Origin of the sequence: Embleya hyalina, assembly GCF_003967355.1 — a bacterium.
Taxonomy (GTDB): Bacteria; Actinomycetota; Actinomycetes; order Streptomycetales; family Streptomycetaceae; genus Embleya; species Embleya hyalina.
On the sequence record NZ_BIFH01000039.1, the window covers coordinates 114042 to 160786 of the forward strand.

General features: G+C 73.3%; 31 protein-coding genes (1 of these 31 only partly in view). 6 read left to right on the forward strand and 25 right to left on the reverse strand.

The window, feature by feature from the left end:
- The 17 genes from EMA17_RS40090 to pyrG all read right to left on the reverse strand — a co-directional run.
- Window positions 1–1872, reverse strand: the 5' portion of a protein-coding gene (locus EMA17_RS40090; RefSeq protein ID WP_126642160.1) for a hypothetical protein. 264 nt of this gene lie to the left of the window's left edge; only the first 1872 of its 2136 coding nucleotides appear in the window; it begins with the start codon at window positions 1870–1872; its stop codon lies off the left edge, out of view.
- Window positions 1873–1874: 2 nt separating this feature from the next.
- On the reverse strand, window positions 1875–3986 hold the full coding sequence (locus tag EMA17_RS40095; RefSeq protein WP_126642161.1) for a hypothetical protein: 2112 nt from the start codon (window positions 3984–3986) through the stop codon (window positions 1875–1877).
- A gap of 1 nt (window position 3987) precedes the next feature.
- On the reverse strand, window positions 3988–6168 hold the full coding sequence (locus EMA17_RS40100; RefSeq protein ID WP_126642162.1) for a TRAFAC clade GTPase domain-containing protein: 2181 nt from the start codon (window positions 6166–6168) through the stop codon (window positions 3988–3990).
- A gap of 67 nt (window positions 6169–6235) precedes the next feature.
- Window positions 6236–7315, reverse strand: a complete 1080-nt coding sequence (locus EMA17_RS40105) for a protein kinase domain-containing protein (RefSeq protein ID WP_160161732.1) — start codon at window positions 7313–7315, stop codon at window positions 6236–6238.
- A complete protein-coding gene (locus tag EMA17_RS40110) occupies window positions 7312–9891 on the reverse strand; it encodes a hypothetical protein (RefSeq protein WP_126642164.1) in 2580 nt (859 codons plus the stop codon). The genes EMA17_RS40105 and EMA17_RS40110 overlap by 4 nt, the downstream gene beginning before the upstream one ends.
- Complete coding sequence (locus EMA17_RS40115) at window positions 9888–14012, reverse strand: tubulin-like doman-containing protein (protein WP_218043226.1); 4125 nt, start codon at window positions 14010–14012, stop codon at window positions 9888–9890. Before EMA17_RS40115 ends, EMA17_RS40110 begins: the two co-directional genes overlap by 4 nt.
- A 59-nt stretch (window positions 14013–14071) precedes the next feature.
- Window positions 14072–16411: a VWA domain-containing protein gene (locus tag EMA17_RS40120; protein ID WP_160161733.1), complete on the reverse strand. Its 2340-nt coding sequence runs from the start codon at window positions 16409–16411 to the stop codon at window positions 14072–14074.
- A 375-nt stretch (window positions 16412–16786) separates the two neighbouring features.
- Window positions 16787–17773 (reverse strand): pseudouridine synthase, encoded by a 987-nt coding sequence (locus EMA17_RS40125; RefSeq protein ID WP_126642166.1) that lies wholly within the window; start codon window positions 17771–17773, stop codon window positions 16787–16789.
- Window positions 17773–18396, reverse strand: a complete 624-nt coding sequence (gene scpB, locus EMA17_RS40130; protein WP_246127207.1) for an SMC-Scp complex subunit ScpB — start codon at window positions 18394–18396, stop codon at window positions 17773–17775. Before scpB ends, EMA17_RS40125 begins: the two co-directional genes overlap by 1 nt.
- A gap of 179 nt (window positions 18397–18575) precedes the next feature.
- Complete coding sequence (locus EMA17_RS40135) at window positions 18576–19616, reverse strand: segregation and condensation protein A (protein ID WP_126642168.1); 1041 nt, start codon at window positions 19614–19616, stop codon at window positions 18576–18578.
- Window positions 19617–19756: 140 nt separating this feature from the next.
- Entirely contained in the window at window positions 19757–20314 is a 558-nt protein-coding gene (locus tag EMA17_RS40140; protein ID WP_126642169.1) for a hypothetical protein, read from the reverse strand.
- Window positions 20299–21273, reverse strand: a complete 975-nt coding sequence (locus EMA17_RS40145) for a ParA family protein (protein ID WP_020555592.1) — start codon at window positions 21271–21273, stop codon at window positions 20299–20301. The genes EMA17_RS40140 and EMA17_RS40145 overlap by 16 nt, the downstream gene beginning before the upstream one ends.
- Before the next feature lie 381 nt (window positions 21274–21654).
- Window positions 21655–22533 (reverse strand): tyrosine-type recombinase/integrase, encoded by an 879-nt coding sequence (locus tag EMA17_RS40150; protein WP_307721589.1) that lies wholly within the window; start codon window positions 22531–22533, stop codon window positions 21655–21657.
- Between the two features lie 158 nt (window positions 22534–22691).
- On the reverse strand, window positions 22692–23810 hold the full coding sequence (ald, locus tag EMA17_RS40155; protein WP_078977799.1) for an alanine dehydrogenase: 1119 nt from the start codon (window positions 23808–23810) through the stop codon (window positions 22692–22694).
- A 201-nt stretch (window positions 23811–24011) separates the two neighbouring features.
- On the reverse strand, window positions 24012–26132 hold the full coding sequence (locus tag EMA17_RS40160; protein WP_126642171.1) for a tetratricopeptide repeat protein: 2121 nt from the start codon (window positions 26130–26132) through the stop codon (window positions 24012–24014).
- A gap of 174 nt (window positions 26133–26306) precedes the next feature.
- Window positions 26307–26948, reverse strand: coding sequence for an NUDIX domain-containing protein (locus EMA17_RS40165; protein WP_126642172.1), 642 nt, complete (start codon window positions 26946–26948; stop codon window positions 26307–26309).
- 324 nt (window positions 26949–27272) lie between these two features.
- Entirely contained in the window at window positions 27273–28949 is a 1677-nt protein-coding gene (gene pyrG / locus EMA17_RS40170; protein WP_126642193.1) for a CTP synthase, read from the reverse strand.
- A gap of 754 nt (window positions 28950–29703) precedes the next feature.
- Between pyrG and EMA17_RS40175 the strand changes: the two genes are divergently transcribed.
- Window positions 29704–31527 (forward strand): glycoside hydrolase family 15 protein, encoded by a 1824-nt coding sequence (locus EMA17_RS40175; protein WP_126642173.1) that lies wholly within the window; start codon window positions 29704–29706, stop codon window positions 31525–31527.
- Window positions 31528–31634: 107 nt separating this feature from the next.
- A complete protein-coding gene (locus tag EMA17_RS40180; RefSeq protein ID WP_126642174.1) occupies window positions 31635–33017 on the forward strand; it encodes a DUF2254 domain-containing protein in 1383 nt (460 codons plus the stop codon).
- 20 nt (window positions 33018–33037) lie between these two features.
- Here the strand turns inward: EMA17_RS40180 and EMA17_RS40185 are convergent, their stop codons facing one another.
- Genes EMA17_RS40185 through steA form a run of 5 tightly spaced genes read right to left on the reverse strand, consistent with a single transcriptional unit; the run spans window position 33038 to window position 39940 of the window.
- Window positions 33038–34171 carry a glycosyltransferase family 4 protein gene (locus EMA17_RS40185; RefSeq protein ID WP_126642175.1) on the reverse strand — a complete coding sequence of 378 codons (1134 nt, stop codon included), beginning with the start codon at window positions 34169–34171 and terminating at the stop codon, window positions 33038–33040.
- Window positions 34155–35840: a murein biosynthesis integral membrane protein MurJ gene (gene murJ, locus EMA17_RS40190; protein ID WP_160161734.1), complete on the reverse strand. Its 1686-nt coding sequence runs from the start codon at window positions 35838–35840 to the stop codon at window positions 34155–34157. The genes EMA17_RS40185 and murJ overlap by 17 nt, the downstream gene beginning before the upstream one ends.
- Before the next feature lie 49 nt (window positions 35841–35889).
- Window positions 35890–37620: a hypothetical protein gene (locus EMA17_RS54715; protein ID WP_160161735.1), complete on the reverse strand. Its 1731-nt coding sequence runs from the start codon at window positions 37618–37620 to the stop codon at window positions 35890–35892.
- Complete coding sequence (locus EMA17_RS40200; protein WP_160161736.1) at window positions 37617–38768, reverse strand: copper transporter; 1152 nt, start codon at window positions 38766–38768, stop codon at window positions 37617–37619. The genes EMA17_RS54715 and EMA17_RS40200 overlap by 4 nt, the downstream gene beginning before the upstream one ends.
- Window positions 38765–39940, reverse strand: a complete 1176-nt coding sequence (gene steA, locus EMA17_RS40205; RefSeq protein WP_218043227.1) for a putative cytokinetic ring protein SteA — start codon at window positions 39938–39940, stop codon at window positions 38765–38767. Before steA ends, EMA17_RS40200 begins: the two co-directional genes overlap by 4 nt.
- Before the next feature lie 859 nt (window positions 39941–40799).
- Here steA and EMA17_RS40215 point away from each other — a divergent pair.
- Genes EMA17_RS40215 through EMA17_RS40225 form a run of 3 tightly spaced genes read left to right on the forward strand, consistent with a single transcriptional unit; the run spans window position 40800 to window position 43797 of the window.
- On the forward strand, window positions 40800–41870 hold the full coding sequence (locus EMA17_RS40215; RefSeq protein WP_126642179.1) for a hypothetical protein: 1071 nt from the start codon (window positions 40800–40802) through the stop codon (window positions 41868–41870).
- Complete coding sequence (locus tag EMA17_RS40220) at window positions 41870–43114, forward strand: sensor histidine kinase (RefSeq protein WP_126642180.1); 1245 nt, start codon at window positions 41870–41872, stop codon at window positions 43112–43114. The genes EMA17_RS40215 and EMA17_RS40220 overlap by 1 nt, the downstream gene beginning before the upstream one ends.
- Entirely contained in the window at window positions 43111–43797 is a 687-nt protein-coding gene (locus EMA17_RS40225) for a response regulator transcription factor (RefSeq protein WP_126642181.1), read from the forward strand. Before EMA17_RS40220 ends, EMA17_RS40225 begins: the two co-directional genes overlap by 4 nt.
- 22 nt (window positions 43798–43819) lie before the next feature.
- Here EMA17_RS40225 and EMA17_RS52210 read toward each other — a convergent pair whose 3' ends face one another.
- Window positions 43820–44482, reverse strand: a complete 663-nt coding sequence (locus EMA17_RS52210) for an antibiotic biosynthesis monooxygenase (protein ID WP_160161737.1) — start codon at window positions 44480–44482, stop codon at window positions 43820–43822.
- Window positions 44483–44721: 239 nt separating this feature from the next.
- On the opposite strand from EMA17_RS52210, the gene EMA17_RS40235 reads away from it, so the two are divergent.
- The gene (locus EMA17_RS40235; RefSeq protein ID WP_126642182.1) at window positions 44722–44970 is read left to right on the forward strand and encodes a hypothetical protein; all 249 of its coding nucleotides are present in this window, start codon (window positions 44722–44724) and stop codon (window positions 44968–44970) included.
- 115 nt (window positions 44971–45085) lie between these two features.
- On the opposite strand, the gene EMA17_RS40240 is transcribed toward EMA17_RS40235, so the two are convergent.
- Window positions 45086–45838, reverse strand: a complete 753-nt coding sequence (locus EMA17_RS40240) for a hypothetical protein (RefSeq protein WP_126642183.1) — start codon at window positions 45836–45838, stop codon at window positions 45086–45088.
- Entirely contained in the window at window positions 45835–46425 is a 591-nt protein-coding gene (locus EMA17_RS40245; protein WP_246127205.1) for an RNA polymerase sigma factor, read from the reverse strand. Before EMA17_RS40245 ends, EMA17_RS40240 begins: the two co-directional genes overlap by 4 nt.
- Window positions 46426–46745 lie beyond the last annotated feature (320 nt).

Genomic DNA, 46745 nt, shown 5'->3' on the forward strand with positions numbered 1-46745 from the left:
GGCGTCCAGCACCGTTTCGCGCATCGCCCGCATGTCGTCCGGGTTCCACGCCTCGGGGGCGAGCTGGCGGCGGCGCTGTTCCAGGCGCGTGGTCAACCGGTCCGCGATCACCGGCAACACCCGCAGGTCGGCCAACCGCAGCGCGACCGCGAGGGTGACGATGTTGTCGATCGCGGCGACCTCGGTCTTGGCCGCGCCGCCGCCGAGCGCCCGTTCGCGCAGCGTCGGTTTGTCCGGAAGGCGCTTGACCGCGCGCCGTATCTTGTTCACCTCGGTGTCCGGGATGCCGTATTCGGCCCACACGCTCCACGGCGCGTTCCCGGCGCTGGTCGGCGGCGCGCCCGGGGTCGGCGGGTTCTCGGGTCCGCCGACCGCGCCCGGCTCGGCGTCCGGGTCCGCGTCGAGGTCGTCGTCGGTGTGCGGCAGCGCGGGTATCGGCAGTTCGCCGCGCTCCTCCTCGAAGCCCGGCCACGGCCCGGTGAAGGCGTCCTCGATCTCCTCGAACACCGCGCCGTCGTCCGCGTACCAGGTCACATCCGCGGGCTCCGCGCTCGCGGCGGCCGGAGCCGAGTACGGAAGCGACGGCCGGGGCGGCGACACGGTCGACACGGCCCGGGGGGCCGAGGACCCCGCCGGGTAGGGGAACGCCGGTTCCTCCTCGGCCGTGGACACCGTCACCACCCGGGGCTCCCGCTCGACCCGTGCCGCCGCACCACCCCGCCGGACCCGCTCCGCCGCGGCCACCAGCGCCTTCTCGGTCGCCAGTCCCCGATCCCGAACCGGCGCGGGCGCGGCCGTGGGCGCGGCGGCGACGGCGCGCGACGGCGCGGGCACCGACACCGGCGCGGGCTCGAACAGGGGCGCACGCGCGGGCGCGGGCGGCATCGGCGCGACCGCCGGCGCACCCGACCCGGCCCCCGAGCCCCGCCGACCCAACCGGGCGCAGATCTCCCGCGACCGCTCCTCCGCCCGCTCGTGCGGCAGCGGCCGCAGGTCGCGCATGCCCTCCAGGAGGCGGTGGATCCCCGGCCAGTCGGTGTCGGTGTAGCGGCTCACCAGCAGCGCCGCCGCGTGCGCGTGCACGTCCGAGCCGGCCTTGGGCTCCTCCCCCACGACCAACCGGTAGCGGCCGGCCCACGGCTGCGCGTCGCGCGGCCGGCGCGGCAGCACCACGAACCTCGGCTTGCCCGAGTGGTCCAGCGTCTCGAAGGTGGAGAACGTGAAGGACACCGGGACCAGCCACAGGAGCAGGTCGGACAACCCCCACAACATCGGCACCGGATCGATCCCCACGTCCGCCTGCCGGAACGAGAAGAACCGGCCCGGATGCCGCAGCACGGCGGCGACCGCGACCTCGAGCAGATACGCCTGCTCGCGCGCGCGGCCGCGCAGCCGCTCGGCGTGCCCGTCCAGCGCGGCGGCCACGAAGTCCGGGGCCAGCGGCGCGAGTCCGTAGCCGCGCGGGATGTCCTCCAGGGCGGACTCCGCCGCCCACACGGCCTCCTGGGTGAGTACGAGCGCGGCATGCGGGCCCAGGTCGCGGCCGGGGTCGAGCAACACGCGCGCGTTGTTCCCGTCGACCACGTACTCGCGCCGGACCACCGCCGCGCCACGACCGGTGTGCACCAGCGCGACGCTGGTCACCGGCGCCCCGCGGTCCTCCGCGTCGACCGCCACATGCTCGCGCAACTCGTCGTGCCAGCCAAGCAGTTCGTCCCGGGATACGGAGGAGGCGATGGGCCCCAGGCCGCGCCCGCCGAGCAGGCTGTCGTCCTGGCGCCGGTAGACGATCTGGCGGTACCCGCCCGCCTCGGCCGCGGTCGGCGGCTGGTTCCCTCCCGGCTGCGCCGTGCGTGCCGTGCGTGCCGTCATGGCTACGGTCCCGTCCTGTGCGGCATGGTCTGGAAGCTCTCCACGGTCAGTCGCCCCATCTCGAGCAGAAACGGCTCGCGATAGCGGGAGGAACACAGCACGTCGACGAGCACGTTCTGATAATCCGCCCACACCCGCAAGGACGTCCGAAGGGCCCAGACCGTGCCCGCGACGTCGACGGCCAGCGTGGACAGCACGTCGGCGCCGAATCTGGGCCGCTTGACGTCGGTCACGGTGAGCCGGGCCAGCGTCTCCACCAGCCGACACAGCGTCTCCCTCGGGGCGCCGCAGCTGTCGAAGGTGTTGATGTCCTCGTGCAGCCGGCCGAGCACCGTCGCGTAGGTCTGCCTGGTGTGCCGTTCCGGCCGGCCGCCGTCGCCGTAGGCCGGATGCAGGAGCCGATCCAGCCGGTACACCACGGGGACCAGCAGCGGCGGCCGGGCGAGCAGCAGCGCGACCGCGAGCGAGGCGGGGTCGACCTGGATGAGGACGTCGCGGAACTCGTTCGTCTCGTGCCCGTTGCTCCGGGTCAGCAGCCCGTCGGCCACCTCCAGCGCGGTGTAGCCGTTGCGGGACGCGCCCAGGCGCTCCCACTCCCCCCGGTCCCACGTGCCGCGCGCGAGTCGGCCCGTCGGGCCGTTCGGGGGCAACACCGGACGGCTGCCCGAGCCGGACTCGGGACGGGGGGCCGTGCCCGGCGGCGGGACGAGCCGATCCGGGCGGGGCGGGACCGGCGCGTCGCCGCCCACCGTCGGGCGATACGCCGGCATCGGTCCGGCCCGGTTCGCCTCGCCGCCCGCCCGCCACGCGTCGGCCGGCCCGGACCGCCCGAACTCCGGCGGCGCGGAACCCGACTGTCCGGGCCCGGGCGACGACGGGCCCGGTCGCGCGTACCCCGGCGCGGCGCCCCGGCCGTACCGATCCCGCTCGGTATACCCACCGGGCTCGTCCGCGGCGTCCTGGTCGTCGTCCTCACTCCCGTTGATCCAGGTCTCCGTGTAGCCGTTCTCCCAACGCTCGGCGTCGGCCTGCGGCTCGCGCGCGCCGCTGCCCGCCGCCGGGCCGGGCGACGCCCCGGGCGGTACGGGCGGCGCCGGCGACGTCTGCGGGGCCCGCGGCGGCTCCGGCGTCCGGGGCTCCCGCGGCGCGACGGCGACCGCCGGTGTCAGCCGGGTCGCGTCCGATTCGAGCGCCAGCACCAGGTCGGCGACCTCCCGATACGACGCCCCGTCGGTGCCGATCGCCGTCTCGATCCGGGCCAGCAGCGCGTCCACCTCGGCCCACGGGCGCGTGCAGTACAGCTGTACCAGCAGCCCGGCGGCGTCGCGGAACACGTCCTGCCCCGGCTGCGGTTCGGCGCGCGGGTCGATCCGCAGCCGGTTGGCCGGCTCCGGTGTGTTCGGCCAGCGCGGGACCAGGACGAAGCGCGGCTTCAGCGGCGCGTCGCTGGTCTCGTAGGTGGAGAAGGTCCACATCCCGGGCGCGATCGGCTGCGCCAGGTCGAACACGCCCCACAGCAGCGGCACCATGTCCGCGCCGACGTCGCTCTGATGCAGGGTGAAGGTGCGGTGATGGTCGCGCAGCACGGCCGCGAGCACCACCTCTAGGAGTTCCGGCCGGGCCCGGGCCCGCTCGCGCAGTTGCCCGCGGATGGCCGGGTCGAACGCCTCCGGGCGGATCGTGGTGCCGCGCAGCGGTACGTTCTCGGGCACCTCCGCGAGCGGGGTCCTGGACCCCGTGAGCCCGCCGCCGCGCTCCTCGTGCAGCCACGCGGTGGCCAGCATCGTGTGGGCCCCGACGCTGAGTTCGGGGTCCACCAGGACGTGCGCGTCGGTTCCCGGTCGATTGCCGGCGTGGACCGCGGCCTCGCGCAGCACCAGCGCGTGCCGGTTCTCCAGACGTACCCGGCAAAAGCTCCAGGCGGGGGTCTCCGGCAGCGAGCGGTCCATCGAGACGTGCTGCTCCAAGCCGCCGTGCCAGTCCCGGAGTTCGTTCAGACCCAGCGACGTGGCGATCGGGCCCATCCCGCGACCGCCCAGGAGGTGGTCGTAGCTCCAGCGATAGACGATCTCGTCCAGTCGATCCTCTGTGCCGCCCACCCCGTCCGATGCCATCTCACACCCCCACCCGCTCGATGTCGGCCTGATCGAGCATGCCGCACATCGCGAGGATGGACACCACCGGTTCGAGAACCCGGCGCGGCCGGATGCCGCCGGGGAAGTGCCCGTCCCGCTCGCGCGCGCCGGTCGCCGAGACGAAGTGCATGGTGCAGCGCCGGAATTCCTCGAACGGGCTGAGCCACGCGCCGGCGTCGTGCGCGTACAGGAACGAGTACACGTCGCGGCTCTCCGCGTCCGTGCGGGCCGGGTCGACCACCCCGGGTCGGGGCGGCTGCGAGCCCAACCAGGCGTCCACGGGCGGCTCGAAGCGGATCAGGTCGGACTTGGTGACCGCGACGGCGACCGGTTGGTCGAGCAGGGCGGCCGTACGCGGCAACCGGTCCATCACCGCGGCGAAGGTGCGGTCGCCCCGGCGCAGGCCCGCGGTGTCCTCGCCGTCCCGGGTCAGCCGGCGCAACTCCGGCAGGTCGACCGCGACCACCGGGTCCACCACGAACACGAACGCGTCCGCGGCGGCCAGGAATTGCATCTCCCGGCCACCCCGGGCCAGGTCCTCGCCGCTGACGTCGAAGAAGGCGATCGGCCGGGTCCGCCCGCCCGTGCGCAGCAGCAGCGCGTCGGCGAACTGTACGAGGTTGCCCTGGTGGTTGACCGTGGTCCCGAGCATCTGTCCGCGCTGCAACAGGTCGACCCGGTCCCGCAGGTATTCCTGGTGGTGGCCGGCGTCCACCGGCACGTGCGTCACCCCGTACCGGCGCAGCCCGCCGGCGTCGATCTCGGCGATCATCGCGGCCAGCAGGTGGGTCTTGCCGGAGAGGCCGTCGCCGATCAGCCCGACCACCAGCGGCGGTTCGTGGATCATGTAGTTGGTCGGCAGGAAGTGCTCGCGCTCCTCGTCCCCCGTGGGGTTGGGGCAGCGCATGAAGGTGGTGATCATGCGGTCGTGCCGCTTGACCGGGTCGGTGACCGTGCTCAGGTCGACCCGCTCGTAGCGCAGCCGCGCGTCGCGCTCGTAGAGGTCGTTCTCGTTCCAGCGGACCAGGTCCAGGCAGAAGGGGCAGCGCACCACGGGTCGATTCGCGTCGATGGGATCGCCCGTCGGGGCGCCGGCGGACGGGGTGACGACGGTGATCGTCTCGCTCGCCCCGCGCGTGGGCTCGCGGGTGTCGCGCGTTTCGGTCCGGCCGGCGGTCCCGGGCGGTGCGCCGACCGGCCCGGGTGCCTGGCCCACCGGCGGTTCCTCGCGCGGTCGGGTGGTCCGGGCCTCCTGACGGGTGCCGAGCGCGTCCAGCCGCTGCCGGATCGCGTTCACCCGGTCCGCCTCGGGCAGCGTGTGCACCTCGGTGGGTACGTTGAGCAGCCGGTGGAAGCCCGACCAGCCGGAGCCCACGTAGTGCCGGACGATCCGCCGGGCCAGTTCGCGGTGCGGGTCGAACGGCTCGCCGCGGCCGGTCAGATCGACCCGGACGCGCGGCCCGGGCGGACCGGACGGCGCCCGGGGCAGCGCGATGAAGCGCGGCGCCCCGTTGGGGTCGTCGACCGCGTCGTCGACCTCGAAGGTGGAGAACGTCCACGGTCCCGGAAGCAGCGCGGTGAGCAGGTGTTGCAGGCCCCACAGCAGCACGGTGGCGTCCTCGGCGCCGGCCGGCAGCAGGGCCAGCCGGGCCCGGGGGCGGCGCAGCACGGCGGCGACGAGCACTTCGAGCGGATCGGCCAGTCGGTGGGACTGCTCGTGCAGGTCGCCGGCGGCGACCTCGAAGGCCGCGGCCAGGCGCTCGTCGGGCAGCGGTTTGAGGCCGTAGCCCGGCGGGACCCGGTCCAGGTCCAGCGCCCCGGGCGCGCGCCGCTCCAGCGAGCCCCACGCGAGCGCGTCGAACGGCGCGATCGAGTCCCGGGGGCCCACCAGTACGTGGGCGGAGTTGTTCAGCCGCTGGCGGCGCGCGTCGGCGGAGAACTCCCGGCGGATCAGCGCCACTCCGAGCGGGGTGTCGAGCAGACACACGCTGGACGCCGGGCAGGCGGGGTCGCCGTAGTCCATGGTGACCGCCTCGGCCAGCCCGGTCCGGGTGTGCCAACCGAACACCTCGTCGCGACCCAGCGAGGTGGCGACCGGAACGATGCCGCGGCGCCCGAGCAGCCCGTCCGGGTCCCAGCGGTACACGATCTGATGCAACATCAGCCGACCTCACCTGCCGTCACGTTCGACTCATCCGATGCGCCCGGTCCGACCCGGCTCGTCGCGTTCACCCCATCCGGTCCTTCCCGAAGAGCCGGAACCGACCGGTCCTCGGCGGCTCACCGGGCCTGCCCGGCGGCTCCGGGGGCCTGGGCGGCAGCACCGGCGGCGGTCGGTCCCCGGTGCCCGCCCGGTGCGCCGGCTGCGGTTGACCGGGCAGCGGCATGCGCTGCCGTTTGCGTTCCATCGCCGCCTCGTAGCCGCGCCGCCCCTCGGCGAGCGGGTCGTACTGGGCGTGGCCCGCCACGTACGGGTCCGGTTCGCCGAGTCGGCGCAGCAGTTCGCCGGCGCCCGGCCGACGCACCGCGTCCGCCTCGAACACGCCCTGGAACAGGTCGAGCAGCAGGCCCTGGGTCTCCACGCCGACCGGAACGCGGCCCTGACGGATCGGGCGTCCGGTGGTGACGTGGTAGGCGACCTGCGCGGCCGACCAGACGTCGTCGTGCGGATCGGCCGGTCCGGGCCCGCGCAGCGGCCCCGGTGCGGCCCACTGCGCGGTGCCCAGGCTGCTGCGCGGTTCGCCGGCGAGCGCCGCGTGCCCGAAGTCGACCACCTGGAGCCGGCGTTGCTCGCGCTGCCAGCGCACGCTGCTCGGGGTCAGGTCGCCGTGCACGACGCCGGCCGACTCGAGGTAGCGCACGGTACGGAAGATCGCCCGGCGGAACGCGTCCTGCTCCTCGCTGAGCAGCTTGCCCACCACGTCCTCGGCGGGCGGGCAGGGGCTCGCCTCCAGGAGCAGGAACGGCTCGACCCCGTCGAAGTCGTGTCCGGCCACCCGGACCAGCTCGCGCGGATACCCGGCGCCGCCGAAGGTGCGGACCAGGCGCAGCAGCACCCGGATCTCCGTCTCCAGGCTCGCCTCGGCGCCCACCCGGCGCCGCGGGTCCAGCCGCCCGAGCCGCTTCTGCACGAAGACGCTGCCGTCCTCCACGTCGCGCACGTCGCGGATCCGGAACGGCTGCCCGGGCGGGGTCGGCCGGTCCGGGCCGAACTCGACCCGACGTTCCACCGAGTAGCCCTCGGGGTCGGTGTAGCCGAGCTTGCCCTCGGCCGACGACTCGCCCGCCCGCCCCGCGCGCCCGCTCACGGCGCCCATCCGCCGTCGTACCGGTCGTCACCCGCACCGGGTCGGTCGGGGCCGCCGGCGCTCTCCTCCCAGATCCGCGCGTCGTCCACCGAGCCGGGCAGCAGCGGCAGCAGGCGCAATACGCCGGCCATCCGTCCGCCGCCGGTCCACACCAGTTCGTGCTCGATCGGGTGCCCGGTGCGGCGCTCGCGCAGCGCCTCGCGCACGGCGGGGCGCACCCCGCGCGGGGCGAAGCGCACGCTGACGGTGTGCGTGGGCGCGTGGTCGAGCAGGATCAACTGGTCGCTCGCGCACAGTTGCAACATCGAGTGCGCCGCGGGCTGTCCGAGCAGTTCGGCGATGCGATCCGCGTCGCCGCCGACCGCCTCGCCGACGTGCGGGCGGTCCTGGCCCTGCCGGCCGAACGGCGGCGCGGCCTGCACCCCGTTGTGCGCGAGGTGGTCGGCGTACGCGCGCAGCACGGGCCGCAGTTCGGGCGCCGCGCCGCGCCGGGACGCCTCCGCCGGGTCGCGCTCCAGGAGCGGCCACAGCGGCTCGAACGCGGCGTGCAGTGCGTCCACGAGGTCGCCGAGCACCGTGTCGTACAGGCTCGCCCCGGACGCGCCCGGCGGCGGGCCCGACGGCGGCGCGGGACGGCCGGGGGCCGGGTAGCCGCCGGTGCCGAACGCCTCCGTGCCGGGATACGGCGGCGCGGGACGGCCCGGCGGCGGGTAGCCGCCGGTGCCGAGGTTCCCCCCGCCGGGATACGACGGCGCGGGAGGGAAGCCCGGGATCGGGTTGCCGCCGGTGCCGAAGTTCTCCGCGGCCGGATCCGGTCCGGGCGGCTCGCCGGTGAACTGCCGCTCCAGCGCCGCCGCGTCGTCGGCCAGGAGCGTGGCGCTCTCCTCCAGCAACGCGGCCAGCACGGTGGCCCGGTCCACCGCCTCGCGGCGCGGACCGGCCAGCGCCCAGTCGTTCCACACCGTGCGCACGAGCAGCGCGTGCAGCCCGTGCAGCGCGCGGGTGGCCGCGCCCAGGCCCAGCACGCGGTCCCAGTGCCGCACCCGCAACCGCCAGTCCAGGCCGGGCAACACGAGCAGCACGGCCAGGCCGAGCACCAGGGCGAGTGGTCCCACGCCGGTCGGCGGATCCCACGCCCGCCCCGCGAGCACCCCGCAGATCGCGCCGACCAGGGCCACCAGGCCGGTGACCACGATCATCGGCAACGCCTCGGGCGGCAGCACCGCCCGGCCCTCGCGGTCCGGACGCCGGGCGGTGATCAGGATCGATCCGAACAGCGCGAGCAGCACCGCGAGCCCGGCGCCGACCACACCGAAGGCGGGCCACAGGGCGGTGAGGAACGCACCGACCACCAGGCCGCCGACGACGCCGACGTGGGCCGGGCCGAGCGGGAACGCGGCCGGGCGCAGGTAGCGGGTCAGGAAGCCGTCCGAGCAGCTCTGGTCCACCTCGTGGGCCCGGGCGGCGCCCGCCCCGGGGGTGATCCGGTCGGCGAGTTCGCGCAGTCGTTCGGCCAGCCCGCGCAGCCCCTCGGGGCGGTCGAAGGCGGCGGCGGTACGGGAGTACAGGGCCGCGGCCACCGAGTTCGCGCCGAGCCCGGGCGGCTCCGGGATCACCACGCCGACCTGGTCCAGCCAGGCCCGCCCGTCCGCGTCGAATCCGGCCGCGCCCCGGCCGACGGTCTGCCGGACCAGGTCCCGGTAGTCGCGCAGCACGGTCGCCGCGTCGGCGATCTCGCCGTCGATCGAGCGCCCGCCGCGCCCGGCCGAGCCGTAGAGCGCGACCGGCGCGGCCAGCACGGTCAGCCGCTGCTGGGCCCGCTTGAACCCCTGCTCGGCATGCGCCCATCGCGCCCCGAGCGCACCGTCCGGACGCACACACTCGCGCACCCCGCCGGTGGTGGTGACCAACCCGGCGCCCTGCTCGTCGGCCAGCGCCGCCAGCGGCTCCGGCCAGGGTTCGTCGACCCCGCCCTCGGCGCCGGCCAGCCGCTGCACGGCGCGGATCCGGGCCCGCTGTACCGCGTCGTCGCGGATCCGGTGCACGAACACGTTCATCCCGGGGGCGGCGATCGAGCGGGGCATCTCGGTCACCCCGGCGAGCACCTGGTCGAACACCTCGGGCTGGCTCAACACGTCGACCAGCGGCGCCAGCGCGTCCGCGTCGTCGGGCGTGAGCACCACGCCGGGCGCCCGCCCCGGCGCCCACTCGGTGCCCCGGATGTCGCCGACCCACAGCGTGGCCGCGTCGCTGCCCGCGAGTTGGCCGGGCCGGCGCAACACGATCGAGCCGTCCACGGGCGCGCCGACCGCGACGCACACGACCTTGCTGTACATGCCGGCGAAGATCCGCTCGTACGCGTGCCGGTGCGCCACCAACTCGTCGACGGAGTCGAGCACGAGCACCCGGTCGGCGTCCACGTTGCGGGTCCCCGCGGGCACCCGGGTGCGCGCGTAGGCGGTCTGGACGTCGGCGAAGGTCCGGGCCGCCATCACCGTGTCGTACTCGGTGCGCAGATCGACCACGATCACCAGCGGGCGCGGGATGCCCGCGCCGGGAACGGCGGTGTCGGTCACCAGCCACCCCCGGGCAGTTCGCGCTCGTCGTGGTCCTCGGGCGGGTCGAGCCGTCGGGTGCGGTCCAGGCCGTCGAGGCGGATCGTGCGATCGTCCGGATCCGGCTCGTCCGGGCCGGGCCGGTCGCGCGGGTCGTACGGATCACGCGCGGCGTGCGGGTCGTGCGCGTCCCGGGCGCCACGCGCGTCCCGATCCGCGCGCGGCAGCGCCGGCGGATACGGGTCGTAGGGTTCGTCCCGCTCGGTCCGCCCGCGGCGCTCCGAGGCGTCCCGGTCGTCCCGCCGCGGCGCCGGCTTGTCCAGGCTCGGTCGGGTCACCTCGGGCGGGTCCGCGTCACGCCACGCGTCCCGGCCGCGCGGTTCCGGTACGGCCCGCCGCTCCCGGTCCTCCTTCTCGAACACCGGCCCACCGGGCTCCCGAACGGCCCGCCGCTCGCGCTCCCGCTCCCGCAGGTCCTCCCGGTCCTCCCGGTCCCGGTCCTCCCGCGGCCGACGCGCCTCGCGCCGCTCGCGCTCCCGGTCCTCGCGCACCCGCTCCCGCTCGTCCCGCACCTCGCGCGCCTCGCGTACGTCCCGCACCTCGCGCGGATCGCGCTCGCCGCGAAGACCCCGCGCCTCCGGCGCGTCACGCACGTCCCGCGCATCGTGCGCGTCCCGCCCGTCCCGCCGATCCCGGAGGCCGCGCCCCTCCCGCACATCCCGCGCGTTCCGCTCGTCCCACGAATCCCGCTCGTCCCGCACCCGCTCGGGCCCGCGCCGCTCCCACTCCGCACCACGCTCGTCCCGGTCCCGGTCCCGGTCCCGTTCGCGCTCACGTTCCCGAGCCCGCTCGTCCGCCTCCCGGTCCCACACGTCGTCGCGCTCGTCCCGCCGGCGCTCCCGCTCCCGGCCGCGCTCGTCCACCGCGCGATCCCACCCGCCCCCGCGCCCGTCGTCGTATCCCGCGCCCGGGTAGCCCCCGTCCTCCTCGTCCCGATACTCCAGCTCGCGCAACGAGTCCCGGTTGGCGCCCTGGTGCGAGAACGACAGGTCGAGCGCGGCGGGCAGGGTGATCTCCCACAGCCGCAGCAGCTCCTCCGCCCAGCCCCGGCTGCGCTCGGGCAGCCGGTCGCGCAGTTCGTGCAGCGTGCGCACCTGGCGCGGGGCCACCTCGTGGACGAAGTGCCGGTACAGCGGCGCCGGTTCGCGCACCCGTGAGCCCAGCCCCTCGGGGTAGGTGAGCATCAACTGCTTGGCGAACTCCCGCCGCACCGACGCGTCGTCGGTCAGCGTCCACTCCTCGTAGGCGCGCAGCAGGCTGCCCCACGAGGACGCCCGATCGAACGGGCGCAGCGGCAGCTTCATCACGGTGGACCCGTGCGGGAGCCGGATGTCGACCACCTCGGGCGAGGACCGGTCCCCGCGCGCCACCTCGACCTGGCCGTTCCACATCGCGCACAACAGCCGGTGCAGGATGTAGGCCCGGTGGCCCTCGGTGGTGGCCAGCCAGTCGTAGGTGAAGCCGAGCCGCTGCCGCCACTTGAGGAAGTCGACCGGGTCCTGCCGGTCCAGCGAGCGCGACCACTGCGCGAGCACCTGGCGCACCTCGGGCACCTCGGTCAGGCTCATCGCGCTGCGGAAGAGCACCACCACGATCGACTCCTGCTCGACCGCGCGGAACTCGATCTTGCGGGACGGCTCGTTGGGGATGTTGAGCATCCGTTCCAGGTACTGCCGCACGTCCGCGTCGTGCGCGGTGCCCGGGTGCGCGATCAGCACCTTGAGTTCGCCGCTGCCCTCGGGCGAGAAGCCGTTGGGCAACATGCCCGCGAGCTTTTGCACGAACTGTTCCAGGTCCTCCTCGCCCACCGAGGCGCCGCGCTTGGTGGCGGCGCGGGTGAGCAGGTCGCGCACCGGCGGCAGCAGCGGCTGCGCGTTCAGCTCGCCGGCCTGAACGAACAGGGTCTTGACCTGCTGCTTGATCTGGTCGCGCACGTAGGTGACCGCGGCCGGGCCGCCCTCGCGCTCCTCGCCCATCTCGTAGGCGCGTTGCCAGATGCCCGTGCCGAGCAGCTTGCCGACGATCTGCGCGGCGCCGGCCGTCTCGGGCAGCCGTTCGCGGTCCACGAAGCGGCGCAACACCTGGCGGTAGAACGATTCGAGGTTGCCCTGCGGCGGCAGCAGGTAGGACACGCCGGAGCGCTGCCGGTACAACTCGCGGGTGGCCCGGGCGAAGTTGGCCTCCTCGGTGTCGCGGTGGTCGTTGAACGCCTGGGCGAGACCGTCCACGACATGCCGCAGATAGACCATCTTGCGGTCCCACACCTCGGCCTGACCGCCCCACTGGCCATGCCAGTTGCGCCGCGAGCGCCACTCGAACCAGCGCTGCTGGGCGGCGAGCGCGCGCTGCACCTCGGGGTCGCCCCACTTGGCCTTGACCACCCCACCGGCGCGGTCCTTGATGGCGGGTATGTGCGGCGCGTTGACGTTGACCCCGGGCGGCGGGGTGGGTTCGGTGCTGCAGTGCGCGAGCAGACCGGCGACCCCGGGCCGATCCGCGTCGTGGTAGAGCCGCCGATCGCCGAAGAGCACCCGCCGGGCCCGGAACAGGTCGCCGTCGGCCAGCAGTTGGCGGATCCCGCGGGCGTGATTGAACTCCTCGGCCAACTGCGCGGTATGGGTGCGTAGTTGCGCCTCCTGCTGGCGCAACGCCTGTTCCATCGCCCGGGTTCGGGCGTTGAGCGCCTGCATGATGCCCGCGGCGCCCTTGGCCGGCGAGGGGTCGGCGACGTGCGGCGGCGCGCACAACCACAGTTCGCTCAGTCCCGCCACCGACATGAACGACTTGATCTGCTCCAGGTTGGCCTCGGCGGACACCCGCACGTCCGAGGTCAGATCGCGCACCGCCTGGGCGAGCAGCCGACCGGCCACGATGTCGGCGAGTTCGTCCACCGGCACGGTCATCGACGCGACCAGGCTGGTGGAGACCCCGCAGGCGCCGATCCCGCTGGGCGCCGGCACCTCGCGCCGCACACCCTCGTTGATGAAGCTGTCCGCGAACGACTGGTACAGGTCGCCCTGGACGACCGCGTTCTCCAACTCCGGTCCGCCGGCGTTGAGTCCGGTCCCGATCAGGGACATCACCAGCGAGACCACCGAGCGGTGCAGGTCCTCGCGCTCGATGCCGCTGGTGCGGCTGAACAGGAAGCCGGTCTGCACGGTGCCGGCCTTGAGCCGGGTCGACTCCAGACCGGGGTAGCGCACCGCGAGGTTGCCCGCCGGCGCGCCCAGGCCGGTGTCCAACTCCTCCTGCGCGTACTGCCCGTTCTGGTCGTCGACCAGCTGGAACAGGTCGAGCAGCGCACGTCCGGCGTTGAGCACGGCGGGCCGCCCGCCCCCGCGCTCCTCGTCGAACGCGGACGGCATCAGCACCAGCGGGTAGATCTTGATCCCGTCGTAGCCCTGCGAGAACGCCTCGCCGATCAGGTGCAGGTAGTCGTAGAAGATCCCGCACCCGGTGCCGCCGGCGATGGAGAAGGCGACGAACACGTCGCAGGTGTTGCGGTTGTTCTGGCTGCCGCTGAGCGCCATCAGGTGGTCGTTGCCGTTGCTGATCAGGCCGACCGCACGGCGCAACGGGTCCATCGCGGGCGCGAGTCCGTGCCGGAAGGTCTCGAAGAGGGCGGCGCGCCCGACGGTGGGCAACTGCCCGGCGCCGCGCCGCAGCGGGGTCACCCGGGGCTCGCCCTCGCGGGCGGGCAGCCAGGGGATGGTCTCCTCCGACGCGTTGATCCGCAGCGAACGGGCCACTTCCGGATAGGTGTTCAGCGGCGGCACCAGCTGTGTGGTCAGGTGCGCGTTGCGGTCGGCGGCGGCCCGGTGCGCGGGCGGCGCGGCGCGCAGCCGCTGGCGCTGCAACTCGTTCTCGTTCAGGTCGGCGTAGACGAACTGGATGCAGTTGGGCAGTTGGTACGGGGCGAGTTGGCCTCCGAGCCGCTGCATCAGCCCCGTGCCGTCCGCGCCGCACAACTCCTCGCGCAGCCGTCGCTCGAGTTCGGCTCCGATCAGACATCCGGTGCCGCCCAGGCCCACGAACAGCATGGACTGGTGGATGGACATGCCCCTGCGGCCTTGCGCTGCCACGGGCCCTCCTCGAAAAGTGCGTGACGTGCGAGTTCAGGTGCCTTGGCCCCGCGCCGGGACTAACGCGGTGGTCCGTAGTCGAACGTGGTGTCGTCGGGGCCGGGGTTCGCCCCGGGACCCGAGCCGGGCTCCGCGACCGGTCCCGAACCGTACGGGCCGTAGGGGTTGTACGGCCGTTCCGCGCCGTAGGTCCCCTCGCCGCCGTACGGTCGCGGCGGCGCGGCCGTGGGCGCGGCCGAGCCGTAGCCGCCGTAGGGATCGGCGGAACCCCCGCCGCCGTACGGATCGGCGGTACCGCCCACCCTGTCGGCCGGTCCGGCCTGGACCCGCTCGTCGGCGAAGCCGAGCGCCAGTCCGGGTTCGATCTCGGTGGGGCGGCCCATGTCCAACTGCAGACGTGTGCCGAGCGGGGTCTCCACGTCCAGGGTGCCGGTCGCGGCGGTCCGCCGCACGGTCCACGCGGTTCCGGGTTCGTGCTGGTACAGCGGGATCAACTGCGGTGGGAAGGCGGTGGTGTCGAGCTTGAACCACATCGCCTCGGCGCGCTCGTCCAGCGGCCGGGTCTCCACCCCGATCTGCTGTCCGTCGCGGTACAGGCGCAGCACGATCGGCCCGATCCGCCGGGCCCGCCCGCGCCGCTTGGCGAGGTGGGCGAGCAGACCGAGCAGCAGCGCGATCAGCACGACGGCGCCGATCACCAGCCACAGATACCTGTCCCAGAAGCCGGGCGGCGGCTCGACCGTGATGGTGCGGGTGGTGTCGGCGAGGACCTTGTCGCCGTCACTGGTATCCAGCACCCGGACCCGGCCGGTGTGGTCGCCCTTGGCGATGCCGTCGCCGAAGGCGAGCTTGAAGCCGAACGAGTCGGAGCCGGCGCTCACCCGCTGCTCGCCGCCGGTGATCCGCATGCCGACGTTCGGCGGGAAGTCGGCGACCACCCGCAGGGTATGCGGCTTGCCGTCGGTGACCTTCCACTGCACGGTGCCGGCGACACTGCCGCCGGGTTCGATGGTGGTGTCGCCCCACTTGAGTTCGACGCCCACGGCCGCCGGGCCCTGGCCCAGGGTGACCGTCTTGACCTCCTGGGCGCCGGCCACGCCGGGCGCGGTGACGGTGCCGGTGAAGCGCACGTCGCCGGTGGTGCCGCCGGGGATCCGGTAGTCGCTGTAGAACTCGCCCTTGTCCCCGGCCCTGAGCGGGATGTCGGCCTTCAGACCGGCTCCCTCGACGTGCCCGGCCACCGTGACGCCCTTGAGCGCGGCGGGATCGGTCAGGTTCTTCTCCCGGGTCTGGAGGAAGACGCTGAACCGGACCGACTCGCCCACGCTCGGCTGCGGCGGGTTGAGCTGCACGTAGGACTTGACCACGCCCTGCCACAACGCCGCCGCGCTGACCGGCCCGGACGCGCCGGCGCGCGCCTTGAGGTGGATCCGCCACTTGCCGGCGATCGGGTCGGACACCCGCAGCGTCTCGGTCCGCGAACCCTGTCCGCGCCGCTCGGTGCCGGGCGCGGCGTCGACCTGCTTGCCGTCCGGGTCGAAGAAGGTGGCGTCGATGTCCGGGTTGGCCTTCTGCACCTGGATGACCACGTCGGTGGCGATCGCCGGGATCGTCACCTCGAGGTCGGCCTCGCCGTCGACGTCGGTCGAGGCGGTCTGGGTCACCCCGGCGCAGCGCGCGCTGCCGAAGGCCTTGCGCAGGGTCTGTACGACCTCGCCCGAGTCCTTGATGACCGCCGCCTTCGGCGCGTCCTCGGGGCGGGCCGAGCAGAACGACGGCGCCCCGCCGCTCGCGATCCGGTTCAGCTGCGCGGTGTCGATCCCGGCGCCGAAACCCAGTGGCCAGATCTGTACGCCCGCCGCCTTGGCCTCGGCCAGCGCACTGGTCAACGCCTTGTCCAACTCGCCCGGGATCCGCGCGGCGTCGGCGCCGTAGCCCTCGTTCGGCTGCACGGACATCGCGCCGTCGGTGGTGATGAACAAGACCCTGGGCTGCCCGGCCGGCGCGGAGCGGAGCATGCTCACGCCCTGCTTGATCGCGGCCGGGATGTCGGTGTTGTTGCCCTCCTGGTCGGTGCGCGGGCGCAGCTTGCCGGCGCACCCGGCCGCGGTCGGGTCGGACACCGGGATCATCGGACAGACCACGTCCACCGCCGGCTTGGATCCGGCGCCGCTGCCGAAGCCGACCACGCCGACCCGGGAGTCGGGCGAGAGTTCGCCGATCGCGGCGAGTCCGGCGGCGTCCTTCTCCCGATCCAGGTCGGGGCCCTTGAGACTGCCCGACTCGTCGACCAGGACCACGTAGGAGATCGGCGCGACCTTGAGGTTGGGATCTCCCCCCGGCGGATCGGCGGCGCGGGCGGCGCCGGGCAGGAGCGCGAGTGCGAGCGCGCCGAGCACGATCGCCTTGGCCGACCGTCGTGAACGCCGTGTGGAGGGCGCCGGCCGCGGCGCTCCCCGGCGGACAGGCAGCACCACTGTGGCGTCCCCCCTGCTGTCGGCCCCGCGTGCGCGGGGCACACCTCGGGTGTTCGGCAACGTTCTAGCAGCAACGCGGGGGGTTGCGGGCACTGTTCGCGATCACTGGAACACGCCCGGTTCCGAACCGTTATCGGCCACCACCCGTGCACCCCCGTGCGGGCTTCCACGATGCACCATCCCACCGTCCGGCGGAACCGAATCGACCGGATACGAACAAGGGCCGCAGCGGTTCCACTCGAAAGTGGAACCGCTGCGGCCGTCAAGGCAGTTGCCCGCCCGTGCCGATGGCGGTGACTACAGGTCGACCTGGCGGAACAACAGCCCGATCTCGTCGTTGGACAACCGGCGGGTGCGACCGGGCTTTTGGTCGCCGAGTTGGATCGGGCCGAACTGCGTGCGCACCAGGCGCTCGACGGGGAAGCCCAGTTCGGCCAGCATGCGCCGGACGATGTGCTTGCGGCCCTCGTGCAGGACCACCTCGACGAGGTAGTTGTTGCCGACGCTGTCCACGATCCGGAAGCTGTCGGCGCGCGCGACGCCGTCCTCCAGTTCGACCCCGTCCTTGAGCCGCTTGCCCAGGTCGCGCGGGATCGGGCCCTGGATCGAGGCGAGGTAGGTCTTGCGCACCTCGTAGCGGGGGTGGGTGAGCCGGTTGGACAGCTCGCCGTGGTTGGTGAGCAGGATCAGGCCCTCGGTCTCGGTGTCCAGCCGGCCGACGTGGAACAGGCGCTGCTCGAACTCGGTGATGTAGTCGGCGAGGGTGAACCGGCCGTCCGGGTCGTACATGGTGGAGACCACGCCGGTCGGCTTGTTGAACGCGATGTAGGTCTCGGCCGGGCGGGTCGGGATGCGCATCCCGTCGACCTTGATCTCCACCGTGTCCGGGTCGACCCGCATGCCCTGCTCGGTGACCCGCTCGTCGTTGACCTGGACCCGGCCCGCGTCGATCAGGTTCTCGCAGTGCCGGCGGCTGCCGATGCCCGCGTCGGCCATCACCTTCTGCAGCCGCACGCCCTCCTGCTTCTCCCGCTCGTTGCGCTCGGTGTTGCGCATCGTGGTGGGCCGACGGTCGGGGCGACCGGTGCCCGCCGAGGGACGGCGGTCCTTGCCGCCCGCGGCGCCCGACTTCGGCTGCCCACCCGCGCCGCCGCGACGGTTGTCGTCGGCGACCCGCCGGGGCTGCGGAGTGTTGCTGCCGCGCCCGGTGCCCCCGCGCTTGTTCACCGAGCGTTCCTTGCCTCGGTCGTTGCCGCCGGAGCCTTGCCTGTTGGTGGGTGCCATCAATCTTCCGTAGTCGTCTCGCCGTCGTCGGGATCGGTGTGCACCGCCCCGGTATCCCTCCCAGTATCCCCGCTCCGCGCAAGCGGGTACGCCGCGCGGGTCGGCAACAGCTCCGGACTGGCCCCGCCCTCCGCCTCCAGGGCCTCGATCTCGGGCAGGAAGGGGGCCAATTCCGGCAACTCGTCCAGCGAGCGCAGGCCCATCCGCTCCAGAAAGTATTCGGTGGTGCGGTACAGCGTGGCCTGGGTCTCGTACTCGACCCCGTACTCCTCGACCAGCCCGCGCGCCAGCAGCGTGCGCATCACCCCGTCGCAGTTGACCCCGCGCACCGCGGCGATCCGGCCGCGGCTGACCGGCTGGCGGTAGGCGACCACGGCCAGCGTCTCCAGCGCGGCCTGGGTGAGCCGGGACTGCTGCCCGTCCAGGACGAAGCGCTCGACCGCGGCGGCGTGCTCGGGACGGCTGTAGAAGCGCCATCCGCCGGCCACCTCGCGCAGGTCGAAGCCGCGCCCCTGGGCGGTGTACTCCAGGGCCAGCGTGCGCAGCGTGGCGACCACCTCGGGCAGGGGGTGTCCCAACACCTCGGCGAGCACGTGTTCGGACACCGGCTCCTGGACCACCATCAGGACGGCCTCCAGAGCCGCCGGGAGCGGACTGTCGGACACCGGGAGGGTGGGGGGCGGGGTCTTGGCACGCGCGGCCCGGGGGGCGGGCACCGCGGCCTCGACGGGCGCCGGCGGCGGTTCGTGCCCGGGGGCGGCCTCGGGTTCCGCTCCGGGTTCGCGCCGGTAGCCGTCGTCGTTCACGTGCCCTCCTCCTCGTCCGCGTCCCGCACCACGGTGTCGAATTCGTCGAACTCCCCGCTCACCGCCACGTCCTCGCCGGCGCCCGCGGTCCACTTCACGGTCAGCTCCCCCAGTGCCTCGACCTGGTCGAACCCCACCGCCAACTCGCGGAAGAGTTCGAGCAGGACCAGGAACCGGGCCACCACGTGCAGCGTGTCCGGCGCGTCCGCGGCCAGTTCGGCGAAGGTCGCGCTGCCCATCCGGCGCAGCCGCTCGACCACTATCGCCGCCTGCTCGCGCACGCTCACCCGCTGTACGTGGATGTGCTCGATGGACACCACCTTCGGTGCCTTCGGCGTCATCGCCTTGGCCGCCATCCGGGCGAACCGCTCCAGGTCGGTGGTGATCACCACCTCCGGCAGCAGCCCCTGGTAGCGCGGCTCCAGCGGCACGTCGCGCGGATACCGGCGGGACTCCTCGGCCCACCGATCCGCCAGGATGCCGGCGATCTGCTTGTACGCCCGGTACTGGAGCAGCCGGGCGAACAGGATGTCCCGGGCTTCGAGCAGGGCCAGGTCCTCCGCGTCCTCGACCTCGGCGGCGGGCAGCAGCCGGGCCGTCTTGAGGTCGAGCAGGGTGGCCGCGACCAGCAGGAACTCGGTGGCCTGGCCGAGATCCCAGTCCGGCCCCTGGGCCCGGATGTGCGCGATGAACTCGTCGGTGACCCGGGACAGCGCCACCTCGGTGACATCCAGCCTGTGCTTGGCGATCAGGCCGAGGAGCAGGTCGAACGGGCCCTCGAAGTTGTCCAGGCTGACCCGGAAGCCGGTGCCGTCGTCCGGTGCCGACACCGGCGCCGGCGCCTCGGCGGGCGAGGGCGGGGCGGGCGCGGGGACGCGGAGCGGAGCGGGCGCCGCCTCGGGATCGGCGGGCCCGGATCCGGCCCCGGCGGCGGACGTCGGCGGCGGCGACCCGTCCGGCCCGACCGGAGCGGTGGGCCGGCCCGGGCCGCGCCCGAGCGCGCGTCGGGGGCGGGCGGAACCGTGGGTGTCGGACATCGTGCGCTCAATGGTGCGGGCCGCGACTGCGGGAAACGGCACGGACCCGCCGGGCGGTGGTCCGAATTGGGCCACTCAGGGGACCGGCGGGTCCGTCGAGACTTCACCGAGCGGGCGACCGCTCGAATCGGGTTCGTCGCTCAAGAGCCACGCAGCCGGCGGACGAGAATGCTCGCCTCGCCGCGCGCCTCCAGGTCGGCCAGGACCACCGCGACCGCCTCGCGCACTATCCGCCCGCGGTCCACGGCCAGGCCGTAGTCGCCGCGCAGGCTCAGCCGCGCGTGTTCGAGGTCCATCAGTTCCTCGGCGGAGACGTAGACGGTGATCTTCTCGTCGTGGCGCTCGCGCCCGCTCGGGCGGCGCTGCGCACGGGTGCGCCGATGGGCCGGACGCGCGTTCGGGTCGACCCCCGCGGCGGCGGACATCGACGACGCCCCCGACGGCGTGGGCGCCTCGCGGCGACCGGGCACGGGATGTTGTACGGCGTGCTGTTCGGCCTCGCCGGATCCGCCGTCCGCACCCGACGACTCGTGTCGCTCGGTGCTGTCGGGGGTGGCCCCGACCGGTGGAACCTGCGCGGGTACGGTGCCGCGCTGCTCTCCCGCGTCGCCGCCGGCGCTCTGCTGCTGTCGCAACATCGCGCCGCCGGTGGTGCGGAACAGCTCGTCGGCACCCGGAAGACTCACTCGGCGCGACACCGGGCGAGCACCTCCCTGGCGAGCTGACGGTAGGCGGCGGCGCCCACCGAGTTGGAGGCGTAGGTGGTGATCGGTTCGCCCGCGACGGTGGTCTCGGGGAACCTGACGGTGCGTCCGATCACCGTGTGGAAGACCTGGTCGCCGAACGCCTCGGTGACCCGGGCCAGCACTTCGCGGCCGTGCACGGTGCGGACGTCGTACATCGTCGCCAGGATGCCGTCGAGCACGAGGTCGGGGTTCAGCCGCTCGTGCACCTTCTCGATCGTCTCGGTCAGCAGCGCCACACCGCGCAGCGCGAAGAACTCGCACTCCAACGGCACGATGACGCTGTTCGCCGCGGTGAGCGCGTTGACCGTGAGCAGACCGAGCGAGGGCTGGCAGTCGATGATGATGTAGTCGTAGTCGTTGACCAGCGGCCGGATCGCGCGCGAGAGTGTGGTCTCCCGGGCGACCTCGGTGACCAGCTGGACCTCGGCGGCCGACAAGTCGATGTTGCTGGGCAGCAGGTCCATGCCGGGGATGATCGTCTTCAGCAGCACGTCGTCCGCGCTGAGATGACTTTCCATCAGCAGGTTGTAGACCGTGAGTTCGAGCTCCATGGGGTTGACGCCCAGGCCCACCGAGAGCGCGCCCTGGGGGTCGAAGTCCACGAGCAGGACCCGACGGCCGTATTCGGCCAGCGCGGCACCCAGGTTGATGGTCGACGTGGTCTTGCCGACGCCGCCCTTCTGGTTGCACATCGCGATGATCTTCGCCGGCCCGTGTTCGCTCACCGGCGCCGGGATCGGGAAGTAGGGAAGGGCGCGGCCGGTCGGGCCGACCCGCTCGCGCCGCTGCGTGGCGGCGTCGGGAGCGAGGGTCGCGGCGTATTCCGGATCCGGTTCGTAGTCCGCGTCGGGATCGAACGGTCCGCCACGCAGTTCCTCGGCGTAGCGCAACTCGTCGTCGTAGTAGTACATATCGTAGGCGTACTCGTGCGCGTCCGGGCCGTCGAGCCCGTCGGGCCCGGCCTGGCCGGCCGGGCCGGTGTGGCCCGCCTGGACGGCGGCGTCCGTGCGCGTCCCCTGCTGGTCCTGCGGGCCGTCGGCGGGCCCGTAGGAAGAGGTAGTCGGCGCTGCACGGCCCGGCGCCGCCCCTGGCTGGGCACCCCCGGGAGCAAATGTCGACTCGTTCACAAGTCGTCTTACCTCCTTGCCGACCAGGTCATTTCTTGCTTCGTCAGCCTGAGTCCTTGCCGACGGATCGCGACTCTATGGCGTTGCGGACGGTCGCAGCAAGGCGAACCGCCCGACGCATGCAACATGTGAGGTGATCCAGTCAAGCGCCCGAGGGTGGGATCCTCAGTACATCTGATGTGGTTCGCCGGGGGTTTCGCGCACGTAGACTCGGGTCGTGGACACCGAGGAATGACCCAGGAGTTCTTGGACGACCCGGACATCGGCCCCACCGTCGAGCAAATGTGTGGCGAACGAACTCCGAAGTGTACGTGGGGAGATGCCCCGCTCCGGAGCACCGCGGCCGGCCGCGTCGGCAAGCACCGCCCACCCGCTCTGCCGTGACAGCCGGCCGCCTCGCGCGTTGAGGAAGACGGCGGCGCCACCGGATCCCGAGGCGGCCAGTTCCGGGCGCGCCCGGATCACATACGCGTCGAGCGCCGCCAGGGCGCTCGCCCCCAACGGCACGACCCGCCGTCGCCCGCCCGAACCACGAAGCCCGATCGTGCCGGCCGCCAAGTCGACATCGGAGAGGTCCGCCCCCACCGCCTCCGAAACCCGCGCCCCACACCCATACAACACTTCGAGCAGCGCCCGATCCCGAAGCCCGAACGGCTCCGCGGCGGCCGAGGCCGCGACGAACAACGCCTCCACCGACTCCGGTGACAGCACATCCCCACGCCGCCGCGCCGGAGCCACCGGGGGCGGGGCGACCCCGCACGCCACATCCACGGCAACCCACCCGGCACGCACCGCGAACGCGTGAACCCCCCGCACCGCCACAAGCGCCCGGGCCACGGAAGCCGGCGCCAACCCCTCCGCCCGCAACGCCTCGCCGAACCCACGCACATCCGCGGACCGAACCCCGCCCAACTGCTCGACGCCGAGCCCACGCAGATATAGGAGGTATCGCCCGAGGTCCCGCCGATAGGCGGCCAACGTGTTCCCGGCCAACCCGCGCCGAAGCCCCGAATACCCTAGATACTCCTCGACGACGGTCTCCACGCCTCCATTCTGGGGCCCAAAACACCACATGCCGCACACCCACGTCATTGGGGGTGTACGGCATGCGCGCAACGGTCCCGAAACCCGGAGACCGAACCGACCGACTCTCGGCCCGGGTCACTCGGCCCGGCCGGCGCCCGAGGCCGATCGAAACCGGGTCAGGAACCCAGGACCTCTTCGAGCGAAACGGCGTCGATCCCCAGCGCCTCACCGACGGCCGCGTTCGTAAGCCGACCCTCGTGCGTCGACAGACCCAGCGCCAACGCCCGATCGGCCTTGGCCGCCTCACGCCACCCACGGTTCGCCAACTGCACGATGTACGGCAGCGTCGCGTTCGTCAGCGCGTAGGTGGACGTGTGCGGCACCGCACCCGGCATGTTCGCCACGCAGTAGAAGATCGAGTTGTGCACCTTGTACACCGGGTCGTCGTGCGTCGTGGCGTGCGAGTCCTCGAAGCAACCGCCCTGGTCGATCGCGATGTCGACCAGCACCGAGCCCGGCTTCATCCGCGACACCAGCTCGTTGGTGATCAGCTTCGGCGCCTTCGCGCCCGGGATCAGCACCGCGCCGATGACCAGGTCCGCGTCCAGCACGGCCTTCTCGATCTCGTACGTGTTCGACGCGACCGTCTGAAGATGCCCCTGGTAGATCCGGTCCGCGTCGCGCAGCGCCTGGATGTTCCGGTCGAGCAGCAGCACCTCGGCCTGCATGCCGAGCGCGATCGCCGCGGCGTTCATCCCCGAGACACCGGCGCCGATCACGACGACCTTCGCGGCGTAGACGCCGGAGACGCCACCCATGAGGGTGCCGCGACCGCCGCCCTGCGCCATCAGGTGGTATGAGCCGACCTGCGGCGCGAGCCGACCGGCCACCTCGGACATCGGCGCGAGCAGCGGCAGCGCGCCGTTGGGCAGCTGCACCGTCTCGTAGGCGATGGACGTGGTCCCGGCGTTGAGCAGGGCCTCGGTGCACTCCTTACCCGCGGCGAGGTGCAGGTAGGTGAACAGCGTCTGGTCCTTGCGGAGCCGGCCGAACTCGGAGGCGATCGGCTCCTTGACCTTCAGGATCAGCTCGCCGGTCGCCCAGACCTCGTCCGCCGTACCGAGGATGGTCGCCCCCGCGGCCACGTACTCCTCGTTGGGGATGGACGAGCCGACACCGGCGTCGTGCTCGATGAAGACCTCGTGACCGTTGCGCACGAGCTCGTGCACGCCGGCGGGCGTGATCGCCACGCGGTACTCGTGGTTCTTGACCTCGCGGGGGATACCGACCTTCACGGCTATCAAGTCCTGTCGACAGAGGGTTGGGCACCAGCGAGCCCGAGCATGCGAAATGCACGCCGTACCTCGTGGTGTCCCTAGCTTAGTGCGGTTGGAACCCCCCGCCAACCTTACAAAGTGGCAGTGAGGACTCGACCGCTTGTCTATTTCGTAGGTTGCGCCCAAAACTTTGGACAGCAGCGACTACCCACAAGGGGGCTATTCGTCACCCAGGAAGCGGCGAACCTCGTCGGCCTCGGGCGCGCCCGCGTCCACGAGCAGGGCCAATGCCTGCCGACGGCGCGATCGGGCGTCCCGGGCGTCGCCCGAATCGAGCGCCAATTCGGCGCTCTGCAACAGCGCCAGCGCCTCCAGCCGCTCGTCGCCGGCCGCGCGAAACGCCTCCATCGCGTCCCGGTACACCGTCAGCGCCTCGGGCACCCGACCCGCCTCGCCGAGCACGGCGGCGATGTCGGCCAGCACCCGGCCGATGTCGGCGGGGTCGCCGATCCGCCGACGCACCCCGAGCGCCGCCCGGTGGTCGCGCACCGACTGTTCGAAGCGACCCATCCGCGCGTGCAGCCGGCCCAGGTGGGAGAGCACCCGCGCCTGGCCGGCCGCGTCGCCGATGGTGCGGCGCAGCAGCAGCGACCGGTCGTACCAGTCGGCGGCCCGCTGCAGGTCGCCCAGGTCGGCGTAGGCGTTGCCCAGGTTGACCATCGCCCGCCCCTCGCCGGCCGGGTCGCCCAGTCCGCGGGAGACCTCCAGCGCCGCGCGGTAGCAGGACAGCGCCTCCTCCAACTCCGCGCGCGCGACGTGCAGGTTGCCCAGGTTGAGCAGGGCGACCGCCTCCTGCCGACCGGAGCCGGCCCGGCGCGCGGTGGTCAGCGCGAGTTCGTGCAGCTCGCGCACGTCGCTCCAGTGCGCGCGTCGGTCCAGGAGCCGGGTGAGCACCGAGACCAGCCGGCGCGTCGCCGCGTCCAGCCCGGCCGCGGCCGCCACCCGGGCGGCGGCCAGCAGTTCGGGCCGCTCGTCGCGCAACCACGCTCGGGCCTCGTCGGCGCTGTCGAAGCGCACGTCGGCGGCCGGGTCCGGACCGCCGGTGCCGATGATGATCCGCTCCGCCGACCGGGCCAGGCGCACATACCGGTCGAGCAGCCGCACCCGGGCGTTGCGCCGTTCGCCGGGCCGCTCCTCCGCGTCCAGACGCTCCTGTACATAGCCGCGCACCAGGTCGTGGAAGCGGAAGCGGCCCGGTACCGAGCCCTGCTCCAACAGGTGCAGCTCGCGCAGCTCGATCAACGACCGGGTGGCCGCGTCCGGCCCGCAGTCGGCCAGCGCCGCGGCGGCGTCCGCGCCGAACTCGCGCCCCGGCACCAGCGCGAGCAGCCGCAACAGCCGGGCGGCCGACGGCACCAGTTCACGATGGATCAGCGAGAAGCACGCCCGCACCGCCAGGTCGTCCCCGGCCTGCTCGTGCAGCCGCAACCGCTCGGCCCGCAGCCGCCGCCCGACGTCGGCCATCGCGTAGCGCGGCCGGGCCCGCAACCACGCACCCGCCATCCGCAGCGCCGCCGGGTGGTGGTCGCACAGCGCGGCCAACTCGTCCGCGGCCCGCGGATCGCACGCGACCCGGGTGTGCCCGGCCAGGTTCCCGAGCAGTTCGGCCGCGGCGCGCGGGTCGAGCATGTCCAGCGCACAACTGCGCACCGCCGCCGCCCGCCCCAGGCCGGTGAGCGGGGCCACGGAGGTGACCACCACGAGCGCGGTCGGGCTCTCCGGCAGCAGCGGCCGCAACTGCGGCGTCCCGGTCACGTCCTCGAGCAGGATCAGGAATCGTTTGCCGTCCAGGTGTTCGCGAAAGAGCCGGATGCGCTCCTCGTGCGCGGAGGGGATGCTCACCGTGCCGAGCGCGTACAACATCGACTCCAGTACGTCGCCCGGCGGGATCAGCTCACCGCGCGGCCCGGTGAGCCGCGCGTAGAGCCGCCCGTCCGGGAAGTGCGGGGCCAGCCGATGGGCGAGCCGCACCGCGAACTCGGTCCGCCCCACCCCCACCGGCCCGGTGATCGCGACCACCCGGTCCCGGGGCAACCACACCGTGCGGGTGGTGCCGGGGTGCTCCGGATCGGTCGGCGCCAGCTGCGCGGGAATCGCCGCGCCGGGTCCGGTCACCCAGGTATAGAGAGTGTCGAGTTCGTCGGTACGCCCGACGAAGTCGGGTCCGCCGGGCGGCAGTTGGTCCACGATCGCGGGCAACGCCCCGACCGGCGCGCGCATTCCGGGAACCAGCCCCTCGGTCGACGCGCACGCGACCTCGGACTCCCCGGTCACACCCACCGCAGACGCCCCCTGTCTCACCCACACCCATCGCGCAGATTACGACCACGCACCGGCCCACAGGGCCCGACTCGCCAACCCCGAGTCACGAAATCCGCGGCCTCGCCCGCCCGGGGCGACGGGCGGCCGGATGGGCGACACGTCCCGGGCCCACCAGGACGCGACCGCGGCCCGTCAGAACGGCCGGGCGGGCCAGGGCGCGTCCGCGGCCCGAAGCGCGTCCAACCCGTCCCCCGCCCGCGCGGCCGACAGCGCCAACGCTCCCGAAACCAGTATCGGATTGTGCAGTTCGCCCGCCAGGATCAGCCCGATCGCCTCGTCCTGCGGCAGCCAGGCGAGTTCCATCCCGACCTCCTCGTGCTCCACCGCGAACCGCTCGGCGGTGGACTCGGACAATCCGCGCGCGAGGAACACCCGGATCGCCTCGTCCGAGGAGCCGGGTGTGGTGTAGATATCCACCAGCACGTTCCAGACGGCGGCCTCGTGGTGCGCCTCCTCGAACAACTCCCGCCGGGCCGCGTGCAGCGGATGTTCGCCGGCCACGTCCAGCAATCCGGCCGGGATCTCCCACAACTTCTGCCGCACGGGATGCCGGTACTGCCGCAGCACCAGGATGCGCCCCCGCTCGTCCAGCGCCACCACGCCCACCGCGCCGGGGTGGTCCAGGTAGTCGCGCCGCGCGCGGCTCCCGTCCGGCATCTCGACCAGGTCGCTGCGCATCGACCAGACCCGCCCCCGAAACGGCGTCTCACTCGCCGAAACCGGCCACGACTCGGGGGTGTCGCCGATCCTCGCCCGAATCCGCGGGTCGTTCACGATGCGCTCCCTCTCACCCGGCCGCCGGCCGAATACCGCCGCCCCGATCGGCCAGCCTAATGGTCCTCGACCGTGCGCCGGCCACGAGCGGGACCGTGATCGCGCCGACGCCGACCACCGTCGATCGGGGCAGGCGGCACGTGCCGGCCGACGACGACGCGCACGACCCGAGTCCGCGCACCACGCGCGCCCGGATCCGCCGCACCCGGCGAAACGCGGGAAGCCACCCGCCCGCGTGCGCGGGTGGGTGGCTTCCCGGTTCGTCGAGCGCTCGGGCGGGTCGAGCGGTCGGGCGCGTCGAGCGATCCTACGGTCGGCGACCGGTCAGGAGGTCGTCTCCGCGATCCGGTCCTCGCCCTTGATCCGGCGGACCGCCGCCGCGACCAGGCCCGCGAACAGCGGGTGCGGGCGCGTGGGGCGGGACTTCAGCTCCGGGTGGGCCTGGGTCGCGATGAAGTACGGGTGCTGCTCGCGCGGCAGTTCGACGTACTCCACCAGTCGGCCGTCGGGGGAGAGCCCGGAGAAGACCAGGCCGGTCTCCTCCAGCCGGGTCCGGTAGGCGTTGTTGACCTCGTAGCGGTGCCGGTGGCGCTCCTCGGAGCGGGCCGCGCCGTACACCTCGCGCGCGATCGAGCCCTCGGCCAGGTCCGCGGTGTACAGGCCGAGCCGCATCGTGCCGCCCAGGTCGCCCTGGCCCGCCACGATGTCGAGCTGGTCGGCCATGGTGGCCACCACGGGGTGCGCGGCCTCGGGGTCGAACTCCAGCGAGTTGGCCCCGTCGAGCCCGGCCAGGTTGCGCGCGGCCTCGATCACCATGCACTGCAGGCCCAGACAGATGCCCAGGGTCGGGATCCGGTGCTCGCGGGCGTACGCGATCGCCTGCACCTTGCCCTCGACGCCCCGGTCGCCGAAGCCGCCGGGGATCAGCACCGCGTCGCAGTCGCCGAGTTCGCGGGCGGCGCCCTCGGGCGTGGCGGTGTTGTCCGAGGTCACCCACTTGATCCGGGTGCGCACGTTGTTGGCGAAGCCGCCCGCGCGGATCGCCTCGGTGACCGAGAGGTAGGCGTCGGGCAGGTCGATGTACTTGCCGACCAGCGCGACGGTGACCTCACGCTCGGGCTGGTGCACCCGGCGCAGCAGGTCGTCCCACTCGGTCCAGTCCACGTCCCGGAAGTTCAGCCCGAGCCGGCGCACCACGTACGCGTCCAGGCCCTCCGAGTGCAGCACCTTGGGGATGTCGTAGATGGACGGGGCGTCGATGGCCGCGACGACGGCCTCCTCGTCCACGTCGCACATCAGCGAGATCTTGCGCTTGATGTCCTGCGGCACCGCGCGGTCGGCGCGCAGCACGATCGCGTCCGGCTGGATGCCGATGCTGCGCAGGGCGGCGACCGAGTGCTGGGTCGGCTTGGTCTTCAGCTCGCCCGAGGGGCCGATGTACGGGAGCAGCGATACGTGCAGGAAGAAGACGTTGTCCCGGCCGACCTCGTGCCGGACCTGGCGGATCGACTCGAGGAAGGGCAGCGACTCGATGTCGCCGACGGTCCCGCCGACTTCGGTGATCACGATGTCGACGTCGGCGGCGGCCATCGCCCGGATCCGCGACTTGATCTCGTTCGTGATGTGCGGGATGACCTGGACGGTGTCGCCCAGGTATTCGCCGCGGCGCTCCTTGGCGATCACCGTCGAGTAGACCTGACCGGTCGTCACATTGGCCGAGCCGTGCAGGTCGACGTCGAGGAAGCGCTCGTAGTGGCCGACGTCCAGGTCGGTCTCGGCGCCGTCGTTGGTGACGAACACCTCGCCGTGCTGGAACGGGTTCATCGTCCCGGGGTCGACGTTGAGGTAGGGGTCGAGCTTCTGCATCGTGACCCGCAGGCCGCGCGCCTTGAGGAGCGCTCCGAGGCTCGACGCGGTGAGCCCCTTGCCAAGCGAGGAGGCGACGCCTCCGGTGACGAAGAGGTGCTTCGCCTGCCGGGTGCGACTGGGCGTCTGAGGCACTGCCAAGGAAGGGCTCCCGTGGTTGCGATGAGGGGGATGTCCTGGGGACATCCGAGGGATATCGAAGGGGACGCTGCTGGGCCGACGCGGGCCCGGAACAGTCCCACCAAGTCCACGGGATACCAGCCTAACAGCGTCGGGGGTCGAGGTCCCGCACCCGGGGCGGAACAACTGCGACACCACCCGGCGATTGCCCAGAGTGACGACGCACGGGAGAATCCGGACGCATGCCGACGGAACGGCCGAGTCGGATTCCACGCAGAGTCAACGAGCGGGTCGGCAAAAGCAGGCACGTTTCAGCGCCGACGGCGCACTATGCTACGCAGACGGCGCGCGAGCCTCTCTCCGTTCGCCGACACCCGCGCGCAGCGGAACCTACGCGCGCGACGGGTGCACGTCCCCCGGATCCCGACGGGACGACATTTCGGGAGTACCGGTCGATCCGACCACCGTTCGCGGCGGTCGATCACGCGTGCGTGGTGCACCCTGGAATGAGTCGATCAAGGCAACCGAGGCAACGAATCGATCGATCGCCGATCAGAACACGACCATCGGCGCGCAGGGTACGCACCACCCGCACCAGCACCCCCTGCACGACCCACCGGTACCGGAACGCAGCACGACCCGCCGGCACCGAACCCAGCAACCCGTACGAGCCGACCCCTCGTACGCGCCCAGCCCCCCGGCCGAACCCCGCCGCGCATGACGGGACCACCGGCCTCACCAGGACGACCAGGAACGGAAAGCGCTGCCCGTGACCAGCCGCATCGAGGACTACGCCCTCATCGGGGACATGCAGACCGCCGCTCTCGTGGGCCGCGACGGTTCCATGGATTGGCTCTGCCTCCCCCGCTTCGATTCGCCCGCCGTGTTCGCCGGCCTGCTCGGCAGCGAGGAACACGGCTCGTGGCGGGTCGCGCCGCTCTCCGGCGGCCCCGCGACACGTCGCCGCTATCGCGGCGACTCGCTGATCCTCGAATCGGAATGGGAGACCCCCCGGGGCACCATTCGGGTGATCGATTTCATGCCGCCGGCCGACGCCCTGGTCGGCGCGCCGGTGGTGGTGCGGATCGTGGAGGGCGTGTCGGGCCGGGTGCCGGTGCGCTCGGAGCTGCGCATGCGCTTCCACTACGGCAAGGTCGTGCCCTGGGTGCGCCGCGAGGCGGACGGCCGCACGGTCGCCGTCGCCGGTCCCGACGCGGTGTGGTTCGACAGCGACACCGAGACCTACGGGCGCGGGCTGACCACCTATTCGGACGTCACCCTCGGGGAGGGCGACCGGGTCACGTTCACCCTCACGTGGCACCCCTCGCACGTCGAGGGCCCGCTGCGCACCGACGCGCTCGCCGCGCTCGCGGACACCGAGGCGTTCTGGACCGACTGGATGACCCGCTGCACCTACCAGGGCCCGTGGCGCGAGCCGGTGGTGCGCTCGCTGATCACGCTCAAGGCGCTGACGTACGCCCCGACCGGCGGCATCGTCGCCGCGCCGACCACCTCGCTGCCCGAGGACGTGGGCGGCGTGCGCAACTGGGACTACCGCTACACGTGGCTGCGCGACGCGGCGATGACACTGGGCGCGCTGCTCAAGACCGGCTTCGTCGACGAGGCCAAGGCGTGGCGCGAATGGCTGCTGCGGGCGGTGGCGGGCGACCCGGAGAACCTGCAGATCATGTACGGCGTGGGCGGCGAGCGCCGGCTCACCGAGTACGAGGCGACCTGGCTGCCCGGCTACGAGGGCTCGCACCCGGTCCGGATCGGCAACGCCGCCGCCGAGCAGTTCCAGCTCGACGTCTACGGCGAGGTCATCGACGCGCTGCACCTGGGCCGGCAGGCCGGCATGGAGGGCAACGACCACGCGCACGCGCTCCAGCTCAAGCTGATGGACTACATGGAGCAGCACTGGCGCGACCCGGACGAGGGCATCTGGGAGGTGCGCGGGCCGCGCCGGCACTTCGTGCACTCCAAGGTGATGGCGTGGGTGGCGGTGGACCGCACCATCCGGATGCTGGTCGAGGAGCCGATGGACTCCGACACCGAGAAGATGCTGGAGCACCTGAAGGGTGTGCGCGAGGAGATCCACCGCGAGGTGTGCGCGTACGGCTACGACGCCGAGCGCAACACCTTCACCCAGTACTACGGCTCCACCGAGCTGGACGCCTCGCTGCTGCTGATCCCGCAGGTGGGCTTCCTGCCGCCGGAGGACAAGCGGGTGATCGGCACGATCGAGGCGATCCAGCGCGAGCTGACCGAGGACGGCTTCGTACGCCGCTACCCCACCAACGGCACCAGCGTCGGCCTGGACGGCCTGCCCGGCGACGAAGGCGCGTTCCTGGCCTGCTCGTTCTGGCTCGCCGACGACCTGGCCATGATCGGCCGGGTGGAGGAGGCGCGCGAGCTGTTCGAACGCCTGCTCGCGCTGCGCAACGACCTGGGCCTGCTCGCCGAGGAGTGGGACCCGCGTCTCCAGCGCCAGGTGGGCAACTTCCCGCAGGCGTTCAGTCACGTGCCACTGATCGACACCGCGCTGCGACTGACCGCGACGCTGCGCACGGGGCCGGTCGTGGCGGCGGAGTAGGAGGGACGGGGGTCTCGTCCGGCCCGGACTCGGTGTGGCGGCGTTCGGGGCCGGTGGGCGCGCTGTGCAGGTGTGCGTACCGGTTCCGGGTGGTACCTCCGGACACCATGACCCCCGCCCGATCCGCCGACGCCGACGCGGGCGGCGAGCCGACCGGTTCGTCGCCCGCGTCGACGTTGCCGTTCCTGCCCGCGGCGCGGCGGCGGCGCCCGCTGTCGCCCTGGTACGAACACCTGCGCGACGGCCTGTGGTTCGCGCCACTGGTCGGGCTGGCGTCCGGGTGGGCGCTGGCCACGCTGATACTGGCCCTGGACCGGTGGATCCCGGACTATCTGGACAGGCATCCCGACCGGCCGTGGCTGCGCGACCAGTACGACTGGTTGCTGGACCTGGCCAGCGGGACCAAGGACACCATCGCCACGATGAGTTCGGCGATGCTCACCTTCATCGGCGTGGTCTTCTCGATCACCCTGGTGGCCCTGCAGATGGCGAGCCAGTTCACCCCGCGCGTGGTGCGGGTGTACGTGCGCAGCCGGGTCACCAAGGTCACCTTCGCGATGTTCCTGACGACCTTCCTGTACTCCCTTCGGGTACAGAAGGAGTTCGGCAACTCCGAGGACCACCCGCCGGCGCTGGCCGCCTCCCTCGCGATGGGGCTCGTGGTGACCAGCCTGGTGGTCTTCGTGATCTACGTGCACTCGACGATCCGACTGATGCGGGTGACGTACGTGATCGGCTACGTCGCCCAGGAGTCGCTGAACCTGCTGGCCGCCCGGGCGCACGCGGCGCCGGTGCCGACGCCGACCGGGGAGCCGACCGCGGTGCTCCCGTACCGGGGCCCGCCGGGGGTGCTCCAGGACGTCAACGTGGCCCGCCTGGTGTTCCTGGCCCGGCGGCACGACGTGGTGATCGCCCTGCTCCCCCGCGTGGGCGACTTCCTCACCCACGGCATGCCGCTCGCGGTGATCCACGGCTCCCCGAACCGGCGCGGACTGCCGGCGGCGACCCGGGTGTGGCCGTGCCTGACCCTGGGCGTCGAACGCACCATGCACCAGGACCCGGCCTTCGGACTGCGGCAACTCGTCGACATCGCGAGCAAGGCCCTGTCGCCGGCCGTCAACGACCCGACCACCGCCGTGCAGGCGCTCGACCGCATCCACGCCCTGCTCACCCTGATGAGCGGCATCGAACTCGGCGATCGTGCGCACGTGGACCGCCGCGACCGCCTGCGGCTGATCGAACCGGTCGCCCCGTGGGCGGACATGGTCGACCTGGGCCTGACCGAGATCCGGCTGTACGGGGCCGGCGCGCCCCAGGTGACCCGCAGGCTGAGCGCGGCCCTGGACGACCTCCTGGACATCACCCCACCCGCCCGCCGCCCGGAACTCCTCCGCCAACGCGCCCTGCTCCACGAGGCCGTGGCCCGCGCCCACCCCGACGAGGCGAACCGCCGCTTCGCGCTGGAGCCCGACCGACAGGGAATCGGCTGAGGAGCGAACCGGCGGTGCGGCTACATCGGGCCCAGTTCCTCGTAGATGCTGAGGACCTGGGCGATGGTCTCGCGTTCGCCGGGCCACGTGGCGGCCTGGACCGGGCCCGCGGCCGCGAGTTCGCCGCGGCGGTCCGGGTCGGCGAGCAGCGCGGTGACGGAGCCGGCCAGGGCCTCGGCGTCGCCGTACGGCACCAGGACCGCCGCCTCGCCGACGAGTTCGGGCACCCCCCCGACCGCCGTCGCCACCAGCGGCACCCCGCTGCGCAGCGCCTCCTGGGCGACCAGCGCCCGCGCCTCCCACCGACTGGGCAGCACCACCACGTCCGCCGCGCCCAACAGGTCGGCCACATCCGACCGATGCCCGAGCAAGCGAACCGGCAACGACTCGGCGTCGATGCGTTCCTGGAGCGTTTCGCGCAACGGCCCGTCCCCGGCGACCACCACCAACGGCGCGGGCCGGACCTCGCCCCATTCCCGCGCCGCGTCCAGCAACACCGGATACGCCTTCTGCGCCGCCAACCTGCCCACCGCGACCACCAACGGCCGATCCCCCGCCGCGAATTCGTCCCGCACCGCGGCCCGGTCCCGCGACGCCGGCGGCAGCGGCGGCGCCGACACCGGCCCGAGTCGCGCGTCCCGCGCCCCCAACTGCCGGGCCCGGTCCACCAGATCGGCCGACGCGCCCAGGACCACGTCGGCGGCCCGTACCGCGCGCCCCTCCAACACCCGGGTCAGCGCACCCTTCGCGCCGCCCGCCAACACCGCGTTGTGCAGCGTCAACACCAACGGCGTACGCCGCACCCGATGCCGGCCGAGCGCGTTGCCCGCCACCAACCCGGCGCGCAGCCCGTGCGCGTGCACGACGTGCGCGTGCGCGCACGCCGCGCGCAACTCGCGCGCCGCGCCCCGGTCCGAGGGCCGCGGCGCGGCCGGGATCTCCACCACCCGAAACCGCGCGCCGGTGCCGGCGAAGTCGAAGTGCTCCTCGGTCGAGGCCGGCCCGCAGACCGTCACCGCGACCCCGCGCCCGACCAGCCCGGCCGCCAGCGAACGCACGTGCGCGCCGATCCCGCCGGTGGACGTGGCCAGCACCAGGACGGCCCGCAGCCGGGCCGGCTCGGTCCGCTCCCGCGACTCAGTCGTCGTGTCCACGTCGCTGCTCCCCTTCCGTTTCGGCCGTCCGCCGCCCGGGCAACGCCGCCTGCACGGCCTCGCCGACGGTGGCGAGGACGACTCCCGCGAACACCAGGGTGCCCACGATGGCGGCAACCGTCGCGATGATCAACGTAAAGACGATGCCCCCGGTGCCCAATGCCCGCGACACCCCGAATCCGACCAGGCCGCCGGCCGCCGCACCGGCCACCGCCGCGATCGCCGCCCGGCCCATCGCCCGAACCGGCAGCGCCCGGGGCCCGGCCGTCCTGGCGACGGGATACGCCAGCAACAGGCCCGCCACGGTCATCCCGATCGAGTTGCCCAGCCCGAGCGCGGCCACCGTCCAGCGTGCGGGCAACACGTACGCGAGGATCACGTCGGCGACCACCACCACACACCAGCCGACCACCACGCACCCCGCGGCGGCCCGCCCGTGCCCGGACGCGTTCAACACCCGGCCCAGGTGAGCGACCAGCGCGTACCCGATCAGCCCGGGGGCGAACGCCGCCAGCGCCCACGCCATCTGCTCCGGCTCGGTGGATCCGGCCATGAACAGCGCGAAGAACCGCCCCACCGGCGCCGCGGCGGCCAGGAGCAGCGTGGTGCCCGCCGCGCCGACCAGGAGCACCGTGCGGGTGGTCGCCGCCACCGCGTCGGCGAACGCGTCCGTGGCGCCGTCGTGCGCGTGCGCGCTCAGGCGCGGGAAGGCGGCGGTGGCGATCGGCACGGCCAGGACCGCGTACGGCAGCAGGTACACCATCCAGGTCGTCTGGTACACCACGAGCGACCCGTGCGTCCCGCGCCCGTTGGCGAGCAGGATCACCGCGACCGTCGCGGCCTGCTGGGCGACCAGCGTGGCGACGCCGGCCAGCGCGAGGGTACGTACCCGGCGACCCACCCCGTCCGGAAAGCGCAACGTCGGACGCAGCCGCAACCCGGTGGACCGCAGCGGCACCACGGTGACGAGCGCCAGCGCCAGCACACCCGCCGTCGTTCCGAGGGAGAGCGTCGACTCGGCGCCGCGGGGCAGGTGCGCGAGGTCGTCGAGGTCGACGTCGTACCGGTTCGCGAAGAGCAGATAGGTGCCGGCCACCACGAGGCTGGACACCAGCGGCGCGAGCGTCCCGGCCAGGAAGCGCCGATGCGCCTGGAGGATGCCGCCGGCGACCACGGCGACCCCGTACAGCAACACCTGCGGCAAGAACACGAGCAACATCCGCGCGGCCACGTCCGCCGCCCCGGGCTCATCGGCCTTCCCGGCCAGCAGCACCTCGGTGATCGGCCGCGCCAGCAGCGCCCCGAGCAGCACGATCGGCGTCAGGACCAGCACGACCCAGGTCAACAGCGCGGACGCGATCCGCCCCGCGTCCTCGCGCGCGCCCCGGGCCACGGGCCCGGCCAGCACCGGCACGACGACACTCGCGAGCGCCCCGCCGGCGACGATCTCGAAGACGATGTTGGGGACGGAGTTGACGGTGCTGTAGACGGTCCCGAGACCGGTGTCACCCACGGTCCCGGAGAACACCAACTGCCGCCCGAAACCGGCCAACCGCGCGAACACGGTGACCAGCCCCATCAGGGCGGCGGCCCCGGCGAGCCCGCGAACGACACGCGTGGCGCCGGAGCCGGCCGCAGTCGGGACGTCGCCGTCGGGAGGGGCGGTCACCGGTGGCCGCCCGGTCCGGTCGAGGGGCGACGGCGGGGGCGGTCGACGGTCATGCCGACGCGACGGATCCCTCGGCACTCGGCTTCTCCACGACACCCACGCCGGCGCCAGATCCCACGCCGACATCCGCCACCGGCCCCACATCCGCGCCCGACCCCAGGCCGGTGACGGATCCCACGCCCACTGCCGGCCCCGCGCCCGCGCCCGCGTCCGACCCCAGGTCGGTGGCGGAGCCCACGCCCGCGCCCGCTGCCGGTCCCGCGTCCACTGCCACGCCGGCATCCATGTCCGACCCCGACCCCGCGTCCGTGGCAGAGCCCGAGCCCACACTCGCTGCCGGATCCGCGTCCGCGTCTGCGTCCGACCCCACGTCGGTGGCGGAGCCCACGCCCACTGCTGGCCCCGCGTCCGCGTCTGCGTCCGACCCCACGTCGGTGGCGGAGCCCACGCCCGCGCCCACTGCCGGTCCCGCGTCCACTGCCACGCCGGCATCCGCGTCCGACCCCGACCCCGCGTCCGTGGCAGAGCCCGTGCCCACGCTCGCTGCCGGTTCCGCGTCCGCGTCCGACCCCTCGCCCGCGCCTGCGGCCGACGCCGATCCCAGGTCCGTGGCAGAGCCCGCGCCCACGCCCGCTGCCGGTCCCGCGCCTACTCCCGCGCCGGCATCCGCGTCCGACCCCACGCCCACGCCTGCGGCCGACCCCGATCCCGCCTCGGTGGCGGAACCCGCGCCCGCGCCCGCGTCCGACGTCGCGCCCGCGCCTGCGGCCGACGCCGGCCCCAGGTTCGCGGCAGAGTCCGCGCCCGGTTGTGCGTTCGGTCCCGCGCCTGCGGCCGGTCCCCGACCCGCGTCGGTGGCAGAGCCCGCCTCCGTGGCCGGCCCCGGCCCCGCGTCCGCGGTCGGTGTTGCCACCGCGCGGCGGCCCAGCATGTCGATCGTGTTCAGCGCCCGGTTGCCCGCGATGACCTTCGTGAAGCTCACCCGCTCGCTCGCCGCCGTCAGGCCGACCAGCACCGCCGCCTTCGTCAGCAGCCCCGTCCGGGACGCACCCGCCGCCAGGGCCACCCCGAGCGCCGCGCCCAGCGCGTTCGCGCCCGCGTCGCCCAGCATCGCCTTCTCGCCCAGGTCCTCGGGCAGCAGCGCCGCCGCCGCGCCCACCGGCGCCGCCGCCAAAGCCGCCGCCGCGCCGCCCCGTGCCAGCCCCGGCGCGCCCGCGATCAGCACCGCCTTGGCCGCCCGCCCCGGACGCAGGTCGAACAGATTGATCAGATTCGCGGTCCCGGCCACCACCACCGCGGCCAGCACGCGGTCCACCGGATGCCGCTGCACCAGCGTGCCCGCCGCCAGCCCGGCCGCGCCCAGCCCCACGATCTTGACGCCCCCGCTGGTCACTTCGCCCTTGGCGAGCGCCCCGAGGTGGCCCTTGAAGCCGCGCCGGTCGGTCGACCCGGCCAGGTCGTCGTACGTCCCGAACCCGGCCCCCGCGACCGCCGCCAGCGCACCCGCCGCCCGCCACCGCCCCGGCACGCCCGGAGCGCATACGGCGGCCACGGTCGCGCCGATCGCCGCGGCCGGCCCCTCCAGCAGGGTCAGCGCCTCGCCCCGGTGGTTGCGCCGCTCCCACAGGGCGGCGCCGCCCGGGGCGCGGCGGCTCAGCGCGGCATAGGCGGTCCGGGCCGCGCCGGTCGCGGCCAGCGCCGTCACCAGCCGACCGGCTCGACCCCGACGGGACACGGCACCCCCCGTCGCAGTGTCCGGCGTCACGGCGGCCTTCGTCACGGCGTCTCCTTCTTCGGCAGTTCCGGCAGCGGACCGTCGGTGGTGCCCGTCGTCCCGTATTGACCCGAAGTGCCCTGCTTGTCCTCGACCACCAGGGACCACACGACCGCGACCTGACCCACGGGCGTATCGGCGGTGTCCACGGTGGAAACGGCCTTGGCGGTTTGATCGTTACGGCGCAGCGCCCAGATCACGCCGTTTTCCTGCGCGGCGGACGCGGTGCCGGCCATGACCGTACCGTTGCCGCCGCCGTCCAGCGCCCGGGCGAGCGCGAGGTAGGCGTTGTTCGTCCGCCCCGGGTCCTCGCCGGAGGTGGCTCCCGAGGGCGCGATCACCACGACCAGGTCGGCGCCGACGGCCGGATTGTCCTTGACGTCGATGAAGCCGGCTTCCTTGAGCTTGGTCAGCGCCTCGGTCGCGGCCTGCGCGTTGTGCGTGCCGGGCGTGGTGGTGCCCGTCGTCCCGGGCGTCTGGCCCGTGCCCGGCCCGCCGGCGGGCGGCGCCGAGGTGGTCCCGGTCCCGGAGGACGCACCGGCCCCGGGCGTACCCGTCGCGGGCGTCCCGGAGGCCGGCGCCCCCGTGGACGGCGCTCCGGACGCGGGCGGCGTGGTCGAGCCGCCCGGCGTACTCCCCGGCGTCCCGCCCTGTATCGGCGGCATCTTCTCGGTGATCGCCCCCGCCAGCACCTTCGCGGCCCGCTCGGTCGCCGTCCCGGTCGGGAACGCGAGCGCGTTCGCGCCCAGCGCGGTGACCAGTTCGTTCTCCCGCTTGGCGTCGGTCCACTGCCCCTTCACCGACACCTGGCCGGTGACCGTCGCGGACGCCCCGTCGAGCAGCTTGACCGTGCTGTCCGCCAGCTTGGTGTCCGCGCCCGGCAGCGAGACCACGACCGCCTTGTGCCCGGCGAGCCGGCCCTTGGTCAGTTCGGGGCCGACGGTGCCCATGATGCCGTTGAGGTACCGCTGACCGGCGTTCGCCCGGTCGACTTCGCGACGCAGCCCTTCGTTGTTCCGGGCGAGGTCCTGAACCGACTGGTCGAGCCCGGAGACGGCGGCCTCCTTGAGGAAGGACGCGCCGAGTACGAGCCCGACCGACAGGGCCAGGAAGACCGCGATGATGGAGACGACGTGGTATCTGAAGTCGATCAACTGAACAGTCCCTGGAGCCAGTAGACGAAGGCGTCCCACTGTGCCCCGAACACGTGGAAGTACGCGCGCCCGAGCGGGGTCACCCGCACGGTCACCGCGATCGTGATCAGCGCGGCGAGGCACAACATGAGCAGCGAAGTCGTGGAGATGCGGCTGCGGTACAGACGGCTGACGCCCTTGGCGTCCACGAGCTTGCCGCCGACCCGCAACCGGGTGAGGAAGGTGCTCGCCATGCCGGCCCGGCCCTTGTCCAGGAACTCGACGAGCGTGAGGTGCGTACCGACCGCGACGATCAGGCTGGCGCCGCCGTCGTCGGCGAGCAACATCGCGATGTCCTCGCTGGTCCCGGTGGCGGGGAAGGCGATGCCGTCCACGCCCAGTTCGTCGAGGCGCTCCATCCCGGGGGCACGGCCGTCCCGGTACGCGTGCACGATGATCTCCGCGCCGCAGCGCAGCGCCTGGTCGGAGACCGAGTCCATGTCGCCGACGATCATGTCCGGCTTGTAACCGGCCTGGAGCAGCGCGTCGGCGCCGCCGTCGACGCCGATCATCACCGGGCGGTACTCGCGGATATAGGGGCGCAGCGCGGCGATGTCCTCGCGGTAGTGGTAGCCGCGCACCACGATGAGCACCTGGCGACCGTCGACCCGGGTGCGGATCTCGGGGACGCCGACGCCGTCGAGGAGCAGTTCGCGCTCCTCGCGGATGTACTTGAGGGTGTTCTCGGCGAACGCCTCGATCTGCTCGGACAGCCCGGCCCGGGCCTTCTCCATCGCGGCGGCCACGGACTCCGCGTCGAGCAGCGTGCCGACGGCGATCGGGGCGTCGCCGCGATAGAGGACGTTGTCCTCCACCCGGACCAGCTCGCCCTCGCGGATCCGGTCGAGCACACTGCCGCCGACCTCGTCCAGGAGCGGTACGCCGGCCTCCACGAGCAGTTGCGGCCCGATATTGGGGTAGCGCCCGCTGATGCTGGCGGCGGCGTTGACCACGGCGGCCGGTCGACACTTGACCAGCGCCTCGGCGGCGACCCGGTCGAGGTCGACGTGGTTGATGATCGCGATGTCGCCGGGGCGGAGCCGCTTGGTGAGGTCCTTGGTACGCCGATCGACCCGGGCAAACGAGCCGGTGTCCTCGGTGTGCCGTCGACGACGAAGCGTGGGAATCCTCACCGGCGCAATCCTGCCATGCACGAAATTCTCCGGCGGCCTCCGGCCGCTCCTGAAACGGCCCTGCGGGCCGGGGCGGCGGCCGCTGGCCGCTCTCCTCGCTGCGCTCGTCGATTCCGGTCGACGATCGAGTCGTGGGCGCTGACGCGCCGACGAGTGGCCGAATACGCAGCGGCCCTGAAGCCGTGCGGGGGAACCGGGTCCGAAGCCGAGGCCGGCGGCGCGACCCGGGTCGGGTGCGCGGGCCCGGCGTGAAACCGGAGCGCAGCTGTTACACAGCCCCCCGCCCCGAATCCCAAACCCCACCGACCACCCACCCCAAACAACCCCCAGCCACCAAGCCCACGGCCCACAAGACCAGACCGGGCAGCCCCGAAGCCTACGAACCCCAACCACCAAACCCTCGACCACGCGACCAACCAGGCAGCCCGAACCCTGCGAACCCCATCCCCACCAAGCCCTCGACCACAAGACCGAACCAACCGGCCCGAACCCTCTGACTCTCAGCCGCCAAAGCCTCGACCACAAGAACAAACCAGCCGGCCCGAAACCCCTGAACCCAGCCACCGAGCCCTCGGCCACGAGGCCGGACCGGGCCCGCCCCGAAGCCTCCGAACCCCAGCCGCCGAGCCACAGGCAACGGGTGGAGCGGGTGGGTAAAACCTCCCGAGCCAAGTGCAACGCGAGCCCAGCGCCACACGCGGCCCACGCACCCGGCTCCGCCCCCGGCCCACGCCGCCCCCGGCCCGGACCGCGCCCCCGCCCCCGCCCCGCCGGACGACCCCCCGTCCCCCATCCGAGGGACCCACGTGAGCGCCCATGCGGACGCGCCCCGAACCCCGCCCCCACGAGGGTTGCACCCATGGAAACCACCACCTCCACCACGCCGCCCCCACCGGCCCCACCCCGCCGCGACCTCCGCAAAACCCTCGCCTGGTTCGCGCTGGCCGCGTGCTCCCCCTACCTGACCCTCAAGCTGCTCTGGGTACTCGGCGTCGACGTGGGCGTCGTCCACCCCGACGAGCTCGACCGAGGCCGATGGATCGCCGCCAACGCCCTCACCTTCGTCATGGACGGCGTCGCCGCGCTGATCGCGTACACCCTGGCCCGCCCCCGCGAGGTCCGCGTCCGGGCCTGGCTGATCCTGCTGCCGCTGTGGGTCGCGTCGGGCCTGCTCGTGGTGATCATGCTGGTCGTCCCGGCCGACCTGCTGAGCGCGGCGGTCGGGCTCACGGGCAACCCGTTCGCGGGCGACGACTTCCTGCGCCCGTGGGTGTACGGCGTGGTCTACGGCGGCTTCATCGTCGAGGGGGCGGTCCTCCTCGCCGCCTTCGCCCTGTACGCCCACGAGCGCTGGGGCACCCTCCTGCGCACCCGCGTCCGCGCGCTCCCGGATCCGGCCGGCACCCGCGACGCGCAGCGCTTCCTCGGTACGGCCGCCGCCGCGCTGCTCGGCGTCGTCGGCGTCGCGCGCCTGACCTGGGGGCTGGGCGCCGACGTCGGAATGAGCGAAACCTGGATCGCGGACCGCGACGCGTCGGCCCGATGGATGGACGGCGTCCAGGGCGGCCTCGCACTCGTCGGCGCGGCGGGTCTGCTCCTGCTGGTGTACCGGATCGGCGGCGCCCGGGTGCGCGGGCCGCTGGCGATGGTCTGGTTCGGTGCGGGCAGCGCGTTCGGGTGGGGCGGCTGGATGGGCCTGATCAGCACCGGCGCGGCGCCCGAAAGCCGAATGGCGGAGCGCACATCCGCCCTTTTGCACCTTGTCTACACTGCCGAAATGATCACCGGCGTCCTGGTCCTGGCCATCGGCTGGTTCTTCCTGAGCGAGTACGCGGGCCGCACCGCGCTCCCCGAGCCGACCGCCCCCGAACCCGCCACCGCGACCGCGACCGCGACCACCACGACCACCCTCGCCCCGCAGGCGACCTGATGGCCCGTCGCCTCACCCGCCGACTGCTCGGTCGGCGGGCCCGGCTGCGCTGGGTACATCTGGTGCTGGGCGGCGCACTGTTGACCCCGTTCCACCTCGCCGCGCTCACCGTGCTCACCGGGACCGGACTGTCGCGCGACATCCCGGCGGAACCGCTCACCTCGCAACTGCTCGCCCTGGCCCTGGCGCTGCCGTTCGTCGCGCTGACCGGCCTGGTCCCACTGGTGCGCACCCTCGAGGGCGGCGCCGCGCGGGTGTTGTGCGCGCCGACCGGCGAGGTACTGAGCCTGCCCGCGACGAGCGCCGCCGCCCGCCGACGAGCGGCCGCGTGGTTCACCCTGCACGCGCTCGCGGGCGGCGTGGTGGCCGGCGTCTCGCTGGCCGCGCCTCCCGGCGGCCTGGTCCTGCTCCTCCTGCCGCTCTCCGCGAACCTGGCCGACGTGTTCGGCTGGGCCGAACCGGCGACCTCGCTCCCCCTCGCGTGGACCCCGCTCGGCCTCGCCCTGATCCTGCTCCCCCTGCCGGTGTCCGCCGCCGCCGGCGCCTGGCTCGCCCGTATCGCCCCGATCCTGCTCGGCCCCACCCCCGCCGACCGCCTCGCCCTCGCCGAGCAGCGCGCCGAACGCCTCGCCGAACGCGCCCGCATCGCCCGCGACCTGCACGACTCGGTCGGCCACGCACTCAGCGCGGTCGGCATCCAGGCAGCCGCCGCCGGCCGCCTGCTCGACCGGGATCCGGCCTTCGTCGCCCGCGCGTTGACCGCGATCGAGGACACCGCCCGCGACGCCGTCGCCGAACTCGACCACGTCCTCGGCCTCCTGCGCGAGGAGACGCCCGAACCGGCCGCGCCCGTACCCTCGTTGGCCAACCTCGCCGAGTTGGTCGCCCGCACCCGCGCGGCCGGCGCCGACGTCGACCTCCACCTCGACCCGGCCGACGGCGTCGCGGCGCTGCCACGCCTGGTCTCGCGCGAGGCGTACCGGATCGTCCAGGAGGGCTTCGGCAACGTCCTGCGGCACGCGGGCGAGGTCCCGGTCAGCCTCCATCTCCGGCTCGGCCGAGGCGAGTTGACGATCGACCTGAGCAACCCCATCGCCGGCACCCGACCCACCCGAAGCGGCGGCGGACGCGGCCTGCGCGGCACCGCCGAGCGCGTCGCCGTACTGCGCGGCACCTTCACCGCCGGTCCCCGCGACGGCCGTTGGCACCTCAGCGCCCGAATACCCCTGGAAGGCCACCCGTGAGCACCCACCCGACCCGCGTAGTGATCGCCGACGACGAGAGCCTGGTCCGCGCGGGCCTGTACGCGATCGTCGACGCCGAACCCGACCTGACCGTGGTCGGCGAGGCGGCGACCGGCGCGCAGGCCGTGGAGCGGGTCCGCGAACTGCGGCCCGACGTGGTGTTGATGGACGTTCGGATGCCCGACCTGAACGGCATCGAGGCCACCGCGCGAATCCTTCGCGAAGTCTCCGACCCATCGCCGAGGGTGCTGGTGGTGACCACCTTCGAGAACGACGAGTACGTCTACGACGCGCTGCGCGCCGGGGCGCACGGCTTCCTCCTCAAGCGGGCCCGCGCCGACGACATGGTGCACGCGATCCGTACCGTGGCCCGAGGCGACTCGCTGCTCTTCCCGGCCGCGATCCGGGACCTGGCCCTCACCCGCGCCCGAGAGCGCACCCACAACGCGGAATTGCGCACCCGCGTCGCCCGGCTCACCCCGCGCGAGCAGGAGGTCCTGCGCCTGATCACCACCGGCCTGGCCAACACCGAGATCGCCGAACGCACCGGGCTGGGCCCGGAAACGGTCAAGACCCACGTGGCCCGCGTCCTCACCAAGCTCGGCGTCCGCGACCGTACGCAGGCGGTGATCGCCGCCTACGAATCCGGCTTCACCGGCACCGGTCTCGGCGGGTGGGCGTGAGTCGACCGAGGCCGCCCGAGCGTCAGACGGGTCGACGCAGGCTCCCGTACGGACGGTACGCGCGCGTGCCGAGCGAGCGCACGTCCGTGGGCGCGGGCGCGGCCCGAAACGCCTCGTACACCTGCTCGTCGACCCATTCGGTGTAGACCAGCCCCCGGGTGCCGCCGACGTCGAGATGCACATGCGTGGCAACACGACCCGGCGGCGCAACCCGGCCGTCGGCCGCCGCCGCGAGGACTCCTCGGGCCCACCGCCGCGCCGCCGGCGCCGCGTCCGCCTCGATCTCCTCGACCACCACCAACGCGGGCGCACCCGGGAGTTCGCCCCGCGCCGCACTCCCGGCGAGGCGATAGCGAATCACGCCCGGACGTTCGATCCCGGGCACCACCTCGTCGATGTGCCGCACCATCCCCGGCCGAGTGGTCCGCATGAACGCCCGGTGATCGTCGTCGTTCGTCCACTGCGCGTAGTTGAGAACCCGCCCGCCATCGACGCTCAGCAGACAACTCAGCGTGAGGAACCCGTCCGGCCAGGGCACCCCCTCCCACTCGACGAGCGTCGCCTCGGCGGCGGCCCGCTGCCGCTCCGGCGTACCCACGATCCACGGACTGACAAGAATCGTCCCGACATCGGCCCGCCCGACCTCGGGCAGAGCGCGACGGCGGTGGCGCGACGACGCGGCCATGAATACTCCTTCGAGCCGACGACACAAACCAAAAGGCCCGAACCCGAGAACCCGGGCCCGAACCGAAAACACCCCCCACCCTGCAACTTCAACCACACTTGAGGTCAACCCACGTCGCCACCCCGGCCCGCGGCCCGTAACTCGCTCCGGGGCCTGTCGCCCTCGGGTCCGGCCTGGCAATCTTGGGAAAGCGACCGTCGCGCCGACGCGACCGGGACGCCCGGCGTACGGAGGACTCGATGACGAAATCCTTGCGGGACCAGATAGGTCCGGAAATCTTCGACGCGGCGATGGCGGAAGGCGTCCGCAAGGCCGTCGAGGAACTGTACGCACTGGGCCTGCCTGCGGTAGGCGGCGAGAACGGGCGCGTCTACAAGCACTACGCGGACGGAACCAGGGTGTACCTCGACGAAGAGGAACCCGACGCACGCGAGTACCGAATCTTCGCGGACGGCACCAAGGTGTACGTCGACGAAATGGACACGTGACCCCGGGACATGTGACCCCGATACACGTGCGACCCCGGTACACCCGACGCCGAACAACGCACGCCGCGCCGGATCGCGACACGACCCGGCGCGGCCGAGGCGAAGTCGCCTACCGCTACGGGGCGGGGCGTACCGGAACGGACGTACCCGACGGGAGCGTCGGGCCGTTGTCGGAAACCGGCCCCCGCTGCGTCGGGTCGTCGACCAGAGCGCAGGCAGCCACCGGCCCGTCCGCGAGTCGGTACATCGTGTTGCTGCCGGTGCTGCTCGTGTTGTGCACGCGGCGGCCGTCGCGGTACCCCGGATCGGGGAGGTCCTCGGCCTCGACCTTGGTGAGGGTCGCCGTCAGCACCAACGTGGCTCCCGGGGGCATCAGTTCCGGTCGGATCTCGGTCCACCCCTTGGTGTAGAAGTCGCTCTCCTCGTCCGTCAGCAGGTGGTCGGTCGGCCAGGGAAGCCAGTGGTAGATCGCGTTCAACTCGTCGTTGGAGGCCGCGCTTTCGGTAAAGCGTCCCGGAGCACACTTCTTGCCGTACGGCACGTAGTCGACCACCACCCGCAGCCCCAGATCCCGCAGCCGCTGCTCCAGCCCCTTCGGATTGCGGAACTCGTCGACCTTGAACAGGATCCCGCCGTCCGGCCGCTTCTCCACCTCGAACGGCTGCGCCTCGGCCGAACCACCGCTGAGCATCGGCGCGCCGACCCCGATGCCCGCCGCGAGCACCACCGAGGCGGCCAGCCCGTACCCGATCCGGCGGCCCCGCGAGGCCGCCGGCTTCCCGGGCGGCGGCGGATCCATCGCCGGCACACTCCCTGCGGCGGCCAGCAACTTCAGCTCCTCCAACGCACGTTCCTCGAAACCGATCACGCCTTCGCCTCCGCCTGTACGTGTCCTGCCCGGGTCCCGTGCTGCGGCTCGGTCACCGACGAGCCCACTTCCTTCGCGAGCCGCCGCCGCGCCCGGTGCAACCGCACTCGCGCCGCGACCGGCCGTATGCCGAGCGCCCCCGCGGCCTCGGCGACGGACATCCCGTCCACGCTGACCAGTTCGAGCACCGCGCGGTCCTCCTCGGACAACCGCGCGAGCGCCCGATGGGTACGCCGAACCTCCGCCGCCGCATCCAGCCGCTCCTCCAGCCGCTGAATGTCGTCCTCGTCCAACACCCGCCGCCCCGCCATCCGCCGCGACGCGTCCGCCTCCCGCGCCGAACGCCGCCGCTCGTTCGCCACCACGTTGCGCGCGACCCCGTACAACCAGGCGAGTTCGCCACCCGGCCCACCGCGATAGGCCGCCGCCGAACCCATCGCGGCGATGAACACCTCGACGGTCAGATCGGCGGCCGACTGGGGATCGTCGACCCGCCGCGCCACGAACCGCCCCACCGCGTCGATGTGTCTGCGATAGAACGCTTCCAGGAGCTCCGGGTCACCGGCGATCCCCCTGACTGCTTCCACATCCGGTCCATCCAAGATGGGCTCCCCGCATCGATGCCGTTGCCTGTCCCCCACTTGTGGTCACGCCCGCAGCCGGCGTTACAACCCAACCCAACCCACGCAACCCGCCCCGGGGCTCCCGACGAGATGAATGCGATGCTTGGCGAAATCCGGCCGACAACGGGGAATCGAACCGGATCGAGTCCCCCGGGCCGCCTTCCCGAGCGGGCCGGGGGTTTCCGGCGGACGTTGCGCTTGTGGCTGCGGGCGGGCCGGTGCGGGGCCGGTCCGGCACGCGGGGTCGGCCGCCGCCGGCGTGCGGGGCTCGGCGACTGCGGGAC

Excerpts from the sequence above, each read along its gene's own strand:
- EMA17_RS40095 (WP_126642161.1), bottom strand. The coding sequence starts at position 3,986 with ATGGCATCGGACGGGGTGGGCGGCACAGAGGATCGACTGGACGAGATC.
- scpB (WP_246127207.1), bottom strand. The coding sequence starts at position 18,396 with ATGGTGGTCCAGGAGCCGGTGTCCGAACACGTGCTCGCCGAGGTGTTG.
- EMA17_RS40100 (WP_126642162.1), bottom strand. The coding sequence starts at position 6,168 with ATGTTGCATCAGATCGTGTACCGCTGGGACCCGGACGGGCTGCTCGGG.
- EMA17_RS40145 (WP_020555592.1), bottom strand. The coding sequence starts at position 21,273 with ATGTACTACTACGACGACGAGTTGCGCTACGCCGAGGAACTGCGTGGC.
- EMA17_RS40235 (WP_126642182.1), top strand. The coding sequence starts at position 44,722 with ATGACGAAATCCTTGCGGGACCAGATAGGTCCGGAAATCTTCGACGCG.
- EMA17_RS40125 (WP_126642166.1), bottom strand. The coding sequence starts at position 17,773 with ATGGCACCCACCAACAGGCAAGGCTCCGGCGGCAACGACCGAGGCAAG.
- EMA17_RS40215 (WP_126642179.1), top strand. The coding sequence starts at position 40,800 with ATGGAAACCACCACCTCCACCACGCCGCCCCCACCGGCCCCACCCCGC.
- EMA17_RS40180 (WP_126642174.1), top strand. The coding sequence starts at position 31,635 with ATGACCCCCGCCCGATCCGCCGACGCCGACGCGGGCGGCGAGCCGACC.
- EMA17_RS40135 (WP_126642168.1), bottom strand. The coding sequence starts at position 19,616 with ATGTCCGACACCCACGGTTCCGCCCGCCCCCGACGCGCGCTCGGGCGC.
- EMA17_RS40220 (WP_126642180.1), top strand. The coding sequence starts at position 41,870 with ATGGCCCGTCGCCTCACCCGCCGACTGCTCGGTCGGCGGGCCCGGCTG.
- EMA17_RS52210 (WP_160161737.1), bottom strand. The coding sequence starts at position 44,482 with ATGGCCGCGTCGTCGCGCCACCGCCGTCGCGCTCTGCCCGAGGTCGGG.